Source organism: Telluria sp. RB2R28, assembly GCF_059685835.1.
This window is the reverse complement of the sequence record NZ_JCASIK010000005.1, coordinates 57,672-113,379: the sequence shown is the minus strand read 5'-3', so window position 1 is coordinate 113,379 and position 55,708 is coordinate 57,672. Positions and strand designations below refer to the sequence as shown.

Here is a 55,708-nt window from a genome sequence, read left to right as displayed (position 1 = left end):
CGCTGTGCCTGTTCGCCCACGCGGGCCTGGCATCGGCGCAGCCGACCACACCACCGCAAACACAGACCCAGCCGGCGCCACGCGCCACGACGCCAGCCCAGCCAGCCCAGCAGCAGCGCCCAAGCGACGCGCCGCCGCAGCTCGAGCGTATCGAGCCGGGCAGCGACGTGCCGGCCACGACGATCCCGCCGCGCAAAGGCACGGTCATTACCGAGAAACGCGGCAATGATGGCAAGATCAACGAAGTCGAAGTGCAAGCCGGCCCAAGCCGCTACACCATGAAACCCAACGTTGCACCGGGAAATGCCCAACCAGGCGATATCTCGGGCAGCAGCATCCGCGCCCCACAATGGCAAGTGATGGAATTTGATTTTGGCAATCCCAAGAAGCAGAACACCGACGAGCAGCCAGCCGCCGCGGCGCCAGCCCGTGCCGGTGCAGCCGGGACGATCCCGGCCCGCGCCGACGTGCCGCCGCCACCTGCGCTCGAGCCGACCACCAAACAATGATCCCGCCTGCCGCGTTCGCGCGGCAGTTTCGCGGCCATCGTCCACTTCTCTTTCTTGCTAGCTCATGGCAGTTTTCACCGCGGTCTCGCTGGATGACCTTCACCAGTGGATCAAGCAGTTCCCCCTCGGCCAGGCCGTCGGGCTTGAAGGCATTTCCTCCGGCATCGACAACAGCAATTTCTTCCTGAATACTCAGCACGGTACGCAGTCCGGTCACTATGTGCTGACGATCTTCGAGAACCTGCGCTTCGACCAGCTCCCCTTCTACGTCAACCTGATGCGCCACCTGGCCGGGCGCGGCATCCCCGTGCCGGCGCCGGTGCCCAACAACGATGGCGAGCTGATCGTGAGCCTGCATGGAAAGCCGGCGATCATCGTCAGCCGTCTGAATGGCAGCTCGCAGCTCGCTCCCCAGCCGGTGCATTGCGCCGAAGTGGGCCGCATGCTGGCGCGGATGCATCTGGCGGCGCACGACTTTACGCTGCAGCAGCCGAACCTGCGCGGCATCGACTGGTGGACGGCGACCGCACCCGAGGTCGCGCCGCTCCTGAGCGAAGCCGAAGCCACGCTATTGCAGGACGAAGTCGCGTACCAGGCCACATTCGCCGCAAGCGCTACCTATGCCAACCTGACCCGCGGCCCGGTGCACGCCGACCTGTTTCGCAATAACGTGATGTTCGAGGGCGAGCGCCTGAGCGGCTGCTTCGACTTTTACTTTGCGGGCATCGACACCTGGCTGTACGACGTGGCCGTCACCGTCAACGACTGGTGCGTCGACCTGGCCACGGGCGAGCTGGACGAAGCACGCGTGCGCGCCCTGCTCGACGCCTACCACGCAGTGCGCCCGTTCACTGACGACGAGCGCGACGCCTGGCAACCGCTGCTGCGCGCGGGCGCACTACGCTTCTGGCTGTCACGCCTGTATGATCTGCACCTTCCCCGCGCGGCCGAGCTGTTGACGCCGCACGACCCCACCCATTTCGAACGTATTCTGCGCGAGCGCATTGCGCACCCCGCACCGGGCTTGCCCACCACTGTCATTACATGAACAAACTACCTGCATCTACCGGCTGGACCTGGCTCAAAAATGGCGCCCTGCTGTTTCGTCAACAACCGGCCGCGCTGACCACGCTGCTGTTCGCCAATATCCTGGTCAGTATCCTGATCAGCGCCGTGCCGGTGCTGGGCGCGATGGTGGCGGTGGTGCTGATTCCCTCGTTCTCGATGGCGTTCATGATGGCCTGCTCGATGATCGAAAACGGCCAGCGCGTCACGCCGGCCGTGGCGCTGACGGGTTTTCGCAACCCGGTGCTGCGCGAGCTGTGCAAGGTCGGCATCGTCTACCTGGGTGTGTCGCTGATCCTGACGCTGATCACGCGCTTTGCCGTGCAGCCGGACTTCTGGGAACAGGTGCAGGCCCAGAGCACCAGTGGCACCCCGGCCGTGCTGGCAGGCCAGGACGTGCTGGCGATGTTCCTGATTTTTGCGCTCGACGCGGTGGCGCTGATTTCGCTGTGCTTTGCCGCGCCGCTGACCTACTGGCAGAAAATGCCGCCGTTCAAGGCCGTGTTCTACAGCTTTTTTGCCGTCAAGCGCAGCGCCGGCATCTTCATCGTGATGCTGCTGGCGTGGTTCGGCATCTTCTTTACCGTGTGCATGGTGATCGCCGTGATCCTGGGCAGTAGCAGCATCGCCCGCGTGGTGATCATGTGGGTGATCTTTTTGTTCATCCTGCTGCTGCAATGCGCGCTGTATGTGGGCTATCGCGAGATCTTCGGCAAGCCACCGGCAGAGCCAGGCAACAAGGTCAGTCTCGACAAGCAGCGGTAATCGGCAACAATCAGCAACAATCAGCCAACGCTGGCGGCCGTGCCGCCAGCGTGACTACTCCCCTTAGCGGCCCACCCGATCCAGCTTCGCGATCGACAGATCCAGCACCTTCACACCCGCCGAACCAAAATTGATCTGGGCTCGCGCCGCACCGGCGCCGCCCTCGATATTGACGATCACGCCTTCGCCGAACTTGGCGTGGACGACGCTCTCGCCCACCCGCCAGCCAGTACCATTGCCCGCCTTTTGCGTGATCTGCTGCGCGATCTTGTTGTCGCTGCCGCCTTCGCGGAACTTGGCGTCGTCCCATGCCGTGGTCGACTTGCGTCCGCCAAACCAGTTGCCCTGCACGCGTGGCGAGAGCCACTTGATCGATTCATCGGGCAGTTCGTCGAAGAAGCGCGATTTCATGTTGAAGCGTGTTTGACCATGCAGCATGCGCTGCTGCGTAAAGCTCATGTACAGGCGGCGGCGCGCGCGCGTGATCGCCACGTACATCAGGCGCCGCTCTTCGTCGACACCATCGGCCTCGCGCGCACTGCTCTCGTGCGGGAACAGGCCTTCTTCGAGGCCCGTGATGAACACGGCGTCGAATTCGAGGCCTTTGGCCGAGTGCACCGTCATCAGTTGCAGCGCCTCTTGCCCGGCCTGGGCCTGGGCGTCGCCCGCTTCGAGCGACGCGTGCGACAGGAAGGCCGACAGCGGCGACATCACGGTGGGCAGCGGCGCGCCGCCATCGAGGATCTCGATGCCATCCTGATACACGACCGATTCGCCGGCCTGCGCCTGCGCCGGCGGCCCAAGGTGGGCCGGCGCCTGGGTGCCGAAGCCTTCTTCTTGCACGAACTGGGTCGCGGCGCTGACCATCTGCTCCAGGTTTTCGATGCGGTCGGCGCCTTCTTTTTCGTTGCCGTAGTGCGTCAGCAGCGTACTGCGCTCGAGCACCACGCGCACCAGTTCGGGCAGCGGCAATTGCTGGGTCTCGAAGCGCGCGCCTTCGATCAGCTTGACGAAGTTGCCCAGCACGGTGCCGGCCTTGCCCGTCATGTACGGCACTGCCGCGTACAGCGAAATGCCGTAGCTGTCGGCTGCCATCTGCAACTGCTCGATCGAGCGCGCCCCGATGCCGCGCGTGGGGAAGTTCACCACGCGCATGAAGGCCGAATCGTTGTGCGGATTGTCCATCAGCTGCAGGTAGGCGATCGCGTGCTTGACCTCGGCGCGCTGGAAGTAGCGCAGGCCGCCGTACACCGTATAGGGAATGCCGGCTGCGAACAGCGCATGCTCGATCACGCGGCTTTGCGCGTTGCTGCGGTACAGGATCGCGATCTCGTTGCGGCCCATGCCCTCGTTCATGAGGCTCTTGGATTCTTCGATGATCCACTGCGCTTCTTCCAGATCCGACGAGGCTTCATACACGCGCACCTGCTCGCCCTGACCCGCATCCGTACGCAGGTTCTTGCCCAGGCGCTTGGCGTTGTTGGCGATCAGGAAGTTGGCGCTGTCGAGGATGTGGCCATGCGAGCGGTAATTCTGCTCGAGCTTGATCAGGTTCTTGACCTGGTAGTCGCGCTCGAACGCCGACATATTGCCGACGTTGGCGCCGCGGAAGGCATAGATGCTCTGATCATCGTCGCCGACGGCAAAGATGGCGCCGCCGCCGGATTCGCCCTGCCCCGCCAGCAGCTTGAGCAGATTGTATTGGAGGTCGTTGGTATCCTGGAACTCGTCGACCAGGATGTGACGGAAGCGCATCTGGTAGTGGTGGCGCAGCGGCGTATTGCGCGACAACAGCTCATACGAGCGCAGCAGCAGTTCGGCGAAATCGACGACGCCTTCGCGCTGGCATTGCTGGTCGTACAGTTCATACAGCTCGACCATGCGGCGCTCGATCGGGTCGTAGGCCTCGACCTGCGATGCGCGCAAGCCCTGGTCTTTGGCGTTGTTGATGAAGTACATCAGCGCCTTGGCCGGGTACTTTTCATCGTCGACGTTGTGCGCCTTGAGCATGCGCTTGATCAGCGAGAGCTGGTCTTGCGAATCGAGAATCTGGAATGTCTGCGGCAGCGCGGCGTCGCGGTAGTGCGTCCGCAGCAGCCGGTTGCACAGGCCGTGGAAAGTGCCGATCCACATGCCCCGCGTGTTAATCGGCAGCATCGACGACAGGCGCGTGAGCATTTCTTTCGCGGCCTTGTTCGTGAACGTCACCGCCATGATGCCAGCGGGCGAGACCTGATTGGTCTGGATCAGCCAGGCAATGCGCGTAGTCAGAACGCGCGTCTTGCCCGAACCGGCGCCGGCCAGGATCAGGGCGCTTTGCGCCGGCAAGGTGACGGCGGCAAATTGTTCAGGATTCAGGGTGTCGAGTTTCAGCATCCGGCCATTATACCGCCGCGATATACTGTATGCCCATCCAGTTTCGTGGCGTACGTGTCACCACCGGCTGCGTCAAACGTTTTTGATCACCAGCGCCACATTCATCGCATCGTCGGCACGCACGACCACGCGCTGGCCGAAGTCGCCCGTGCGGACGGGGGCAGCCAGAACATCGGCGCCGCTCATCAGCTTTGTGCTCACAAGCAGTTTCTCGCCATCTTTGAAGCGCGTGATGATGAATTCCAGCTGCCATGGCGTGTCGCTGTGGTTGCCAGTGACCGTGACGCGTTCGGTGTTCCAGGCGCGAACCACATGCTTGCTCGACTCGCCAAACAGATCCACGCTCAGCGCCACGTCATAGCCACCGATACCCAGCATACGGGCGGGCGTGGTGCCCAGCCGCGATTGAGCCTGGGCGGCGGTGCTGGTGGTGCTGGCTGCGCCGGCAAGGATGGCGGCTGGCAGCGCCAGGCAGAGGCGGCGCTGTCTGGCAGCGGTTGACATTGACATGATGCATTCCTTATCAGGCAGAGGGCCCGCTGCAATGCTGGGATCATGCCATCGTCCCACCTTATTGCTACAACATCAATGCCGGGTGCATGAAGTTTCTTCAGCCACGATCGGGTTCGCGCTCTTGTCGTTATCTTCGGACCTTCCACCAAGGAAAACCAATTAACTTCTCGCAATTTGCAGAAAACAAGCTATTCAACCGCGCGCCGCGCCATGATTGTTTCGCTTATGTTAACACCAGCTTTGCGACAAGCTCGTGAAAATCTTAACAAGGAGAATGATCATGCTAGGACGCGTAGTGACCATGGCCGCACTGGCCGTCGGCGGTGTCATGCTGTCGAAAAAATTCAAGGGAAACAATGGCTTTGGCGCCAGCTCGGGAATCGTCGAAACCATCGAGATTAACGTGCCCGTGAGCACCGCCTATAACCAGTTCACGCAGTTCGAAGACTTTCCGCAATTCATGAAGAGCGTGAAGGAAATCCGCCAGCTCGACGATACGCACCTGCACTGGCGCGCCAACGTCGCCGGCGAAGAAAAAGAGTGGGATGCCGAGATCACCGAGCAGATTCCGGACAACCGCATCGCATGGCGCAGCGTCACCGGTGTAAAAAATGGCGGCGTCGTTACCTTCCACAAGATCTCGGACACCGTCACGCGCATCGCGCTGCAGATGGATTACGAGCCCGAAGGCGCGCTGGAAACCCTGGGCGACGCCTTGGGCGCCGTGCGCATGGAAGCGCGCGCCAACCTGGCCAACCTCAAGGAACTGCTCGAGCAGCGTGGCAGTGAAACCGGCGCCTGGCGCGGCAAGGTCGACCAGCACTGATCGGGCAGCACTGATCGGCCCGCGCTGGCACAGTCACGCCGGCTACGGCCGGCGGCTGTTGACCGGTTTGATCGACGCCGGCAGCGCCACGCGCTCGACAGGCGTCGTCTGCGCTGCAATAAACCCTTCGAGCGCCAGCGACAGATCGGCCACGATCTGCGCACCGTAAGCCGCTTCGATCAGTTTGTACTGGCGCTCAATGAGCGGCGCGATATCGTCGATCAGGCGGTCGCCCTTTGGCGCGAGGCGTACCCAGATGCGGCGCTGGTCGGCCGCCACACGCTGGCGCTCGATCAGCCCCAGCTCCTCCATCCGTGACAGCACGCCTGTCATGCTCGGGCTCAGGATCTGGCACAGTTCGCACATCTCCCGTGGCTCGAGTTGCTCGTGCTCGTCCAGCACGCGCAGGATGCGCCATTGCTGTTCGGTCACGCCGAAGTGGTTGAGGATGGGACGGAAGTGCAGCAACAACGACTCTCGCGCTTTCAGGAAAAGCTGGGGAAGATTGCGGTGGGTGATCCGGCGGGCCAAGGAATGCTCCGTTATAGGTAATTCTGTCTCTGGTTCTGCATCGACCACTGCGCAACGAGCGCCGCAGTCGTGCCTGGCTGACTAATATACTTGCCAGCCCGGTGGATTTCGCTTCACGCAGCCGATTCCATGCGAATTTTTTGTGAACAGATATTACCGCAGCCCCTCCGACGCACGAAACGGTGGTTCGATGGCCTGATGCTGTAGGGTGGGCGGCTCTGTCGCCCACGCGTTCAACCCGATCTCGCATACCACGGAGCGAGGGTGTTTGGACGCGTGGGCGGGAGACCCGCCCACCCTACTTGGCGCCATCATCAGCCTGCGGCCGGCGCCGGCCGCGCCAGGCCCTTCGCCCGCGCATCGCGGATCAACGCGCGCACCGTCTTGTCGGCGATCTTGCTTTCGCGCTCCATCTCCTTGCCCAGCATGCCCATTTGCTCGCCCAGCACATGCATCGGTTTGCCGGCCTCTTCCATCTGGCGGCCAATCGCCTCCATCGCGGCGTGTGACTTGCGTATCTGCGGCGAGTCGTAGGCCTGGCCGATCTGCCGGCCCGCAGCATTCATGCGCGCACCGGTTGCGGCCATTTCGCGGCTCAGGCGCTCGCGCTCGGCCTGGTCACGCGCGGTTTCCATCTGGCTGCTGAGGCGTTCCATGTGCTGGCTCAGCGCCTGCATGCCGCCGTCGATTTCACGCATGTCGCGCTCGCTGGGCAGGTTATTCTTGCTGACGGCAACCCGGTCCATTTCGCGTCCCAGCGCGTCCATTTTCTTGCTGTGCACATCCATCTCCTTGCTGTGCACGTCCATGCGGGCACTCAGCCGATCCAGCGGCGCCCAGGCGGTACGCACTTTGGCCATGATTGCCGCATCCTGGATCACGTAGTCGCGACCGCCTTCACGGAACCAGATGAACTCGCCGGGAATGGCGCGCTGGGCCGCTTTCACCGCCGGCCAGTCGTCGCTGCTGCCACTGATATTGAAGCTGCCTTCCTTGCCGCGCACCAGCGCGTACGGCTCGCCCTGCGTCACGCGCACCGCGCGTTTGGCCTCGTGCGCGCCAGCCTGCATGGGCACGGTCAATGCCAGCGACGCAGCGCACAGCGCCAGGCCAATGAAGGGAAGCGCCAGTCGGCGTGTGAGCGGTGCAGGATGCAGCATGATGTTCTCCTTGGGCCAGGGACAATGGCAACGGGCCGGACGCAGCCGGCGATGACATCACTCTAGCCGCCGCTCCCGCCACGAACCAGCGCGCTGCGACAGGCGGTCGAAATCGCGGCGCAGGCTGTCAATCGGGGCCCGCAACGACAACGCGGCCCGAAGGCCGCGTTAAATTCAGACACAGGGCGCAAGCCGCGAGGCCTGCATCGGTTTAATACACGACCACCGAGCGGATCGACTCGCCCGATTTCATCAGGTCGAAGCCTTCGTTGATACGGTCGAGCGGCAGGTGATGGGTGATCAGGTCGTCGATATTGATCTTGTTTTCCATGTACCAGTCGACGATCTTCGGCACGTCGGTACGACCGCGTGCGCCGCCAAAGGCCGAACCCTTCCATTCGCGGCCCGTCACCAGCTGGAACGGACGGGTCGAGATTTCCTGGCCGGCAGCAGCCACGCCGATGATGATCGACTTGCCCCAGCCCTTGTGGCAGCACTCGAGCGCCTGGCGCATCGTGTTCACGTTGCCGATGCACTCGAAGCTGTAGTCAGCGCCGCCATCGGTCAACCCGACAATGGCGTCGACCACGTTCTCGACCTGGGTCGGATTGATGAAATGGGTCATGCCGAACTTGCGCGCCATCGCTTCGCGTTCCGGGTTCAGGTCGACACCGATGATCTTGTCGGCGCCCACCATCCGGGCTGCCTGGATCACGTTCAGGCCGATGCCGCCCAGGCCGAACACGACCACATTGGCGCCCGCCTCCACCTTGGCGGTGAAGATCACGGCGCCGATGCCGGTGGTCACGCCGCAACCGATATAGCAGATCTTGTCGAATGGCGCGTCGTTGCGCACCTTCGCCAGGGCGATCTCGGGCACCACGATGTAGTTCGAGAAGGTCGACGTGCCCATATAGTGATAGATCGGCTGGCCGTCGATCGAGAAGCGCGACGTCGCATCCGGCATCAGGCCGCGGCCCTGCGTCGTGCGGATCGCCTGGCACAGGTTGGTCTTTTGCGACAGGCAGAATTTGCACTGGCGGCATTCCGGCGTGTACAGCGGAATCACGTGGTCGTCTTTACGCAGGCTGGTCACGCCCGGGCCGACATCGACCACCACGCCCGCGCCTTCATGGCCCAGGATCGACGGGAAGATGCCTTCGGGGTCGGCGCCCGACAGCGTGTAGTAGTCGGTATGGCAAATGCCGGTGGCCTTGATCTCGACCAGCACTTCACCGGCCTTCGGGCCTTCGAGTTCCACTTCTTCGATCGTCAGCGGCTGACCCGCCTTCCACGCGATTGCTGCCTTGGTTTTCATGTCGTTTTCCCGTTGCTTGAATGGACCCGCGCGCGCAGGCGCGCTGCAAAACGTCATGATAACAAGCTTGGGGCATCAAGGCCGCGCGTCCACCAGCAAGGCGGGTTGCAGCGCGCGAATGCGCAGCTCGGTAAAGTAACCGCCGGCCTCGTTATAGCGCAGGTAATAGCGGCCACACCCGGTGCAGCGCGCCACGGTACAGCGGTTGGCGGGATAAAAGCGCGGCGCGATCGGTGCGTCCGCGCTCTCGTAACGGGTGCCCGCCGGATGATATTCGGCGAAGGTCGGCTCGTCGTAAGGGTCCTCGAACAGGGCGCCGGTGTCTTCGAAACCGTCACGTTCCAGCGTCAATGGCAGCGCGGTCCAGGCTTGCAACGGTACGGCCGTGCAGCTGCATGGGGTGGTCACCCGTGAAGACGCCAGCGCCAGCTGCGTCAGTGTCGTGAAATCGATGAAATGCATGTCAATCCAGTCCTGCAAAGCGCTATTCCCAAATCACTTGACCGGACACATTACCAGACGCGGGCCGCGCCGGGGCGACCTTGCACTGCGGTGTGCATGGCGTTTACGCGCAGGATGAGATACGATCGTTCCCTGCGCCATCCGCAGGGTCACCTGGAGAACACCATGTCCGATCCTTTGCCGGTGCACGCTGCACCATGCCCGCCTGCCCTTCCCGATGCATTTCCACGCGCCTTGCGCATCGACGCCCAGGCACTCCAAGCCATGGACGTCTGGCATCCACATCCCTCTCACCTGCACTTCATCGTGGCATTGGCCGATGAGAAGCTGGCCATCCCGACACGCTTGTATTTTGACGCGTCGCTGCTCGCAGCGATTGGCGACCTCAATGCACGCCAGCGCGCCATGCTGTGGTGCCTGGGTACGCGCCACCATGACGGCCATGTACGTGAAGAATGCCTGCGCCACCTGCTGCCCCACCTGCAAGACTGGATGGTGCCATTCGTCGTGCAGTTAATCGGCGAATATGTTCACGAGATCATCAAGCTGATCGATGCGGCACTGATCACGCTCGACCCATGCATGCAGACGGCCTTTGCACGCTTCGCCAGGGACAATCCGCGCTACGTCGATACGATTGAACAGCGCACGATCAGCTACCGCCCCGCTGATTACGACAGACGGTCCGGTCGCTCGCGCGATTACCCGGGCGCGCGCGCCGTGGCGCGGCTGCGTCAGCTGGTGCTCGCGGAACGCGATGCGGCGTGAGGCCTGCATCATGCTGTACGGATAAATGCTGCGTGCGTAATCCCAAGACTGTGCCGCTACGCTATGATTTGCCTCTCAGAATGGTTTTTGTAGAAAGTAAAACGGAATGATTGTCGGCATCGACCTTGGCACCACCAACAGCCTGATCGCAGTATGGGACAACGGCGCGGCGCGCCTGATCCCGAACAGTCTCGGGCAGATGCTGACCCCTTCCTGCGTGAGTGTCGATGAAGACGGTGCGATCCTGGTTGGCCAGGCCGCGCGCGAGCGTTTGCAAACCCATCCGCAGGCAAGCGCTGCCAATTTCAAGCGGCTGATGGGCAGCGACAAGACGTTCCATCTCGGCAAGCGCGCGTTTCGTCCCGAGGAGCTCTCCGCGCTGGTATTGCGCTCGCTGAAGGAAGACGCCGAAGCCGCGCTCGGCCACCCGGTGACCGAAGCGGTGATCACGGTGCCCGCGTATTTTTCGGATGCGCAGCGCAAGGCGACCCGCACCGCCGGCGAGCTCGCGGGCCTGAAGGTCGAGCGCCTGCTCAATGAACCGACCGCCGCCGCGCTGGCCTACGGGATCCACCTGCGCGACGGCGAATCGAAATTCCTCGTGTTCGACCTGGGTGGGGGCACCTTCGACGTGTCGGTACTCGACTTGTTCGACAGCGTCATGGAAGTGCGCGCATCGGCCGGTGACAACTACCTGGGCGGCGAGGATTTCGTCACTGCGCTGGTTGAGCATTTCTTCGACGCCGCGGGCGTGCCGGCCGCGCTGCGCGCGGACGCGCATTTCATGCAGCGCCTGGCCGCACAGGCCGAACTGGCCAAGCGCACGCTGAGCGAGGCACCACGCGCCACCATCCGCGTGGCCAACGGCGACGCGCAGTACGCGCTCGAGCTGGACGAGGCAGGCCTTGAAAAGCTGTGCGCACTGCTGCTGGCACGCCTGCGCGCGCCGGTCGAACGGGCGCTGCGCGACGCGCGCCTGCCGATCGCCGAACTGGACAATATCGTGCTGGCCGGCGGCGCCACCCGCATGCCGCTGGTGCGCAAGATGGCGGCGCGCATGTTCGGCCGCTTCCCGGCCTGCGACATCGATCCCGACCAGGTGGTCGCGCTGGGCGCCGCCATCCAGGCCGGGCTCAAGATGAAGGATGCGGCGCTGGACGAAGTGGTGATGACCGACGTCGCGCCATATTCGCTTGGCGTGGCCACCACGATGCAGATCGACGCCGACCATTTTTCGCACGGCCATTTCGACCCGATCATCGAACGCAACACCGTCATCCCGGCCAGCCGCGTCAAGCGCTACTTCCCGCTGCAGGACACGCAGCGCGTCATCGAGCTGCTGGTCTACCAGGGCGAAGCGCGCATGGCGAGCGACAATATCAAGCTCGGCGCGCTGACCATTCCGCTCGCCACCGGCAACGACGGGGGTGTCGACGTGCGCTTTACCTACGACGTGAACGGCCTGCTGCAGGTCGAAGCGACGCTGGTGCACACGCGTGACGTGCACACCCTCGTCATCGAAGGCAATCCGGGCATGCTCAGCGCGCCGGAAATCGCGCAACGCTTCCAGGCGCTGTCCGAGCTCAAGATCCATCCGCGCGACCACATGGAAAACCGCACGCTGCTCGCGCGTGGCGAACGCCTGTACCAGCAACTGCGGGGCGACGAGCGCGAGCGTCTGGGCCGCGAAATCGCGCGCTTCGAGCAGGCGCTGGGCACCCAGGAACGGCGCATGATCGTGCCGGCCGTCGACGTGTTTCGCCAGGTGCTCGATTATTTCGACCACCAGAGCTTCCTGCTGCCAGAGGCATAGTCCCCGATGGCTGCCACGTTTGCATTTCTCGACGCGCTCGGGCTGGATCAGGATGCGCGCGAGCGCGACATCCGCAGCGCCTATGCCAGGCGCCTGAAGACCATCGACCAGGAACACGACGCACAAGGCTTCCAGGACCTGCGCGCGGTGTACGAAGAAGCACTGGCCTGGGCCGCGTGGAAAAAACGCGAAGCTGAAGGCCCACCGGCGGCAGCAGCGGCCATGGCGCCTCCGCCGGCTGCCGACGCTGCGCCAGAGATGCCTGCTGCGCCCGGGCCTGTCGATGCGGACGATCCACGTGCATTGGGCGAAGCCGCGTTCGGGCGGCTGGCGGCTGATCTGGAAGGATTGCTCGGGCAGCCAACGCAGAATAACCCCGATCCGTACGAGGCCCTGCTCAGGCGCAGACTGGACGACGATGACCTGATCAACATCGACGCACGGATCGTGTTCGAGGCGATCGTCGCCACCGTGCTGGCGCATGGCTGGCAACCCGGCCACGAAAACCTGTTCGAGGCGGCGCTGACGGTATTCGACTGGGACGCGGACCCGCAGCGACTGCTGGCGTTCGGCCATGCCGGCATGGTGCTCGACCGGGCGCTGGCCGAGCGCCGCGTGTTCGCCACGCAGCCACCGGCCCGGCAGGCCGCCATGCGCCGCGCCGCGCACGCGCTGCGCGACGCCGGCGCCCCCACCGAGCCGCAACTGCGCAGCCACATGCGCATCATCGAAACGATGATGGCGCGGTTCCCTTGCATGATGGGCGTCATCGTCAGCCTCGGGAACGTCGAGCAGTGGCGCGCCGCCTGGCAGGCGCGCTTCGGTGCGCAACCAGAGGCCGCGTCCGACATCGACGACGAGATTGCCGTGCCGGTGCCACCCCGATCGCTGGCTGCCTGGCTGTGGGTCATCGCGCGCAATGTGGCGCTGATCGTCGTGACAGCGCTGCTGCTGTATGCAGTGTTCAAGGCGACCGACCCCAAACCGGCGGCGTCGGATATCAGCCAGCAGGTACTGGACGCGCACGTTCCGCCACTACGCTACCAGCCGCAGCCCGGCGCAAAGCCCGGCGTACTCGATACGCGGGTGCGGGTCTTCCTGGACGCGGACAGGCGGGTCAGCCAGACACGCAATGTCTCGACCTCGGGCGAGCCGGGCTTCGACGAGGCGGTGGCCGAGGCGCTGCGCAACGCCACGCCGTTTCCGCCGGGGACACCGGCCGAGTTCGAGGCAGTCTATTCAGTCACCATCACGGCCGGGCAGGCGGCGAAAGCGAATGCGCCGCCACCGCGGCAAGCCACCGACGGAATAACCCCGGGTGCCGAACTGCTGGGCAAGCACGTTCCCCCCATCGACTACCAGCCGAGCCGCTTCACACAGCCCGGCAAACTGACGCTGCAATACCGCGTCTACCTCAACGCTGACGGCATGGTCGTGCGCGTCAAGCAGATCAAGGGATCGGGCGAGCCGCGGCTGGATCACGCGATGGAGAATGCCTTGCGTGCAGCCAAGCCGTTCCCGGCCAGCACGGCGCGCAGTTTTGACGTGGAATGGTCCACCACGGTGACGCAAACACAGCGTACCGAAGCCGATCGCGCGCAGCCGCCTCCACGCGAAGCGTAAGCAGTGGCCTGTGCCCGCGGCCAATCTGGGCTATGCTTACCGGTTCGATTGTTCAGGCAGACCGCACGATGCATATTTACTCGACGCATTCCATGGGCGTCATGACGCGCCCACTCACCACCCCGACAACTGCAGGCCGCTTCCCGGCACGAACGGAGCGCACCTGATGTTTCATCTGATGTTCAGCCTTCCCTGCCTGCTGGTCCTGGTGCGCTGGCTCTGGCCGCTGCCGTTGTCCACGAAATCCAAAGTCGCCAGTGCCGTCGTGCTGGTGCTGGTCTCGCAGTACCACCTGTGGTCGCGCCTGTCGTCGGGCAGCGTGTTCTCGCCCGAATTCCCGAAAGGGCTGGTGATCCTGTTCAACTGGGGCTTCGGCGCAATCCTGCTGCTGGCCGTGTTCCAGCTGCTGGTCGATGCCGGCGCCTTGATCGCGATGGCGATCCGGCGCCGGCGCGTGGCGATTGCGCCGCGCCTGCGCTACGGCATCGCGATTGCCGCCGCGCTGCTGGCCGCCCTGGGCGTGAACCAGGCGATCAAGTCGCCGTCGCTCGAAGACGTGCTGATCGAGGTGAAGAACCTGCCGCACGAATTTGACGGCTACCAGGTCGTGCACCTGACCGACCTGCACATCAGCCGCCTGTTCGATGCGCCGTGGACGCGCCAGGTCGTCGCCGACGCCAACGCGCTGGACGCCGACCTGATCGTCATTACCGGCGACCTCATCGACGGCAATATCGCACACCGCGAACGCGACGTGGCGCCGCTGCGCGACCTGCACGCACCCGATGGCGTCTGGGTCATTCCCGGCAACCACGAGTACTTTTTCGGCCACACGGCGTGGATGGCGTATTTTGCGGGGCTCAACATGACGCCGCTGGACAACAGCCATACCGTTCTCAAGCGCGGCGCCGGGCAGCTGGTGCTGGCTGGTGTCAACGACGTGACCGCCCCGCAGACCGGCGCCGCGCCGCCCGACGTCGATGCCGCCTTGCGCGGCGCGCCGGCCGGCGCACCGGTGATCCTGCTCGACCACCAGCCGCGCAATGCCCGCCACGCCGCCAGCCGCGGCGTCGCGCTGCAATTGTCCGGCCACACTCACGGCGGCATGATCGTCGGGCTGGACCGGGTAGTGGCGCGCGCCAACAACGGCTTCGTGTCGGGCCGTTACGAGGTCGACGGAATGACCCTGTACCTGAACAATGGCACCGCATTATGGCCGGGCTTCGCGCTGCGCCTGGGCGTGCCGTCCGAACTGACCCGGATCACATTGCGGCGCCAGACGGCGCGTTCATGATCCTGCGATGACCAGCCGCATGCGCTGCTCGACCTGATCCGACCCGGGCCGCATCGGCTCTTGCCACCCCGTGGCGACGAAGCCGGCGCGCGCATACAGGCGCACTGCCCCATCGTTGGCGCAATTGACGCCAAGCTGCATGGCAGTGGCGCCGCGCGCCCGCGCCCAGCGCACCGCTTCGGCCAGCAGGCCCGCGGCCACACCCTGCCCGCGCGCTTCGGGCGCTACCCACATCTGGAACAGGTTCACGAGGGCCGGGTCGTCCACGTCGACCTTTGCCCAGGCCAGTCCGACAGGTTGGCCAGCGACGTGGGCCACGAGTGGATGGTCGATGCCGGACGTGGCCGCACGGGTCAGGCGCGCCGCCCATTCTTCGGGCGGGCGCGTGGATTCGTCGGCCAGCGTGCTGCCGAAAGCATTGGGGGCGTCTTCCAGCGCGCGCAGACGGAGTGCGCGGTAGGCTGGCCATCCATCGGGCGTGACATTGCGAATCGTGAAAGCAGCCAGTTGGTACGCCATGCACGTGCTCCTGTTGGTGATCGGAGGACGATTCTAGCAAGCAATTCCAGCGTTGTGGCTCAATCCTGTTCCCACTCTTCCAGCTTGCGCTTGCGTGCGCGGCCGACCTCGATCCGGTTGCGGGTCGTGAAGGCGATCAGCCGCGCCACGACCACCGCCAGGTACATCAAACCGACCAGCATCTCGACACTGGCCAGCGCCCGCGCCGGTGGCGTCAGCGGAATCACGTCGCCGATGCCCGTGCTCGAGAGCAGCGCAAAGCTCAGGTAATTGAGTTCGGTCCAGGTACGCGGCGCGCCCGCATTGACGGCGGCGGCAAAGGTGCCGGGCTGGACTTCCTGCAGCAGGATGTACATGTGCGTGAAGGCCCAGGCCAGCAGCGTGAACGTGGCGCCGGCCGCAAACAGCTCGTCGGTCGTGGCCCGTTCGTCTTCCATCATGTAGGCAATCAAACTGCCGGCCGCGTAGAAGTAGAACAGCGCCTCCAGCCCCGATGACCAGGCCAGCAGGTGGTTATAGCCGAGCAGAATCTGCGCCAGCAGCAAAACGATGATCGGCACCGCCAGCGCCCAGCTCACGCGCACTTCGCCGGGCGTGCGCCGCACCATGCGGATGGCAAACGCCAGCACCACGATGCCGAAGCAGTTGAAGGCCACCTGGCCGGCCCGGGTGCCTTCGATGAACGGATAGGACAGCATGCCGAGCAGCTGCACCAGCAGCAGGATGGCGGACGGATGGCGGCGGGTGTGGATGAACAGGCGTGGAGAGATCATGGCGGCAGGACGAAGTCGTAAGTACTGCCATTGTAGGTTCAGCCGGCCGAAAACAGGCTCCCGAATGCGCGCGCGGCCGTGTGCGGGTCGGCCGCGCCGTACACGCTCGTGATCGCCGCGACCATGTCGGCGCCCCGCGCAACCAGTGGCGCGGCGTTGGCCGGCGTCATGCCGCCGATGACGACGAGGGGGAGCGTGAACTCGGCGCGGGCCTGGTCGAGCAGTATCGGCGGCGTCACGAACGTGTATTTTTTGACCGGTGATGGGTAGAAGCCGCCGAAGGCAAGATAGCTGGCGCCGGCGTTGCGCGCGGCGCGCGCCAGCGCCAGATCACCGTAGCACGAGGCACCGACGATCTTGTCCGGGCCCAGCAGCGCGCGGGCAGCGGCGATCGCCTGATCGGTATGGCCCAGGTGCACGCCATCGGCACCGATCGCCTGGCACAGGTCGAGATGGTCGTTGATGACGAGCGGGCAGCCGTGGCGGCGGCACAGCGCCAGCAGCGCCGTCGACTGCTCGAGGCGCAGCAGCGCGCTCGCGTCCTTGTGCCGGTATTGCACCAGCGCGGCGCCGGCGCTCAGTGCGGCGTCGGTGGCGGCCAGCAGCCGGTCGGTGTCGTTCCAGTTCGGTGTGACGAGATACAGGCCTTGCATGGTGGCTCCTTCAATGTGGTTGAGGCAGGCGGCGCGGGATGCGCTGGCCCGGCGCGACTGCGAACGATTGCGCCAGCGTGGCGTGCGTGTAGGCCTGGGCGCGCTCGAGGGCGACGGCCATCGAATCGCCCAGCGCCAGGCGCGCCGCCAGTGCGGCAGCCAGCGTGCAACCGCTGCCGTGGTAGGTGTCGGGCAGGCGCGGCCAGCGCCACTCGCGCAACACCTGACCATCCTGCAGCCAGCGGTTGATGACCGTGTCGCCCGGCGCATGGCCGCCCGTGACGAGCATCTGCACCGTGCCCGGCATGTCCAGCGCAGCGCGCTCTGGCAGGTTGGGGAGCACGATCGTCGCCAGCGTCAGCAAATCGGACAAGGCGGCGCTGGCGCTGCCCCGCCCCAGCGCATCGCCATGGCCGCTGGCCAGCACCGGGTCGAGCACCACCGGCAGATCCGGTTGCCGTGCGCGCAAGTCGCGGATGATGGCCGCGATTGCCGCCGCATTGGCCGCGTTGCCGGGGATGCCCAGCTTGACGGCGCGGATGTCGAAGGCCGCGACCAGCGGCGCGGCCTGGCGCGCGACCAGGCCGGCGTCGACCGGGTGCGCTTCGAACACGCGGTTGTTGTCCTGGCAGGTCAGCGCCGTGGCCACCGGCAGCGCGTGTGCGTCCTGCGCGGCAATGGCCAGGATGTCGGCCGCCAGGCCTGCGCCGCCACCGGGATCGAGCCCGGCGAAGACCAGCACGCAGGGTGTCATACGGTGACGTTGCCGGCGACGTCGCCCGTGATCTTGCCCTCGACCGGCGACGATGGCGAGGCCGCGAAACGCTTCGGCATGCGCCCCGCCAGGTACGCATCGCGCCCGGCCAGCACCGCATGCTTCATCGCGCGCGCCATGCGCACCGGGTCGCGCGCGCCGGCGATCGCGGTGTTCATCAGCACGCCGTCGCAGCCGAGTTCCATCGCGATCGCGGCATCCGACGCCGTGCCCACACCAGCATCGACCAGCACCGGCACCGTGGCCTGCTCGATGATCAGCTGCAGGTTCCACGGGTTGAGGATGCCCATCCCCGAGCCGATCAGCGACGCCAGCGGCATCACCGCCACGCAGCCGATCTCCTGCAGGATACGGGCCTGGATCGGATCGTCGCTGCAGTAGACCATCACATCGAAACCGTCGCGCACCAGTGTTTCGGCGGCCTTGAGCGTTTCGGGCATGTGCGGGAACAGCGTGGTGGCGTCGCCCAGCACTTCGAGCTTGACGAGGTTGCGCCCGCCGAGCAGCTCGCGCGCCATCTGCAGCGTGTAGACCGCATCCTTCGCATTGAAGCAGCCGGCCGTGTTGGGCAGGATCGTGAACTCCGACGGCGGCAGCACGTCGAGCAGACTGGGGGCGTTCGGGTCCTGGCCAATGTTGACGCGGCGGATCGCCACCGTGATGATCTCGGCACCGGCCGCCAGCGTGGCCTCGCGCGTTTGCGCCAGGTCGCGGTATTTGCCACTGCCCACCAGCAGGCGCGAGTGGTAGGCGCGCCCGGCGATGGTGAGTACGTCTGGCTGTGCTTCTGGTTGTACATCTGGTTGCATGCGTTGGTTCATGACATTCATCCTGTTCTCCTTTAGCCGCCACCGATGGCGCGCACGATATCGACCCGGTCCTGCGCCTGCAGGCGGCGCGTGGGCCACTGCTGGCGTGGCACCACCTCGCGGTTCACGGCCAGCGCCATCCCCTGCCCGCTCAGGTCCAGCTGCTTGAGCAGCCCGGCGAGCGTCTGGCCCGGCGGCACGCCGCACGGCGCGCCATTGACTTCGATGGACGTCATTCAGACCTCCCGGTACAGCCGGGCGCCGTCGCGCACGAACTCGATCGCTTTTTCCTGCATCCCCTGCTGCAGGGCCGTCTCGCCCTGCACGCCATTGGCAGCGGCGTAGGCGCGTACTTCCTGCGTGATCTTCATCGAGCAGAAATGCGGGCCGCACATCGAGCAGAAATGGGCCACCTTGGCCGAATCCTTGGGCAGCGTCTCGTCGTGGAATTCGCGCGCCTTGTCGGGATCGAGCCCCAGGTTGAACTGGTCGTCCCAGCGAAACTCGAAGCGTGCCTTGGACAGCGCGTTGTCGCGCAGCTGCGCGCCCGGATGCCCCTTGGCCAGGTCGGCCGCGTGGGCGGCGATTTTATAGGTGATGATGCCGTCCTTGACGTCCTGTTTGTCGGGCAGGCCCAGGTGCTCCTTGGGCGTCACGTAGCACAGCATCGCCGTGCCATACCAGCCGATCGTGGCCGCGCCGATGCCGGACGTGATGTGGTCGTAGCCGGGCGCGATATCGGTCGTGAGCGGCCCGAGCGTGTAGAACGGCGCTTCATGGCACTGCTCGAGCTGCAGGTCCATGTTTTCCTTGATCAGGTGCAGCGGCACGTGGCCAGGGCCTTCGATGATCGTCTGCACATCGTGCTTCCACGCGATCTGCGTGAGTTCGCCCAGCGTTTTCAGTTCGGCCAGCTGCGCTTCGTCATTGGCGTCGTAGATCGAGCCGGGGCGCAGGCCATCGCCCAGGCTGAACGTCACGTCGTACGCCTTCATGATGGTGCAGATGTCCTCGAAGTGGGTATACAGGAACGATTCGCGGTGGTGCGCCAGGCACCACTTGGCCATGATCGAGCCGCCGCGCGAGACGATGCCCGTCAGGCGATTGGCCGTCATCGGCACGTAGCGCAGCAGCACGCCGGCATGGATCGTGAAGTAGTCGACGCCCTGCTCGGCCTGTTCGATCAGCGTGTCGCGGAAAATCTCCCAGGTCAGGTCCTCGGCCTTGCCATTGACCTTTTCCAGCGCCTGGTAGATCGGCACCGTGCCGATCGGGACCGGGCTGTTACGGAGAATCCATTCGCGCGTTTCGTGGATGTGCTTGCCGGTGGACAGGTCCATCACCGTGTCGGCGCCCCAGCGGATCGCCCACGTCATCTTTTCGACTTCCTCGCCAATCGACGAGGTCACTGCCGAATTGCCGATATTGGCATTGACCTTGACCAGGAAATTGCGGCCGATGATCATCGGCTCGATTTCGGGGTGGTTGATATTGAGCGGGATGACGGCGCGCCCGCGCGCGACTTCGGAGCGCACGAATTCCGGCGTGATCTCGGCCGGGATGCTGGCGCCGAACGACTGCCCAGGATGCTGGCGCCCCATCAGGTCGGCGACCCGCTTGCCCATCGGGCCGGACGCATGCAGCGACGCGATGTACTCCTTGCGCTGCATGTTTTCGCGCAGCGCGATGAATTCCATTTCAGGCGTAATGATGCCCTGACGCGCGTAGTGCATCTGCGTGACGTTCGCGCCGCTCTTGGCGCGGCGCGGCGCGCGCTGCAGGTCGAAGCGCAGCGCGGTCAAGGCCGGATCGTTCAGCCGCTGCTGACCATACTGCGATGATGGCCCGGCCAGTTGCTCGGTATCGCCGCGCCCATCGATCCACGGTTGGCGCATTGGCGCCAGGCCGCTGCGGATATCGATTGCGGTGGCGGGTTCGGTGTATGGCCCCGACGTGTCGTAGACGAACAGCGGCGGATTGGGTTCGCCGCCAAAGCTGTCGGACGTGGCCGACTGGCTGATCGCGCGCATCGGCACGCGGATATCGGGCCGGCTGCCTTCGATGTAGACCTTGCGGGAGTTTGGTAGCGATGCGATAGCTGCCTGGTCCACCGTGGCGGTGGCGGCGTCGAACAATTGCGAAGACTTCGGAGGTGCGTTCATGTGGCTCCCTTGCGTGCATGAGAGCCAGCAAAGGAGTTACCGGGTGCGGCAAGGTCGAGCGCAAGACTGCGCACGGCCGCACGAATCGGCTGCTTCCCTTCGCTGGCATTATCCAGATCAGGTTCGGAGGGTATTTCTCACCCACGCATCGTTGTAAAAGCAACGACGCGCAGGACCCCTAGCGTTTGCTGCCAGTGATGGCAGCGGGTGGATTATAGCCGAACAAATATTGAATGGGCATCATGGTTACAACATCGGCGGCTCGGCCGGCAACGGCAGCACATGCAAGGCGCCGTCGATGAAACGCACTTCGACGAACGGCGTCTGCGCCGGCTCGACCGCACGGCGCACCGTCGGCCCGCCCTGCACGGCCACCTCGAGCTGCACGCTGGGCCTGTCGACCGCCACATCGAACGAATCCGCACGCGAAATCGTCAGGTCGGTACTCACGTTCGGCCGGTCATAGACCTGCTTGCCGTCGACCCGCACGCTGACCGTATTGTCTTGAAAGCCCTCGCCCAACCTCACGCGTAACGTCATCGCTTGCCTCGCCTTTCCATTGACTGCAACAGGTTTGCCGGACAAGCCGCATACAGAGCAGGCTTGTCCGGAACAGAGTAACGCCAGCACGGCCAGCCCAAGTGTCCGGCGTATCCCCCGCGCTCCAGCATGGGTCATGCCTTACGGTGCGGCCGCGCCCCCGGCCCGGTCGCGCCGGTCGCCGCAGGACCGCCCTGAACGGTGGCCAGCAAAGTAAGCAACTCGCCCTGGGACACCGGATCGAGTACCTTGGCCTGGGCGACGCTCGAGAGCAATGCGGCGCTCTCGTCGAGACGCGCTGCGCGCACGAACAGCGGCTTGCCCTCGCCCGCGTTCACTGTCTTGAACGCGCGGGCGGCATTGACGCCCTTGACCATGCGCACATAGGCGGCCATCGGATGCGCGCCGAAGCGGTCGAGGACCTCGTCAAAGGCAGCGTTACCCGAGCGCAGCGTGGTGTTGTCCGACCCCTGCAGATACAACAGCGCGCCCTGGTCTTCGCCCATGAACAGGTCGGCCAGCACATTGTCGTCAGTACTGACCGGATAGCGCACGTGCACCGTCAGGATATCGGACAGCACTTGCGATCCGTCGAGCGCCGCATACGCGGCCCGCACCCGGTACTGGCCCGGCTGGCCAAAATAGAAGCCATCCTTGCCATAGCCGATATAGGCGCTGTCCTGGACCGGGTTGTCCACCCCGAGCATCGTCTGGCGTTCGCCCACCAGGTGGTCGATCATCGGCTCGTAGCCGCAGAGCCGGCCGCCAGGTTGTTCGATCATGATCTTCACCAGCCCATAGTTCGGATGCAGCCAGGTATGGGCGCGGCGCCCGCGCGTGTCAGTGGCGCGTAGCTTGAGCCCAAGCACCACCGGCTCGCCAAGCGCGAAGCTGCGCTGGTGGGTCGATATATCGAGCACCAGGCCGGATTCGTCCGAGATCGGATCGGCCATCACGTCGCGGCCAAGCGAGGCGCCACTCGTGAAGCTGTTGCCGCCCATGATGACGTCGTTGCGGAAACCGTGGCGCAGGTGGATCAGCTCTTCGTCGTCGAAGCGGAAGTCGAAGCTGCTCCAGAAGCCGGGCGCGTTGCCATTCGGGTAGTACCACGGGTAGTTCATCCACGACAGCGCTTCGGGACGGTTCGGCTTGGGTGGATTGGCATACGATTTCTGCCACGAGTGCATCAGGTTGAAGCAATGCCCCAGTTCGTGCACGTAGGTGTAGAGCTGCAGCCGGTGTTGCTCGGCCGTGGCACCGCCGATTCCGGCATGAAACACGGCGCAGCCCTGGCGCTGCTTGCCCTGCTGGTCGAACATGATGCCGTACAGGCCCGTGCCCAGGTCATGCTGCTGCGCCACCAGCTGCCATACGCACCACTGCTGCAGGTCGCCCCACAGGGAAAAATGCTGCTGCATCGACGCGTGCAGCTCGGCATTGCTCCAGGTGGCATTGGCCCCGGCCGCGCCGACATCGATGACATTGTTGCCGGCGGTGGGCACCATGCCGATGCCCGCTTCGCCAAAGGCGCTGACCACGTTGACCGTGCGGGCGCTGCCGCCCGAAGGCAGCGCGCCCGTGTTGTAACTCGTAAAGGGCGTCGTCGTCACGTCGGACACGCTGTCGGTTTCGATGCGCACCGTGCGGAAATGCAGTGACGAGAATGAGCAATGGTAGGAAGCGCCCGGCGTATTGTTAACCGTGAAGAACTGCAGCGTGGCCGCGGCCTGTGACTGGAAGATGTTGACGCGCGGGATCGTCACCTGGATTACCGGCGCCCCGGCCGCGAACGTGAAGCGGCCCATACCCTTGACGATGATGCGGGTGGTCGACACCGTGACGGTCGGGCTGTCGACCACGAACGAGCCGAAGTACGATTTGGTCTTGCCGCTGGTCTGGTAAAAGTCGCCGCTGACCCGGCGCATCGGCCGGTTGCGGTCGACGTCGACCCGCAGGTCGAGCTGGAAGCTGCCCAGCGAGCTGGCGTAGCAACCGCTGACCGCCTTCTTGATGGCCGGTATGGACGGGATGGGGAGCGAAGGGATCGGCAAGGGAACCTGCGGGGCAGGCGTAATGACCGGCCCCGCAGCAAGCCCGGGCCCGGCGCCGGTGGGCCCTGTGTCGTACGGCTCGGGAATCCCCAGGTCGCCGTTGGACAGCCCGGATACTTCTTCATAGGTCATTACGCCTGTGTCGCCGATCGCGTCCTCGTTCGCATTGTCGATCCCGGTTGGGTCGAGTTGTGACATGGTGTTCTCCTCATGGTCAAAAAGCCCTCGTTCGACCAGTGGAGTAGGGGTGATGGTTCGTCGGGGCTGCAGATATTCAGAGGAATCACGGGCGCATCTGGAGGTAGATCAAGGAGCTTGGGCAAACAAAGAAGGATTCAAACGAGCTGGACAACGGCTGGCAATTCAGCGAAGCTGCCAGGATAGGCTGGCGCTGGAAGGTGACCTATAATGGTTTCTTTCGCAAAATTCACACACGACCACATCATGGAATTAGCCAAGTCTTTCGAGCCAGCCGATATTGAACAGTTCTGGCGCGCCGAGTGGGAACAGCGCGGCTACTTTGCCGCGACCATGGACGAGGGCAAGCCCTCCTTCAGCACCCAGCTGCCGCCGCCGAACGTCACCGGCACCCTGCACATGGGCCACGCGTTCAACCAGACGATCATGGATGGCCTGACGCGCTACTACCGCATGCGCGGCTACAACACCGCATGGGTCCCGGGCACCGACCACGCCGGCATCGCCACCCAGATCGTCGTCGAGCGCCAGCTGGATGCGCAAAAGATTTCGCGCCATGACCTGGGCCGCGACGCATTCCTCGAAAAAGTCTGGGAGTGGAAGGAAAAATCGGGCAGCACCATCACCGGCCAGATGCGCCGCCTGGGCACGTCGCCCGACTGGCAGCGCGAATACTTCACGATGGACGAGCCACGCTCGAAATCGGTCGTTGAAGTCTTCGTGCGCCTGTACGAGCAGGGCCTGATCTACCGCGGCAAGCGCCTGGTGAACTGGGACCCGGTGCTGGGCACGGCCGTGTCCGACCTCGAAGTCGACTCGCAGGAAGAAGACGGCTTCATGTGGTACATCCAGTACCCGCTCACCGACGGCAGCGGCCACCTGACGGTTGCCACCACGCGCCCTGAAACGATGCTGGGCGACGTCGCTGTCGCGGTCGATCCGACCGATGAGCGCTACCTGCATTTGCACGGCAAGACACTCACGCTGCCATTGACCGGTCGCGAAATCCCGATCATCGCCGACAGCTACGTCGATAAAGAATTCGGCACCGGCTGCGTCAAGATCACGCCGGCCCACGACTTCAACGATTACGCGGTTGGCCAGCGCGCCGGCCTCGCGCCGATCAGCATCTTCACGCTCGACGCCAAGATCAACGAAAACGGCCCTGCCCAGTACCAGGGGCTGGACCGCTTCGCTGCGCGCAAGCAGATCGTCGCCGACCTCGAAGCACTGGGCCTGATGGAACAGATCAAGCCGCACAAGCTGATGGTCCCGCGGGGCGACCGCACCAACGTCGTGATCGAGCCGATGCTCACCGACCAGTGGTTCGTCGCGATGACCAAGCCGGCGCCGGAAGGCACGTTCAACCCGGGCAAGTCGATCACCGACGTGGCGCTCGAAAAAGTCGCCAGCGGCGAGATCAAGTTTGTGCCAGAAAACTGGAGCACGACCTATAACCAGTGGCTGGGCAATATCCAGGACTGGTGCATCTCGCGCCAGCTGTGGTGGGGCCACCGCATCCCGGCCTGGTTCGCCGAAGACGGCCAGATCGTCGTCGCGCGCGATGAGGCCGAAGCGCAGGCCAAGGCCGCAGCCGCCGGCATCACGGGCGCCCTGCGCCGCGACGACGACGTGCTCGACACGTGGTTCTCGTCGGCGCTGGTGCCCTTCTCGACCATGGGCTGGCCCGAAGAAACGCCCGATATGAAACTGTTCCTGCCGTCGTCGGTGCTGGTCACGGGCTTCGACATCATCTTCTTCTGGGTGGCGCGCATGGTCATGATGACCGCGCACTTTACCGGCAAGGTGCCGTTCGAAACCGTCTACGTGCACGGCCTGGTGCGCGACTCGCAGGGCCAGAAGATGTCGAAGTCGAAGGGCAACACGCTCGACCCGATCGACCTGATCGACGGCATCGACGTCGAGACGCTGGTGGCCAAGCGCACCACGGGCCTGATGGACCCGCGCGCCGCCGAGAAAATCGGCAAGGCCACGCGCCGCGAATTCCCTGAGGGGATCCCGGCGTTCGGCACCGACGCCGTGCGCTTCACGATGGCCAGCTACGCGTCGCTGGGCCGCAACATCAACTTCGACCTGGGCCGCGCCGAAGGCTACCGCAACTTCTGCAACAAGCTGTGGAACGCAACCCGCTTCGTGATGATGAACACCGAAGGCAAGGATTGCGGTGCCCCATTGCCTGAAGATTTATCTCAGGCCGATCGCTGGATCATCTCGCTGATGAACCGCGTCGAGCAGGATGTCGCCAAGGGCTTTGCCGACTACCGCTTCGACAATATCGCCAACAGCATCTACAAGTTCGTCTGGGACGAGTACTGCGACTGGTACCTTGAAGTCTCGAAGGTCCAGGTCCAGCAGGGCACCGAAGCGCAGCAACGCGCGACGCGCCACACGCTGCTGCGCGTGCTGGAAGTGATCCTGCGCCTGGCGCATCCGATCATCCCGTTCGTGACCGAAGCACTGTGGCAGAGCATCGCCCCACTGGCTGGCAAGACCGGGCCGACGATCATGCTGCAACCGTATCCGCAAGCCGATGCGACGCAGATCGACGAAGGCGCCGAAGCCTGGATGGAGCAGTTGAAAGCGCTGGTCGACGCCACCCGCAACCTGCGCGGCGAGATGTCGCTGGCGCCGTCGCTGCGCGTGCCGCTGATCGTCGAACCGTCGAGCGACGCCGGGCGCGCTGACATGGCGGTATTCGGGCCGTACATCCAGCTGCTGGGCAAACTGGCCGAAGTGCAGATCGTCGATGCGCTGCCGGAATCGCCAGCGGCCGTGTCGATCGTCGGCACCACCAAGCTGATGCTCAAGGTCGAGATCGACGTCGCCGCCGAACGCGAACGCCTGTCGAAAGAGATCGCGCGCGTGGCCGGTGAAATCGCCAGGGCCAACGGCAAGCTGTCGAACGAGAGCTTCGTCGCCCGTGCCCCGGCCGCTGTCGTAGCGCAGGAGCAGGAACGCGTGGCGAACTTCTCGGCCACGCTCAGCAAGATGCAGGAGCAGCTCGAAAAGCTGGCAGCGGCATAAGCAGCCATCCCCCAAAGAAAACGCGGCCTCGGCCGCGTTTTTTGTTTCTGCTCTGCTTACTTTAATCCATAAAATCAGCACAGCCGGGGTCAGGTCTGACATTCGGACACGACCTCAGCCCTAACTACTTGCGATGGCTTCTTGCCCGGCATTAGCATGGCCCGGTGTAAGCTGGTTCCGACTACCCAATTGTCGAGTTCGTGTCCGAATGTCAGACCTGACCCTGGCTTTTAGTCGCGTGTCCGAATGTCAGACCTGACCCTGGCTTTTAGTCGTGGACCGCAACGCCGGTCAATGCGGGCAGGGCGACCGTGCGTGGCATCGAATTAGAAGGCAAGGCCACGATCGACCGGCTGGCGGCACGAGCCGGCGCATCGACGTCGGCGGCAACTATACCCATACAAGCCCCGTCGTACAGCGCAGCAGCGCATGGATCGTCGATGCAGACAGCATGAAACGCCAGCTTGACCTTTACGCACTGTGGAAGCGTGATGCAAGATCGCGCCTGCGGCTGTCGGTCTCGGACCTGCTGCAGCAAGACGTTCGCGAACGGCGCACGTTCGAAGGCAACGCGCCGTTGCTGCGCGTAACGACATATCGGGTGCGCGCAACCTGGCGCCTGGTATGGGAGCACTCCCTGTAGACAATGGCAGCAATCACCCTGGAAAGCACCGCATGACGACTTCCCTTCCCCACTGGCACGCCGCGCGGCGCAACGTCGGCATCGATTGCCTGCGTGGCCTGGCGATCCTGCTCGTGATCGTGCACCATCTGGCCTTGCCGTTTCGCCTGCCGCTGGGGCCGAGTCTTCTTGGCCAGTGGCTGCCCAAGCGACTGATCGACGCCATCAGCTTCAACGGCTACGAAGCAGTCTTCATCTTCTTCACGTTGTCGGGCTTTCTGATCACGCTGCGTATCATCGAACGCGATGGCGGCATTGGGCAGGTCGACCTGCGCCGCTTCTACCGCGCCCGCGCGCGGCGCATCCTGCCCCTGCTCGGCCTGGCCCTGACGCTGCTCTCGCTGCTGGCCGTGTGCCAGGTGCCGGGATTCATGCCAGAGACCGACCGCCACTCGCTGGCCGGCTTGCTCGGTTCGGCGCTGACGTTCACGTTTAACTGGTACGAAGGGCGCACTGGCTGGGCGCCGGCGGGCTGGGATGTCCTGTGGTCGCTGTCGATCGAAGAAGTGTTCTACGTGGGCTTTCCGCTGCTGTGCCTGTCGCTGCCGCGCCGTGTCCTGATCGGCATGCTGGTCGTGCTGGCGCTGGGACTGCAACCGCTGCGCTCGCTGGTGCCGATGAGCGATGAGGTCTGGTGGGAAAAAGCATACCTGCCCGGGATGGCGGCGCTGGCCTGGGGCGTGCTCGCTGCACTGCTGGCGCGCCGGTGGCAGCCAGGCAAGCGAGGGGCCCGCATCATGGGTCTGGCTGGTGCGTTGTGCCTCGTGCTGGCATTGGGCTGGTCGGACGTGGTCTACCGTCATCTGTTCAAGTCGAACCTATATGTGATTTGCGTCGGCGCCTGCCTGCTGCTGCTGGCCTTTCACGCGCAGCCACCTGCGCCGCGCCGTGGTCTGGGATGGCTGGCGCGCATGGGAAGCCTCAGTTATGAGCTGTACCTGTTCCACATGTTCATCGTGCTTGCCACCGCGGGCCTGTACCGCGCGCTGATGGGCAATGTGCAAACCTGGACCTTCGTCGTCTACGTGCCGGTGCTGCTGTGCTGTTACGCGCTGGCGCGCCTGCTCGAACACGGCGCCGTGCATCTGGGTTTGCAGCGCAGACCATCCGTGGGCCAGGCGCCCGTCAAAGGCGTGTGATGCGACGACGAACCCGTTGGCTGTCGATCCTGCCCGCGATGGTGGCGGGCTATCTGCTCCTTGTCGTCATCTGGGCCTGGGCCACCTTTGACACTGTCACTGCGCACATGCCTGCAATCGCTGACGCGCCCCTGTCCGCGCGGCAGACGCAGATCCTGCTGCGCGTCGAAGATCCTGCCTTCTTCGTACACCACGGTGTGAGCCTGACCAGCGGCCAGGGCTTTGCGACGATCTCGGGCGCGGTCGCGCGCGACCTCTACCTGGAAGGTGCGGACCTGGGCGGGGCTGGCGGCGCGTTGCAGGCGCTGTACCGCAGCGTCTTCGCATGCTGCAAACGGATCGATCTGGGCCGTGATGCGATGGCCGTGGTGCTCGATGCCAGGCTGTCCAAGGCGCGACAACTGGCGCTGTACACCACCCATGTCTATTTGGGAACGCACAACGGCAGGCAGATCATGGGCTTGTCAGCGGCGTCCCGGAATTATCTCGGCAAGTCGCTGGAACAGACCAGCGAAGAAGAATTCATTGGCCTGGTTGCCATGATCAAGGCACCCAACGCGTACCATCCTGTCAGGCAGCCCGCAGCGTATGCGACGCGCGTGGCACGGGTGCGTGCGCTGGTGCAGGGCACCTGCAAAGCGCAAAGCTGGTTCGATACAACACTGGCGCACTGCGGCGCGTGATCACTTGAGGCCATGCCACCAGCGCCCGCCGGCATGCGGCTGCGTCAAGCTCAGTGCTTCGCCCATCTCCGGCGTGGTCAGCTTGATGCCCCGATCATCGGCCAGCGTCTCGATCCGGTCGAGCGGCTCCTGCCAGCTGTGCAGCGCCAGGTCGAACGTCCCGTTATGCATCGGCAGCAGCCAGGCTGCGTTCAGGTCGACAAACGCCTGCAGCGTTTCTTCCGGATGCATGTGGATGTCCGGCCAGAGCTTGTCGTAGGCGCCGGTTTCGATCAGCGCCATGTCGAATGGTCCGTACCTGGCGCCGATCTCCTTGAAGCCCTTGAAATAACCAGTGTCGCCGCTGAAGAACAGGCGCAGGTCATCGTGCCGGATCACCCATGATGCCCACAGCGTCGAGTTGCCGTCGTGTGGCCCGCGCCCCGAGAAGTGCTGGGCTGGCGTCGCCACGAAGTGTACGCCGTCGATCTCGGCGTCCTGCCACCAGTCGAACTGGCGCACTTTGGCGCGGTCGATGCCCCAGTCGACCAGCCGGTCGCCCACGCCCAAAGGCGTGAGAAACACCGACGTCTTTGCCGCCAGCGCCATGATCGCCGCGTAGTCGAGGTGATCGTAATGGTCGTGCGACAGGATGATCGCCTTGATGGGCGGCAGTTCGTCGATCGAGATCGGCGGCGCATGAAAGCGCGCCGGGCCGAACCACTGCACGGGCGATGCACGCTGCGAGAACACGGGGTCGGTCAGGTAGAACTCACCGGCGAGCTTGATCAGCATCGTCGAGTGGCCGAGGCGGTACAGCGTGTTGTCGGGCGCGGCCAGCAGTGCCGCCCGGGTCAGCGGCTGCACCGGCACTGCCTGCTGCGGCGTGGTCCCGGCCCGCTTGTCGAACAGGAAAGCCCACCAGAGCTTGGCAATGCCGCCGGCGCCCAGCTTGTGCATGGCGACCGGATTGCGGTATTTGCCGTCGTGGTATTGCGGCGAGGTTGGCGCGGTCGTCGTTGCCGAGACAGGGGTACAGATTGCCATGGTAGCGAGAGCTCCCGTAACGAAGATGCCGACAAGCAGGCGCATGAACGCGTCGATTCGATAAAAGTGCACTACGGCCGATCCGGACTTTCCGATGCTGGGGCGGACGGCACACGCTCCAGCGAGCGTCCCGGCCTGGATGGCCGGGACGCCGCGCGTCTCTATTTGATCGCCGCCGCGTCACGCGCACTATCGCCTTGCAGCTTGAGCGCAGCAGCACGCCCCTCCCAGTAATGCGCATTCTTGATCCCGAGCGCGACCGGGTCGAACTCGGGTTCCTTGCCGGCTTTCTTTTGCGCCTCGTAGTCACGCAGGCACTTGAAGGCGTCCTTGCGCAGCAAGAAGATCGCGACGATGTTCAGCCACGCCATCAGGCCGACGCCGATGTCGCCCAGGCCCCAGGCCACGTCGGCGGTCTTGACCGCGCCGTAGATCGTGGCCGAAATGATGCACAGCTTGAGGACCACGCCCAGCCACGGATGACGGTTATGGCGGTCCATGTAAGCGATATTGGTCTCGGCGATGTAGTAGTAGGCCACGATGGTCGTGAACGCAAAGAACAGCAGCGCGATCGCGACGAACAGTGCGCCAAAGCCCGGCAGCACGTTTTCGAGCGCCGTCTGCACATAGCCCGGACCCGACGCCACGCCCTGCACGCCGATGAAGCGCGCCGTGCCGTCGGTATTCTCGACGTTGTATTGACCCGTCACCAGGAGCATGAAGGCAGTGGCCGAGCACACGAACAGCGTGTCGATGTACACCGAGAAGCCCTGCACCAGACCCTGCTTGGCCGGGTGGCTCACTTCGGCTGCCGACGATGCATGCGGGCCGGTGCCCTGCCCGGCTTCGTTCGAATAGATACCGCGCTTGACGCCCCACTGGATGGCCATGCCGAGCATGGCGCCAAAGCCCGCATCCAGGCCGAAGGCCGAGCTGACGATCAGGCGCAGCACGCCGGGCAGGGCTTCAATGTTCATCGCTACCACCGCCACGGCCACGAGGATGTAGGCGGCCGCCATGAACGGCACCACGATCTCGGCAAAATGGGCGATGCGCTTGACACCGCCGAAGATGATCGCGGCCAGCACCACGGCCACGCCGATGCCGGTGTAGAGCGGATCGATGCCGGCGGCGGTCTTGAGACCTTCGGCGATCGAATTGGCCTGCACGCCCGGCAGCAGCAGGCCCGTGGCGAACAGCGTGGCGATAGAGAAGGTCCAGGCATAGCGCTTCATGCCCAGGCCTTTTTCGATATAGAAGGCCGGGCCGCCGCGATACTGGTTGCCGATCTGCTCCTTGTAGAGCTGGCCCAGCGTCGACTCGACGAAGGCCGAACTGGCGCCCAGGAAGGCCACGGCCCACATCCAGAACACGGCGCCGGGGCCGCCGAACGTGATGGCGGTCGCCACGCCGGCGATATTGCCGGTGCCGACCCGGCCCGCCAGCGTCATGGCCAGCGCCTGGAACGACGACACGCCCTGCTCCGAGCTTTTCCCTTCACGCATCAGGCGCAGCATCTCGCGCACGTGACGGATTTGCAGGAAACGGCCGCGGATCGAGAAGTACAGACCGGCCCCGAGGCACAGGGCGATCATGATGGGGCTCCAGATGACACCGTTGACGGCGTTGACCAGGTCGAGCATGGTGGTGGGACTCCTGCGTTGAAGGGTTCAGGAAGGCAGGCATTTCGCCGCCATGAAGTCGCACAAGTTACATGATTCCGTAAGGAATTAACATCATTTTTTCCGCACTGTGGTGCCATCAGCCGGGCTGACTCAGAATGAGCAGGAAATGGGCGCTGCTGGTGCAGGCATGCCCGGCCGGTGCACCAATTGCTGGCGATCTAAAGCGTGGTGGACATGATACGATCCCACCATGGACCGACGAAGCGATTACAAGACCGCCCTCCTCATCGACGCCGTGCTGCACGACGTGTCGATCGAGGCCCGCCCAGCGGCGCGCGAACTGGCCACGCTGGGCGTGCCGCTCGAAGTGAGCCTGCGCGTGCTGACACGGCCGAGCGGCGCCACCAGGTCACACCCGAAGACGTGCGCAACGCGCCATAGCCCCTGCTGCGCGATTGGAAGACATCCTCGGGCATTGACCTGTCACACGGGCGAAGCGGTAGGCTACACTGGCGCCGTACCTACAACAACACTGGAGACACCACCATGCGCCACCTGATCCAAGCAAGCCTGATCGCCGCCACCATGCTCGCCCTGCCCGCCGCCGCGTGGGCACAGGCCACCTCGCCTGTCGGCACCTGGAAGACCATCGATGACAAGACCGGCAAGCCAAAGGCGCTGGTGCGGATCACCGAAGAAGGCGGCGTCCTGACCGGCAAGATCGAAAAACTGTACCGCGCGCCATCCGAAGAGCAGAACCCGCTCTGCGGGAAATGCAGCGACGCGCGCAAGGACCAGCCGATCATCGGCATGACCATCCTGTCGGGCCTGAAGAAAGACGGCGGCGACTACACCGGTGGCGAAATCCTCGACCCGGCCGCCGGCAAGACCTACAAGAGCAAGGCCACGCTGGCCGACAACGGCAACAAGCTCGAAGTGCGCGGCTACATTGGCGCGCCGATGTTCGGGCGTACCCAGACCTGGCAGCGCGAGCAGTAATCATTACCACGGCCCGGCGACGGGCCGTTTTCATTATTCATGACCCTGAACCTCGCCTACCTCTATCTCGGATTTGCCATCGTTGCAGAAGTGATCGGCACCACGGCCCTCAAAGCTTCCGACAGCTTTACCCGTCCCCTGCCCAGCCTGATCACGGTCGGCTGCTACGCCCTGTCGTTCTACCTGCTCACCTTCAGCCTGCGCGTGCTGCCAACCGGCATCGCCTACGCAATCTGGTCGGGCGTGGGCATCGTGCTCATTTCAATCGTCAGCTGGCTATATTTCAAGCAAACCCTGGATCTGGCGGCCATCGCCGGCCTGGCCCTGATCATCGCCGGCGTGCTGGTCATTAACCTGTTTTCAAAAAGCGTCGGGCACTGACCATGTCAACCGCGCCGTGCTCCCGGACGTTACACCCGGCCCCATCCCGATCATTCGCACCATGACACCCACCCCGATCACGCGTACCGCACGCCCCGTCTTTCGCGGGCGCGAAATGCGCGTGCTGCGGCTCCTGAGCATGGCGGCCGGCGTGTTCGCCATCCTGCTGCCGGCTGCGCTTCTGGCCTCGACAGCGCATGGCATCCCGGACTGGCTCGAACCCTACATCGTGCTGGTGGGTGTGGCACTGGGCTCGGGCGGGTTTTTCCTGGTAGCGATGGCGGGGCAGCGCATGGGGCGCGACGCCATGCTGCGCTCGTTCGCGGCGCTGCTGCTGATGGTGCCATTTGGCGCCAGCGGCATTGTCATCTGGCACGGCAGCAATATGCTGATGGTCTATTTATGCACGTTCTTCCTGATCCACACGGTCGTGCTCTATTGCAGTTTCATCTATCCGCTGATGCACGTGCCGCAGCCACCAGCGCCGCCCCGGCGCGGCGGTAAAACACCTGCCTGGAACCAGCTGAGCCGGCCCCGCGGCAACGCCGACGACTACAACCAGCCGGCATCGCGCGCCAACCGGTAGGCTTCGACGCGGTTGCCGGCCCCCAGCTTGCTGATCGCCTCGGACAGGTAGTTGCGCACAGTGCCTTCCGACAGATGCACCTGGCGCGCGATCTCGCTGCTGCTGCGCCCTTCCCCTGCCAGCCGCAACACCTGCCGCTCGCGCTCGGTCAGCGGATCGCTGCCGCTGTTCCAGCTCTCCAATGCCAGTTCGGGCGCGATTGCGCGGCCACCGCCATGCACGACGCGGATTGCCGCGGCCAGCGCATCGACCGGCGCGTCTTTCAGCAGATAGCCGCGCACGCCCGCTTCCATCGCGCGGCGCAGGTAGCCGCTGCGCGCAAACGTGGTCACGACCACGACGCGACAGGCCAGCTTGCGCTGAACCAGGCCCTGCGCCAGTTCGAGGCCCGTCATGTGCGGCATCTCGATATCGGTCAGCACGATGTCCGGCACCAGGCGCTCGCACAGCGCCAGCGCCGCGCGTCCGTCCGCGGCGCCACCCACGACGTCGAAATCCCGTTCGAGCCGCAGCAGCGCGCTGAGCGCGCCCAGCACCAGCGTCTGGTCTTCGGCGATCAGGATACGGATCATGCCGATGCTCCCGACGGCACGTGCAGTTCGAGCGCCAGGCCGGCGCCGGCCCGCAGCGACAAGCGCCCGCCCAGCGCCGCCACCCGTTCGCGCATGCCGGCCAGGCCATTCCCCTGCTGCAGGGTATCCGTGCTGCGCAGCTTGCCGTCGTCGAGCACGCGCAGCACGGCGTGCGTCTGCCCATCCTGCTGCTCTTGCACCAGGCTCAGCGTGCAGCGCGACGCGCCTGCATGGCGCACGATATTCGTCACGGCTTCGCGCACGGCCAGCGCCACCACGTGTTCGGCCGCCGGCGCCAGGTCCATGCGCTCGATGCGCTCGTCGAGGATCACATCGGCCGCCAGCAGGCTGGCGCGCGCACTGGCCAGCGCCTGCACCAGGCCACTGTGGCGAAACCCCGTCACGGCGGCGCGCACCTCGGCCAGCGCACCACGCGCATTGGTTTCGATGTCGGCGATTTCGCGCTCGCAGGCAGCCAGGTCGCGCCGCGCCAGCTTGCGCGCCAGTTCGGCCTTGAGCGCAATCATCGACAGCGAGTGACCCAGCAGGTCGTGCAGGTCGCGCGAGATGCGTTCGCGCTCGGCGATGCGCGCCATGTGCTCGACTTCTTCCTGCTTGCGCATCAGGAGCGTGCGCGACGCGCGCAGCCGGGCATCCATGATGCACGACAGGCCGACCGGGATGCCGGCCATCAGGATCGGCAGCAGGAACACCATCCGCATCTGCGGGAGCAGCAAGGCAACGAACGCGCCGCCGGCGATCACGGCCAGCATCGCGCCCACGGCGCGGCCCGTACCGTGAATGCGCGCGCACATGGCGCAGGCGAAGATGAAGAAGCAGGCGGCGCCCGGATTCCACGGCGCCCAGGCTGCGCCGATCAGGCAGGTGGCTGCCACGCAGGCGCCGACGCGCCAGCCGCGCGGCCAGAAGCTGGCGCAGTACAGCGGCACGAACAGGATGATGGTCAGCGCCAGCAGCACCGCCTCGGCCACGCCGGGCGCCATATAATAAAACTTCCAGAACAGGTAGCCCAGCGACAGCAGCCACATGTATTGCAATGCGCCGTAATCGGCCGGCATCCACGGCCGCGCCAGCACCTGCCTGAAGGTCGTTGTCATCGTGACTCCGTGATCGTTATTGCGCCAGCAGGCGCACGTCGGCGAGTTCGAAGCGGTACTCGCCCGGCTGTGGCCCGGCACTGAATGCTAGCATGGCAACCGCCGCCGGATCGATGCCGGCAAAGGCCGACAGCGGGACGCTGATGTCTTCCCATTCCCGGCCGGCGACGAATGGCACGCTGCTCGGCCGGTTATTGGCCGCGCCCATGATCATCACCTGGTAGGTTTTGCCGTCACCGCGCACCTTGAAGCGCAAGACCCGGGCCGCGCTCAGGTCGGCCGGCTGCATCGGCTGCGCGCCGGGCATGAAGGCGACGCTCGACCACGCATACGGCAGGCCGGGGGCGACGCTGGCCTGCACCGCCAGCGGGATTTGCCCGTCGGGCAGCGCTGGCAGCACGTCGAGCTTGACGGTCGACTTGCCGCCGGCGAACTGGTCGGTCGATGGCATCCAGCCGCTGCCGAACGGGCTGGCAAGTTTCGCCGCGCTGAACTGGCTGATGCGCCCATCGGCCGGCAAGTCCTGGCGCGTCGATCCGCCGCGCTCTTGCGCGACCCGTTCACGCCTGGCATCGCGCAGGGCATTCGCGCTTTGCCCGTCTTTCCACACCTCGACGATGCGGCGCGTGGCCGTGATGTCGCGTGTCGGGTCGCCCTCGACCAGCAGCAGGTCAGCCTTGCAGCCTGTGGCGATACAGCCGCGCCGGCCCAGCCGGAAGGCGGCGGCTGGTGCGCTGGTGGCGGCGGCCAGGGCGGCGGTCGGACTCAAACCGGCCTCCACCAGCGCAGCCAGTTCGCGGTGCATGCTGATGCCGTACAGCGTGCCGGCATTGCCGGCATCGGTGCCGGCCAGGATTGGCACGCCTGCCCTGGCCAATGCGACCGTGACCGCCTTCGGCATGGCCAGCAATTGGGGCCGCGCCTGCTGGCCGTAGCGCGCCTTGAGGGTCGTCGCGCCCTCGCGTTCGACCAGCGCCGCCAGATCCGCATCGCCCAGCAAGTCGTCGCCGCGCACGCCGGCCATGCTTTCCATGACGGTAAAGGTCGGGATCACGAAGGCGTTCTTGCGTTTGGCCAGCCTGGTCAGGCTGTCGACTGCCGTTGGATCGGGCGTGGCGCCCAGGAACAGATGGACCAGCGCGTCGGCGCCGGCTGCGAGCGCGGCGCGGGCGTCAGATTCGGTGCTGACGTGAACGACGGCCAGCTTGCCGCGCTGGTGCGCCGCCTCGATCAGCGCGGTGGCCGTCGCGATGTCGAGCGACTGCATCGCGCCGGCGCCATGGCCGCCTGCTTCGAGCACGATCTTGATGAAGTCGGAGCCTTCGGCGATGCGGGCGTCGACAAAGGCCTGCGCCTCGCCCGGGCTGCTCAGGGTCGGGATCGGCACGCCGAACTGGGTGCCGTGACCGCCCGGCGCGGTGGCCAGGGTGCCAGCCGAGAACAGGTCGGCCTGCCCCGCATGCCTGCCTGCGGCCATGCTGCGTTTGGCGTCCTGCATGACCGGTACGGCGGTGAACATGTCGATCTGGGTCGTCACGCCAAACAGCACCGGCAGGTCGAATTGCCTGAACGCGTGGGTGTGGGCGTCGATCAGGCCCGGCAGCAGCGTGCGTCCGGCCCCCTTGACGATGCGCGCCCCTGCCGGGGCCGGCCCGCGAAAATCCGCATCGACAATGCGCGCATCCTCGAACAGCACCGAGCGCCGTTCGTGCACGGCCTTGCCGTCGAAGACGCGCACGTCCTGGACCAGGGTGGCAGCGCCCAGCGCCAGGCAGGAGAGGGACAGACCGGCAGCGGCAAGTGCCGCTTTTGCGACGATGGTGGACATGGTTTCCTCACGGGTTGGTGTGAAACCAGTATGGCGATCGGGCTGGCATGCCGACAGGCGCACTTGCCATCACTATCGGATGACAACTGTCATATGTGACCACGTCCGCGCTACATCTGAACGACACATTCACGGCAAAACAAGGACAAATCTGTCGTGTGCCAAAGACAGTAATTAAGACCGCAATATTGCCTGTGTGCTATCTTTGTCACACTGCCGTGCTGGCTGAATAATGCAATCGATCTCGTATGAGCCAGAACAACGTCCCTGTCAACTTTGCCGCGCGAAAAATCGCCATGACGATCCTGCGGCTGCTGTGCTTTGCCGCCGGCATGCTGGTACTCGTCGCGCCGGCGATCGTGCTGCCGGCCGGCGCCATGCCGCCGCACGCGGGCAAGGCGGCGGCAACGCTGGCCTGCCTCGTGCTCGGCGCGGGCGCCTTCTTCGTTACCGGAATGGCCGGGCATCTGCTGCGCCGCTCTGGCCTGCTGCGCGCACTGGCTGGGCTGCTGCTGGCGGTGCCGCTTGCGTTCTGCGCCGCGTTGTTGTGGCGCGGCGCCGCGCCTGCCTTCATGTGGACCGCCGGCGTGCTGCTTGGCTTCACGCTGACGCTGTACCTGACGTTCGTCTATCCGGTGCTGCGCGCGCAGACGCAGGCCTGGCTGCGCTGGCGCGCTGAGCGCCAGCTGGCGTCGCTGCCCTGAACGTGGTGCGGCCAAGTCGCCGCTACGCCATTGCACGGCAAATCTGCTGCTATACTTCGCAAAAACCCACTGGTGATTTCCTTGCGTCGGATTCTTCACATCCTCTTGCTGCTGTGCCTGCCCATGCATGGCTTTGCCATGCAGGGCAGCATGCCGTCGGTCGCCAGTCCAGCATCGCTGGTGCATGAAGTCGAACATGATCAGGGTATTTCTCACCACCACCACGTCGACGACGGAACCATCCATTACGACGATTCCGACGCGTCGCGCGATTACGCGCAAGAACATGCGTCATCTCTCCAACCGGCAGGCCTCGGCCTGCCACTGCTGCCTGTCCCACCCGAGCAACTGGTCTCGAAGCTCGTGTCCCACGTGATCCAGCCCATGCCGGAGCCGTTCCTCGACGGCCCCTCAAAACCGCCTTCCCCCGCCCCCGGCCAAGCTGCCGGGGGGCCGCTGCACGCATGATCGCAAGATAACGGCGCGACGCCTGTCGCGCCGGTGTGCTCGCCCCCGGTGATCGTCAATATCACCCGATGGAGAACACATGCGCATTATTCGCGTGTCGCTTTACCTTGCCGGTGCCGGCCTCGCGCTTCAATGCGTGGCAGGGGCAGCGCCGGCAATGCCACCAGCGAAGCCGATTCCGGTCGGCACCACACTACAACAAGCCGTCGACAGCGCCTGGCGCCGCGCACCCATTGCGCGGACACTGGAAGCGCGTCAGGACGAAGCCGCCGCGGCCCGCGGCCTGGCCGGGTCGTGCCTGGCCGTCAATCCGACCCTCGGACTGTCGCGGCGCAATGACACCGGTGCGTCCGGACGCGATCAACGCGAATCCGACCTGTCGGTGTCGACCTCGATCTGGCTGCCGCACCAGAAGCAGGCGCGTGAAACGCTCGCCGAACGCAGCACCGAAGAAATCGCCGCCCAACTGAGCGCCACGCGCCTCGAGATTGCCGGTCTGGTGCGCAGTCGCCTGTGGGAAGCGGCCGCCGCCAGGGTCATGCTCGATGAACGGGAAGGCCATGTGCAGCATCTGGAGCAACTGGCCGAAGAAGTGCAACGGCGCGTGAAGGCGGGCGACCTTGCCCGCAGCGACGCTCTGCTGGCAGAGCAGGAAGTGCTCGCCGCCAGGGTGCAGGTCCTGCATGCGCGTACAGCCGCCGCCGACGCACTGGCACGGTATCGGGTCCTGACCGGCCTGACCGAACTGCCCGCGCTTGAACCGGAGCCGCTGCACGACACCGATGCGCCTGCCAACCCGAGGCTCCAGGCTGCGCAGGCGTCCGAGGGGCGTGCGCGGGCGTCGCTGCGCCTGGCCGAGGCGAGCCGCGCGGCGCCGCCGACGGTGGCCCTGTCAATGCGGCGCGAAGATGAACGCACTCTGCGCGAACCCGCGCGCAGCATCGGCATCGCGCTACAGATCCCGCTCGGCAGCGCAGGACGCAATCGCAGCATCGAAGCGCAGGCCAGCACGGTCATCGCGACAGCGGCCGCCGAAGCGGCGCAGGTGCACGCCAGCGCCGCCGCAGACGTCGAGGTCGCGCGGGAGCGCCTGGCGAACACCCGCCTTGCCCTTGCCACCGCCAACGCACGCGCGGCCGCGCTGCATGAACACACGGCGCTGTTTGCCAAGGCGTTCCAGCATGGCGAACGTGGCCTTGCAGAACTGCTGCGCTCGCATGCCCTGACACACGAGGCTGACGTCGCCGTGGCGCAGCAACGCGTTGCACTCGGCCTGGCGCATGCCTCCCTTAATCAAGCTTTGGGAATCCTTCCATGAAACACCTGTATCTGCTGCTGATCGCCATGCTGATCACGTCGCCCGCCTGTGCCAGCCCTGGGGCCCACGGCCCCAATGGCGAGCACCTGGACGGCCAGGCAACGGCCACCGGTGCCATCGTCTCCGTGCCGCGCATCGACACCTTCACCGAATCGTTCGAGCTGCTCGGTCACCTGTCCGGTGGCGAGCTGTCGATCATGATCGATCGCTACGAGACCAACGAGCCGGTCCTGAACGGCGCGCTCGAGGTCCAGTACAAGCAACTGAAGGCAAAGGCAACGTTCCATGCCGACCAGGGCGACTACGCGGTCGATGATCCGGCGTTCCTGGCCGCGATGTCGACACCGGGCGCGCACCCGCTGCTGTTTACCTTGCTCGCCGGCGAAGAAAGCGACTTGCTGGAAGGCGTGCTGACGGTGCCCGAGCCTGCCGATGCGCACGACCACGAACATGGCGCTGGCCGCCACTGGTGGCTGCTAGCTGCTGCCACCCTGGCGCTGGTTGCCGTGGCCGCCGTATTCCTGGCGCGCCGCCGCCAACGCAAGGGAGCCTGACATGACGATTTCACACCGTATTCTCGTCGGTATCATCGCCGCCGCGTGGGCAACGTCCCTGCTCGCCTCGCCCGGTGCACATGGTCCGAACGGCGAGCATCTCGACGGCGGGGCAAGCCAGTCTGCCGGTGGACTGGCGCGCCTGCCGGATGGCAGCGTCAACGTGCCGAAGCCGGCGCAGCGCCGCATGGGCGTGCGCACGCTGATGGTCAAGGAAGGCGAGTTCGCCCGCAGCGTGACGCTCAACGGGCGCGTTGCCATCGATCCGAACGCCGGCGGCCGCGTGCAAGCCCCGTTTGCCGGTCAGATTGCGCCTGGACCGCAGGGCTTGCCGGTCGCCGGCCAGCGTGTCGTCAAGGGCCAGCTGCTGGCGCGGATTGCCCCTGTGGGCGCCGCCATCGAGCGTGGCAACCAGGCGGCGCAACTGGCCGCGCTGCGTGCCAGCCGCACCGTACTGGAAAAACGGGTGCAGCGCCTGGCATTGCTGGAAGGCGTGGTGCCGGCCAAGGACATCGAAGCCGCCCGCGCCGAATTGCAGGGCACCATCGGCCAAGAGCGCGCCGTCGCCAACTCGATCAGCGGCACGCAAGCAATCGTTGCGCCGGCCAGCGGCGTCATCGCCAGTGCTACGGTGCTGACCGGCCAGATTGTCGAGTCGCGCGACATCCTGTTCGAAATCGTCGATCCGCAACGCATGGTGATCGAGGCATTGACGACCGACCCATCGATCGCGCGCAAGATCCGCGGCGCGGCGCTGGTCGACGCCCCGGATGCCGAACTGACGCTGCTCGGGGGTTCACTGAGCCTGCGCGACGGCGCCGTGCCGATCAGTTTCCGGGCACGCGGCGCCGCGCTCGGCCTGGCGGTGGGGCAGCCGGTGACGGTCCTGGCCAGACTCGACACGACGATCAAGGGCATTGCCTTGCCGGCGGCCGCCCTGGCGCGCAATCCGGCCAATGAAACGGTGGTCTGGATCAAGTCCGGCGCCCAGCGCTTCATTGCACTGCCGGTCGAGACCACGATGCTCGATGCACGCACCGTCATCGTGACGAAAGGGCTCAGTCCCGACAACAGGGTGGTGATCATCGGGACTTCCCTGATCAACCAGATCAGGTGACCGGCGATGTTCAATGCCATTGTCCGTTTCAGCCTGCATAACCGCCTGTTTGTCCTTGCGGGGGCCCTCCTGTTGATGATCTACGGCGCCGTGACTGCAACGCGCACCCCGGTCGATGTCTTCCCCGACCTGAACAAGCCGTTGGTCACCGTCTTGAGCGAAGCCGGCGGCATGGCGCCCGAAGAAGTCGAGCAGCTCGTGTCGTTCCCGATCGAGACGGCGCTCAACGGGATGCCTGGCGTCACGCGCGTGCGCTCGGTGTCGGGCGTCGGCCTGTCGATCGTGTATGCCGAGTTCGACTGGGGTACCGATGTGTATCGCAACCGGCAACTCGTGTCCGAGCGCATCACGCTCGTCAAGGAGCAGCTGCCGGGTGCGATCTCGCCCGTGATGGGGCCGGTATCCTCGATCATGGGCGAAATCATGCTGATTGCGCTGCCGATCGATACCGCCAAAACCGATCCGATGAAGGCGCGCGAGTACGCCGATTTCGTCCTGCGCCCTCGCCTCTTGTCGATCCCGGGCGTGTCGCAGGTGATTCCGATCGGCGGCGACGTGCGCCAGTTGCGCGTGGAACCCGACACGGCGCGCATGGCGCAATTCGGTGTCTCGCTGGCGCAGGTCACTGACGCATTGCGCGGGTTTGCCGCCAACACCAGCGGCGGCTTCGTCGACCTGAACAATCGCGAATACCTGATCCGCAACCTGGGCCGCACCAACCGCCTGGACGACCTGCAAGGCCTTGCTGTCGCGTACCGCAATGGCGCGCCCGTCCTGCTCGAACAGGTCGCCAACGTGCGCTATGCGGCAGCCTTCAAGCGCGGTGACGCGGGCCTGAACGGCAAGCCGGCCGTGATCGTGAGCATCCAGAAGCAGCCTGCGGGCGACACGGTCAAGCTGACGCAGGCCATCGAGACGGCGCTGGCCGAGCTCAGGCAGGGACTGCCGGCCGGCATCGCGCCGCCCGTCGTCCTGTTCAGGCAAGCCAATTTCATCGAGGCGTCCATTGGCAATGTCGTCGAGGCGCTGCGCGACGGGGCGATCCTGGTCGCCATCGTGCTGTTCGCTTTTCTGCTCAGTGTGCGCACCACGGTCATTTCGCTGGTCGCCATCCCGCTGTCGCTGGCCGTCACGGCGCTGGCGTTTCACCTGCTGGGCCAGTCCATCAATGTGATGACGCTGGGCGGGCTGGCGATTGCCATCGGCGAACTGGTCGACGATGCGGTGGTCGACGTGGACAACATCGTGCGCAGGCTGAAGCAGCGCAGCGGGTCGGGCCAGTCGGTGCTGGACGTGATCTGGCACGCTTCGGTCGAAGTGCGCTCGGGCATCGTCTACGCCACCGTCATCGTCGTGCTGGTGTTCGTGCCGCTGTTCGCGCTGCCCGGCATCGAAGGCCGCCTGTTCGCCCCCCTGGGCATCGCCTACATCACGTCGATCCTGGCATCGATGCTGGTGTCGATGACCGTCACGCCGGCCCTCGCGTATTACCTGCTGCCGCGCATGAAGCGCCTGCATCGTGGCGACAGCCCGGTCGTGTGGCGCATGAAGCAGTGGGATACCGCCGCACTGAACTGGTCGCTGCCCCGTACCCGCATGCTGCTGTCGGTGGCGCTCGTCGCCGTGGTTGCGGCGGCGGCCTCGGTACCGTTCTTCCCGCGCGCGTTCCTGCCAGCCTTTAACGAAGGCTCGCTGGTCATGGGGATGACCTTCACGCCGGGGACTTCGCTGGCCGAAGCCAACCGCATGGGCGCGCTGGCCGAGACCCTGATCGCGCAGGTACCGGAGGTGACCCGGGTCGGGCGCCGCACCGGGCGCGCTGAACTGGACGAGCATGCAGAAGGCGTGCACTCGTCCGAGATCGATGTCGACCTCAAGCTGTCCGGACGCAGCCGCGAAGACATCATGGCCAGCATCCGCAACCAGCTCGCCGTGATCCCCGCCTCGGTGGCGATCGGCCAGCCGATTTCGCACCGGCTCGATCATCTGCTTTCTGGCGTGCGCGCGCAGGTGGCGCTGAAGATCTACGGCGACGACATCGACACGCTCCGGGGCCTGGCGGAAACCCTGCGCACGCGCCTTGCGAGCGTGCCGGGACTGGTCGACCTGTCGGTGGAGCGGCAGGTCCTGATCCCGCAGATCAAGGTGCGGATCGACTACCGCAAGGCCGCCCAGTACGGACTGGCGGCGGGCGACGTGCTGCAGGCCTTGCAGGCGCTGGCCGAAGGCACGCGCGTGACCCAGGTCATCGATGGCCCCCGCCGCTTCGATCTGGTCGTGCGCCTGTCGGACGCCGACCGCACACCCCAGGATCTGGCGCGGATCATGCTGACAGCGCCGGCAGGCCGGATTCCGCTGTCCGCGGTGGCCACCGTCGAGGAAAGCGACGGGCCGAACCAGATCGGGCGCGAGAACGGCCGGCGCCGCATCGTCGTCTACGCCAATACCGACGGCGCCGATATGGCGCGGGTGATCGGCGACGTGCGCCAGGCAGTGGCCGCCAGCGCGCTCCCGGGCGGCTATTTCATCAGCGTCGAAGGGCAGTTCCAGGCGCAGGAACAGGCGCAGCAGCTGATCGTCGGCCTGTCGCTGGCGTCGCTGGTGCTGATCTTCCTGGTGCTGTATTCACGCTACCGCTCGACCACGCTGGCCCTCGTTATCATGGGCAACATCCCGTTCGCACTGGTGGGCAGCGTCATCGCCATGTGGATCGCGGGGGTTGCGCTGTCGGTGGCGTCGATGGTCGGCTTCATTACCCTGGCCGGGATCGCGACCCGCAACGGCATCCTCAAGGTCAGCCATTATGTCAATCTGTGCAAGTTCGAGGGTGAGCAGTTTGGCTGGCCGATGATCGTGCGCGGCTCGATCGAGCGCCTCACGCCCGTGCTGATGACGGCACTGGTCGCGGCCTTCGCGCTGACGCCACTGCTGCTGGCGGCCGATGCGCCGGGCAAGGAAATCCTGCATCCGGTTGCCGTCGTCATCTTTGGCGGATTGATCAGTTCCACGCTGCTCGATTCGCTGCTGACACCGCTCATCTTCTGGAAGGTCGGCCGGCGACCGCTGGAGCGGTTGCTGGCCGACGAGCGTGGCGACGTGATGTGAGTTACAAGGGCCATATGGCGGCGCCCATCCCGAGCCGCCTTCGTTTTCTGGAGCAAACAATGAAAAAGATCTTCGCAGTAGCGGCCCTCGCGGCCAGTGTCATCCTGTCGGGTAACGTCCACGCGCACGGCGCGAAAGCAAAACATGGCGGCATCGTGCAGAGTGCGGGCGACCTGTCGTTCGAGCTGGTGGCCAGCAATGGCGCCGCAACCATCCACGTCGACGACCATGGCAAGGACAAGCAGACCGCCGGCGCGACCGGCACGTTGACCGTCCTGAAAGGAACGGAAAAGACCGAACTGCCGCTCGTGGCCGGCGGCAGCAATACGCTGGTGGTCAAGGGTGACCCGAAGCTTGCTGCCGGCAGCAAGACCGTCGCGGCGATCACGTTCGCCGACAAGAAGACGGTCAGCGTTCGGTTCTCGGTCAAGTAGGGTCTTGCCGGGCAGGCTCAGTAGCGCTGCAACGCCGGTGCTACGGGCGACACGTCGCCCCGCCCCACCAGCCGCGCCACCGCGCGGATCAGCAGATGCGGCTGCAACGGTTTGATCACATACGCCTGATACCCGGCCTGCAAGGCGCGCTGCTGGTCCAGTGGCCGCGCAAACGCGGACATCGCCACGGCCGGCAGCATGTATTCATCGAGCCGCATGTCATTGCGCACCGTACGGATCAGGTCGTAGCCATTGAGGTTGGGCATGCTGATATCGCTGACCAGCACCTGCGGGCGCACAGCGCTTAATTGCGCGAGCGCTGCCACGACCGAATTCACGGTGACGACAGCGGCGCCCCGCTCTTCCAGCACGCGCCGGCTCAGCTCCAGGATGTCTTCGTTGTCATCGACCAGCAGCACGCTCACGCCGTGCAGGTCGATCAACATCAGCTGGTCGGCTTCCGCATTTGCTTTTGCTTCAGCAACCATGCCGGCAGCGTCGTCGCCTGCCGCATCGAAAACGCGCAGCGGCAGCATTACCGTGAAGGTCGCGCCCTGGCCGACGCCCGCGCTGTCGCCGCTGACCGTGCCGCCGTGCAGCTCGGTCAACTGCTTGACGATCGACAGGCCGATCCCCAGCCCGCCATGCACGCGCGCCGCCTTGCTGTTTTCCTGGCTGAAGCGCGTAAACAGCTGTGGCAGGAATGACGCATCGATGCCCTCGCCGTTGTCGTGCACCGTCACCGCGACCTGCGCGTCGGCGCGGCGCTGGGCAGTCAGGGTGATCGCGCCGCCGCCAGGGGTGAACTTGAGCGCGTTGCCCAGTAAATTGGCGAAGATCTGCTGCAGGCGGACCGGGTCGCCATCGAGCTCCAGCGGCGCGCCGTCATGGGTGTCGATCCGGATCTCGACGCCCTTCTCGATGGCGAGCGGACGCAGGAATTCGGCGGCCGAATCGAGCAGCGCGCTCAGGTCGACCCGCTGCAGATCCAGAATCAGCTTGCCGGTCACGATGCGGTTCATGTCCAGCAGATCGTTGATCAGCTTGGCCTGCAGGCTGGCATTGCGGGCGATGGCGTCGACACCCCGCTTGACGGTGGCAGGGTTGTTCTGCGCGCGTTGCAGCACGCCGGCCCAGCCGACGATCACGGCCAGCGGCGTGCGCAGTTCATGGCTGAGCGTGGCGAGAAATTCGTCCTTCAGCACCGCCACCCGTTCGCTTTCCAGGCGCGCCGTGCGTTCGGCCTCGAACAGGTACTGGCGCTGGTTATCCATCAGGTGGCGTTCGGCCATGACTTCGCGCGCGATCTTGCGCCGTTCGATCGCGTTTTCAACGGCCCAGGTCAGGCTTTCGCGGCCCAGCCAGGCCTTGCCCACGAAATCCTGGGCGCCGTGGCGCAGCGACGCGCGGCTCTCTGTCCCGGCCACGCCGGTGAGGATCACGACGGGCAGGTGCGGAATCCTGTCGGCGTCGCACGGCAGGCGCGCCAGCACGTCGAGCGCGTCGCCGTCGGGCAAAAAGAAGTCGAGAATCATGCAATCGAATGGCGCCGAACTCGCGCACAGATGCATCGCTTCGTTCGCCGACGTCGCTTCGACGAACTGGTAGCGGCGATCATGCCCGCCCAGCAGCGCCGCCTTTGCCTCGGCGCGGTCCAGCGCATTGTCATCGACCAGCAGGATGCGCCAGGGACGATCGGTATCACAGGTCACGGGCATAAGGGTTTTCCAGTCGATGATGTGTCCGCGCCCGGCAGCACGACGTGCGTCAGCCAGTAGCGAAAGATGCTCTCGAGGTTGGCCAGGCCGTCCTCGAAGTTCACCAGTTTGACGTGATAGGCGTTGCCGCCGGCCGCATAGAACGCGTCCCGGTCGCGCGGGTTGATGCTGGCTGTCAGCACGATGACGGGCAGCGTGCGGCGTTGCGGATGCCGGCGTACTTCTTCGAGCAGCGTCAGGCCGTCTTCACCCGGCAGATTGCAGTCCAGAAGCATGAAGGCATAGTCCACGCCAGGCACGGCGAACAGCAGGCGCCTGGCGGCGTCGGCATCGACGGCATGCACCAGCAGGTTGCCGATGCCGGCCCGCCGCGCGGCAATCGAGACGGTGTCAAAATCGTCGTCGCTGTCATCGACGACCAGAATGGGCGGCAAGTCACTCCGCACCAGGGGCGTCATGCGCTTGACTGTTTCATGCCGGCGCCGACCAGCGTGAAGTAAAACGTGGTGCCAACGCCCACTTCGGACGTGAACCAGCTGTGGCCATTGTGCTGCTCGACGAGCTTCTTGACGATCGCCAGGCCGGCGCCACTGCCGCCCCCGTAGGCGTCGCGCGTGTGCAGGCGCTTGAACATCATGAAGACACGCTCGCTGTGCTTGGTATCGATGCCGATGCCGTTGTCGCGCACGTAGAACGTGGAGACGGTGTCAGCGCCATCGACCGGATCGAGATAGCCGATCTCGATTTGGCGCAGCGGCTTGTCGTTGTACTTGGCGGCGTTGGAGATCAGGTTGGCGAACACTTCGCGCACGCGGATACGGTCGCACGAGATCGTCGGCAGCGGCCTTGGAATCTGTACGTCGATGTCGCGCCCCAGCAGACTCGCGCCGAGCATGTCGGTCGCCTCGGCCACCACGTCGCCCAGCGCGATCGGCTGGCGCTCGAGCGAGAGTCGGCCAACGCGCGAAAAGTGCAGCAGCGCGTCGAGCAGGCTGTCCATGCGCACCGTGAGGCGCAGCATGGCGTCGATGCGTTCGCGGCCCTGCGCGTCGAGCGGGCGGCCCGCCTTCGTTTCTTCGAGCAGGAAGTGGGCGTACTTGTGAATGCCGCGCAGCGGTTCTTTCAGGTCGTGGCCGGCGACATAGGCAAAGGCGTCGAGTTCGTCGTTGCTGCGCACCAGATCCGTGTTCAGCGCCGCCAGCTGTTCGGCACGCGCGACGACGACATCGAGCATCAACAGGCGCAAATTCTTGGCCGCCTCGATCTCGACCGGTTTCCATGGCTCGGCGCGGCCCCGCACTTCTTCCTGCCACACGGCGAAGCTCTGACGCGGCGTCAGGCGCGCGCCGTGCTCCCCTGTCGCCTTGCCGGCTTCGTAAGGATTGCCGCCCCAGCGATAAGTCTGCAGCTGCTCGGGGCGGAACCAGATGACCCAGTCGCCCTGGCTGCGCTGCGATATGGGGAATGCCAGCAGACCACTGCAGCAACCGAGCGCGTCGCCGCCATCAGGATAAGCGCGGCCCAGATCGTCCAGCGCAATGACCGTGCCGCCATCGGCCAGGCGCGCGCTGTGCAGCGTCAGCCAGGCCGCCAGCGCCGTGAGCTGCTGCGCATCTGGCGTGGCGCCGGCCATGCTCCACTGGCCATTCTCCGACACCGCCACGCCGCCCGCGTCGATGCCGTCGAGCAGCGAGGGCGTGCCATCGGTCAGCGCCGCGTAGTTGCCGTCGGCGAGCGCCTGGCCCAGCACCGCATGGTGCGCCGCCTCGAGCTTGAGCCGGTACTCCAGATGTTCCCGGCCTTCGGCCGAGGCGATTTCAAGAGAGGTGACCTGGCCGAGAAATTCGGCGGCCGCGCGCAGGGTATAGGGCAGCGCAATCGGCGCGTAATGGTGGCAGGCGATCAGGCCCCACAGCCTGCCGTCGCGCAGGATCGGCATCGTCAGCGTGGCCGCCACGCCCATATTGCGCAGGTAATCGGTGTACATGACGGACGCGCCGCGCAGTGCGCAATAGGTCATGTCCAGCGGCCGCCCCGTCACGGGGTTCAGCAGCGGCGCGATCTCCATCAGCGCGCCGTCCACGTCCGGCAAGGGCCGCACGCCGATGCGCTTGAAGATGGCGCGCGCCGGCACCGGAATATCGCTGGCCGGATAACGCAATCCCAGCCACGAATTGAGGTCGCTGCGGTGCGCATCGGCGATCACTTCGCCCGTCTCGTCGCGGTGGAAGCGGTAGATCATCACGCGGTCCAGACCCGTCGTGCGCCGCACTTCATGGGCGGCGATATCGCAAAAGGCGCTCAGGCTGCTGGCCGACTTCAGGCGCACCAGCGTCGTTTTCACCATCGAGTAATAGTCGCTGTCGGTCACGACCGTGTCGCCGGGGCGGCTGGCCGGCTCGATCTCGACGATCAAGACACCGTCGGCCTGGTGGACCGAAAAGTCCATCGCGATGTCGCGGCAAGGGGCATGGGGCAGCGGCGCCGTGAGCACGTACAGCGCATTGCGCTCCAGGACTTCGGTGCGCATCGCATGCACGATGCGCTGCGCCGCATCCGGGCCGACGACGGCGGCCAGTGCCTGGTCCAGCACCTGGTTCAGGGCCAGGCCGGTACGCTGCGGCCAGTTTTCACTGGCCTGGCGCACGATCAGGTCGTCAAGACTGAGCGCCAGCAGCAAGCCATGCGCCTGGATGCAGCCCGGGGTCTGTACCGGTTCATCGTCGCAGTTGGACAGGGAGACGCCGTGGCGCTTGATACTGTAGGGGAACGGCAGGGTGCTGCGACTCATTGAGTGACTCTTTATCGCATGGCCGTTTGCTAGACGAAGGGGCGAAGAGTAGCACTTACATGAGAACAGGGTAAATATTCGTTGTGTGCGCCTGGAAACCGATGGTTTTCGGCCAACACAAGTCAGGCGCTACGCTTCATTTCGCCAGCACGTAAAACCCATAGCCGAGGACACCGATGATGGCGTAGATCCCGATATAACCCGACCACATCATGAAGCGCCCCTCCCAGCTGCCTTCCCTGGCGAGTCTGGCGTAATAGCCCCAGGCATTGCCGGGTTCATAGTCTTTGTTCTTGCGGTGCTTGTAGTCGATGATTTGATTTGGGACACCGAAGACGAGCAGGAAGACGCCCGCAATGACCTTCAAGACGCTGATGTCGTCCATGGCTGTTCAGCGTGGCGACTTCGCGCCGGAGCGTTCCATCAAGCGGCTAGATGGCGCCAGCGCCAGCACGAGCAACCAGCCCGCGAATGCAAACCCGCGATGCAACACGAAGAAGCACAAGGCGTACATGATCCATTGGGCCAGGCCGCTGGGTGGCACGCCAAGCCCGGCTCTGTGAGCCAGAAAACCCGTCGACAACACGGCCAGTGCGCTCACCAGCGCGGCAAACCACCATGTGTGTTCGAGTCTGGATGTCATTGCGGGATCGCCGTCAGTTTGCAAGACACGCAGTATATGGCACTGCACGTGCTGCAAAAGGCGCACAAAGTCACTGGGGGCTGTGCTGCCGATCTTCAAGCCGGCGGCAGACTGTCCCACAGGTCGCCCGTCGGGCTGATGCGCGGCGCCGTCACGCCAAAGTGCTGGTATGCCAGCGGCGTGGCGATGCGTCCGCGCGGGGTGCGCTGCAGATAGCCCTGCTGGATCAGGAACGGTTCGAGCACGTCTTCGATCGTGTCGGCCGCTTCGCCGATGGCGGCTGCCAGGTTGCCGATGCCGACCGGACCGCCGGCAAACTTGAACAGCACCGCTTCGAGCAGCTTACGGTCCATCACGTCGAAGCCCACGCTGTCGACGTCGAGCATCTTGAGGGCGCGGTCGGCGATGTCACGCGTGATCTCGCCCGTGCCTTTCACCTGCGCGAAGTCGCGCACGCGGCGCAGCAGGCGATTGGCGATCCGCGGCGTGCCGCGGGCGCGCTTGGCCACTTCGCGCGCGCCGTCTTCGTCGATCGGCGCCACCAGCAGCGCGGCGCTGCGCAGCACGATCTTGGTCAGTTCGGGGACGTTGTAGAACTCCAGGCGCGCCACGATGCCGAAACGGTCGCGCAGCGGATTGGTCAGCATGCCGGCGCGCGTGGTCGCGCCCACCAGCGTGAACGGCTGTAGGTCGAGCTTGACGGAACGCGCGGCCGGGCCTTCGCCGATCATGATGTCGATCTGGTAGTCCTCGAGCGCCGGGTACAGGATCTCTTCAACCACCGGCGACAGGCGGTGGATCTCGTCGATGAACAGCACGTCGTTCGGCTCGAGGTTCGTCAAGAGGGCGGCCAGGTCGCCCGGGCGCTCGAGCACGGGGCCCGAGGTCTGGCGCAGGTTCACGCCCATCTCGCGCGCGATGATGTGCGCGAGCGTCGTCTTGCCCAGGCCCGGTGGGCCGAACAGCAGCGTGTGGTCGAGCGCTTCGCGCCGGTTGCGCGCGGCCGTGATGAAAATCTCGAGCTGGTCGCGGATTTTCTCCTGGCCGACATATTCGTCGAGCTGCTTGGGCCGCAGCGCGCGCTCGATCGCCTCTTCGTTGGGCGAGGCCGGTGCGGCGTCGATCACGCGCTGTTCGGTAAAGTTGTCGGTCTGGATACTCATTGCTTACATCCGGTCAGGCTTTGGAGAGCGCCTTGAGCGCAAATTTGATGCCATCCGAGACGCTGGCGCCGGCTGGCATGTTCTTGATCGCGAGCAGCGCTTCCTTGTCGGAATAGCCCAGCGCGGCGAGCGCGTTGAGCACGTCAGTCTGCGTGTCGTCGCGCGGCACGCCGGCCACCATGCCGATATCGGCGCCGAGTTTGCCTTTCAGTTCCAGCAGCAGTCGCTCGGCGGTCTTCTTGCCGATGCCGGGCACCTTCACCAGGCGGCCCGTCTCTTGCAGCGTGACGGCCTGCGACAGCTCGGCCACGGTCATGCCCGACAGAATCGACAGCGCCATGCGCGCGCCCACGCCCGTGATCTTGATCAGTTGCCGGAACAGCGCGCGTTCGGCGGCGCTGCCAAAGCCGAACAGCAGGTGCGCATCTTCGCGCACGGTCAGGTGCGTAAACAGGACGACTTTTTCGCCCGTGTGCGGCAGGTTGTAGAACGTGCTCATCGGCACATCGACTTCATAGCCGACGCCATTGCAATCCACCAGCACGTGCGGCGGCGCTTTTTCGAGCAGGGTTCCGGAGAGACGACCGATCATCGAATGAATTCCTTGTTATGAGACGAGACGGCTGTTTTTCATGCGCAGCCCGATCATGTCGGGCGCAATCGCGCCCAAGAGGGCCAGCGTGTCGATCGTGTGGGCATGGCAGATGGCCACGCCAAGCGCATCGGCGGCGTCGCTGCCCGGCAGACCTGGCAACTTGAGCAGCCGCGCAACCATGTCCTGCACCTGCGGCTTGGCCGCGCGGCCGGTGCCCACCACCGCCTGCTTGACCTGCACCGCCGTGTATTCGGCCACATCGAGATCGGCGCCCACGAGCGCCGTGATGGCCGCGCCGCGCGCCTGGCCCAGCAGCAGGGTCGATTGCGGATTGACGTTGACGAACACTTTTTCGATGGCGGAACAGGCCGGCTGGTAGGTCGCGATGATCTCGCTGACGCCGTGCAGGATGACTTTCAGGCGTGGCGGCAAGGCGCCTTCCAGCCCGGTCTTGATGGTGCCCGAAGCGATGTAGCGCAGCTTCGTGCCGTGTTTTTCAATGACGCCAAACCCCGTCGTGCGCAGGCCCGGGTCGATGCCGAGAATAATCATGCTGGAATGTTACCCCGGCTGGGGGTGTTCGTGGGAAAAATACTGTGCAAAAACACAGGGATCGGCGTCTGAATAGCCTGTATGCGGATCATACGCCGATTGAACGCGTGGACGGCGTAGCCGTCCACCCTACGATGATGCGTCCGGATTGTTGCAATCAATGACGGAAGTGACGCGTGCCCGTGTACAGCATGACGACACCGCGCTCGTCGGCGGCATCGATGACTTCCTGGTCGCGCATCGATCCACCCGGGTGGATCACGCAGGTCGCGCCGGCATCGACGACGACGTCCAGGCCGTCACGGAACGGGAAGAATGCATCCGACGCCACGGCCGAGCCGCTCAAGCTCAGGCCGGCGTTCTGCGCCTTGATCGAGGCGATGCGCGCCGAGTCGATGCGGCTCATCTGGCCGGCACCGACGCCCAGCGTCATGCCGTTACCGCAGAACACGATCGCGTTCGACTTGACGAACTTGGCCACGCGCCACGCGAACATCAGGTCTTGCAGCTGCTGCGGCGATGGCTGCAGCTTGGAGACAACGCGCAGGTCTTCCATGCCGACGTTCTTCGCGTCCGGCGACTGCACCAGCAGGCCGCCGCCGACGCGCTTGACGTCGTAGGCATTCTGGCCGGCACCCAGGGCGATTTCCAGCAGACGCACATTTTGCTTGGCCGCCATGATCTGGCGCGCTTCGGCGGTGAAGCTCGGCGCGATCAGCACCTCGACAAACAGCTTGGCCAGCGCTTCGGCCGCCTTGCCATCGACTTCGACGTTGAAGGCGATGATGCCGCCGAAGGCCGAGGTCGGATCGGTCTGCAGCGCGCGCGAATACGCGTCCAGTGCATCGACGCCAATTGCCACGCCGCACGGATTGGCGTGCTTGACGATCACGCAACCGGCCGCCTGCCCCAGGCCGCCGAGCGACTTGACGCATTCCCAGGCTGCGTCGGCATCGGCGATATTGTTGTACGACAACTCTTTACCCTGCAGCTGGCGGTAGTTGGCCAGTGCGCCGTCGATCGTGACGAGGTCGCGGTAAAAGGCGGCGCCCTGGTGCGGGTTTTCGCCGTAGCGCATTTCCTGGACTTTCTCGAAGCCCATGTTCAGCGTGGCCGGGAAGTTCGAGCGGGTCGCGTGTGCGCGGTCTTCGCCCAGGCTGGTCAGGTAATTGGTGATCGCGCCATCGTACTGGGCGGTGTGTGCGAACACTTTCTTGGCCAGGCGGAACTTGGTCTCGTAGCTGACCGGACCGGCGTCGCCGCCCGAGCCCTTCATTTCAGCCAGCACGACGCCGTAGTCGGCCGGATCGACGACCACGACCACGTCGCGGTGGTTCTTGGCGGCCGAGCGCAGCATGGTCGGGCCACCGATGTCGATGTTCTCGATCGCATCTTCCAGCGAGCATTGCTCTTTGGCGACGGTTTGCTGGAACGGGTACAGATTGACCACGACCATGTCGATCTGCGGAATATTGTGCTCTTCCAGTTTCGCGATGTGCTCGGGGAAATCGCGACGGGCCAGGATGCCGCCGTGCACTTTCGGGTGCAGCGTCTTGACGCGGCCATCGAGCATTTCCGGGAAACCGGTGTAATCGGCCACTTCCGTGACTGGCACGCCATTTTCTTGCAGCAGCTTGGCGGTGCCGCCAGTGGACAGGATGTTCACGCCCAGCTGGTTCAGCGCGCGCGCGAAATCGAGCACGCCGGTCTTGTCGGATACGGAAATGAGAGCTTGTTTGATCATGGTGAGGCCTATGGTTGAGAATTCCTGGCGCCGGACGTGGAGACCGTTGGGTCTCCGGGGCCGCGCAGGAAGCGCAGCCAACCGGCAACGCTTAGAGCAGCCCGTGCTCTTGCAGTTTCTTGCGCAATGTATTGCGATTGATGCCCAGCATCTGCGCGGCATGCGACTGGTTGCCGTCGGCACGCGACATGACCACTTCGAGGACGGGCTTTTCGACGGTCAACACCATCATGTCGTAGATGTTGGTCGGTTTTTGCTCGCCGAGATCGTTGAAATAGTCTTCAAGACTCTTCTGGACGACTTCCTGGATACTTTCTTTGCTCATGTCTTTGCTGCTTCATCCTGGTTGTGTGATTGCTGCCCAGCTTGTTGCACTGGCTTGCTGCATCTGCGGGCAGCGCGTCCCCAATTGTTCTTCTTGTCGCTTGTTGTGCTGGTCTTCTATGCCGCGATCGCGTCTACGGCGGGAAGCGCGGGGCGGTATTGTAACCGCTCGCCATGGCGGTGCTGGGATTTCAGGAAGTCATCCATCGCCGCAAGTTGCTCGGCGGTCGATTCCAGCAGATTCATGCGCTGACGGAATTCCTCGCCATCCGGCAGATCCTGGACATACCAGCCGATGTGCTTGCGCGCGGTCCGCACGCCGATGAACTCGCCATAAAAAGCATAGTGCGCCGGCAAGTGCTCGTGCATCAGTTCGCGCACTTCTTCGACCAGCGGCGCCGGCATGTGTTCGCCCGTGCGCAGGTAATGATCAATTTCACGGCAGATCCATGGCCGGCCCTGGGCCGCCCGGCCGATCATGACGGCGTCCGCCCCCGTGTAGTCGAGCACGAACTTCGCCTTCTCGGGCGTGGTGATGTCGCCATTGGCCACCACCGGGATGCCGACCGACGCCTTCACGGCGCGGATGGTGTCGTACTCGGCGTCGCCCTTGTAGCCGTCGGCGCGCGTGCGGCCGTGCAGGGTCAGCATCTGGATGCCGGCCTGCTCGGCCAGGCGCGCGATGCGCAGCGCGTTCTTGTTTTGGCGATCCCAGCCGGTACGGAACTTCAGCGTGACCGGCACGTCGACGGCCTCGACCACCGCGTGCAGGATGCGCTCGACCAGGTCTTCGTGCTGCAACAGGGCCGACCCGCACCAGCTGTTGCACACTTTCTTGACCGGGCAACCCATATTGATATCGATGATCTGCGCGCCACGCTCGACGTTGAACTTCGCACAATCGGCGAGGTCTTTTGGATCGGCACCGGCGATCTGCACCGCCTTGGGCTCCATCTCGCCCGCGTGGTCGATCCGGCGCGACGTCTTTTCGCTGGCCCACAGGCGCGGATTGGACGCAGCCATCTCGGACACCGCATAGCCCGCGCCGAGCTGCTTGCACAGTTGCCGGAACGGGCGGTCCGTCACACCAGCCATCGGCGCGACAAAGACGTTATTACGCAGGAGATAAGGACCTATTTGCACAGCTGGCAGACTCAAAAGTGACACGGGAACCTGCTATTTTACCTCAAGCGCTGCTCAATTTATCAGCACAATTTTTCAAATTGTTGTGTGTGCGATATTGGCAAGGCCAGGAAACGGGGGATGAGAGCCACCACGTAGGGTGGACGGC

Annotated in this window: 55 protein-coding genes and 1 riboswitch (1 of these 56 running past the window's edge); of the genes, 23 read left to right on the top strand and 32 right to left on the bottom strand. The window is 64.9% G+C overall.

What is annotated here, in order from left to right:
- The 3 genes from AC56LV_RS18740 to AC56LV_RS18730 all read left to right on the top strand — a co-directional run.
- A protein-coding gene (locus AC56LV_RS18740; RefSeq protein ID WP_499500878.1) for a hypothetical protein crosses the window boundary here: on the top strand, positions 1-509 show its 3' portion. Its footprint begins 34 nt before the window's first position; only the last 509 of its 543 coding nucleotides appear in the window; its start codon lies beyond the left edge, outside the window; its stop codon occupies positions 507-509.
- Positions 510-573: 64 nt separating this feature from the next.
- Positions 574-1,557: a homoserine kinase gene (locus AC56LV_RS18735; protein ID WP_499559869.1), complete on the top strand. Its 984-nt coding sequence runs from the start codon at positions 574-576 to the stop codon at positions 1,555-1,557.
- Positions 1,554-2,339 carry a BPSS1780 family membrane protein gene (locus AC56LV_RS18730; RefSeq protein WP_499559867.1) on the top strand — a complete coding sequence of 262 codons (786 nt, stop codon included), beginning with the start codon at positions 1,554-1,556 and terminating at the stop codon, positions 2,337-2,339. Before AC56LV_RS18735 ends, AC56LV_RS18730 begins: the two co-directional genes overlap by 4 nt.
- A gap of 63 nt (positions 2,340-2,402) precedes the next feature.
- Here AC56LV_RS18730 and AC56LV_RS18725 read toward each other — a convergent pair whose 3' ends face one another.
- Positions 2,403-4,715 carry a UvrD-helicase domain-containing protein gene (locus AC56LV_RS18725; RefSeq protein WP_499559865.1) on the bottom strand — a complete coding sequence of 771 codons (2,313 nt, stop codon included), beginning with the start codon at positions 4,713-4,715 and terminating at the stop codon, positions 2,403-2,405.
- Between the two features lie 72 nt (positions 4,716-4,787).
- Positions 4,788-5,225: a hypothetical protein gene (locus AC56LV_RS18720; protein ID WP_499559864.1), complete on the bottom strand. Its 438-nt coding sequence runs from the start codon at positions 5,223-5,225 to the stop codon at positions 4,788-4,790.
- Between the two features lie 283 nt (positions 5,226-5,508).
- Between AC56LV_RS18720 and AC56LV_RS18715 the strand changes: the two genes are divergently transcribed.
- Positions 5,509-6,054 (top strand): SRPBCC family protein, encoded by a 546-nt coding sequence (locus AC56LV_RS18715; RefSeq protein WP_258836636.1) that lies wholly within the window; start codon positions 5,509-5,511, stop codon positions 6,052-6,054.
- Between the two features lie 42 nt (positions 6,055-6,096).
- Here AC56LV_RS18715 and hpaR read toward each other — a convergent pair whose 3' ends face one another.
- The 4 genes from hpaR to AC56LV_RS18695 all read right to left on the bottom strand — a co-directional run bounded on the left by hpaR (position 6,097) and on the right by AC56LV_RS18695 (position 9,525).
- On the bottom strand, positions 6,097-6,585 hold the full coding sequence (gene hpaR / locus AC56LV_RS18710) for a homoprotocatechuate degradation operon regulator HpaR (RefSeq protein ID WP_499559862.1): 489 nt from the start codon (positions 6,583-6,585) through the stop codon (positions 6,097-6,099).
- A 314-nt stretch (positions 6,586-6,899) separates the two neighbouring features.
- A complete protein-coding gene (locus tag AC56LV_RS18705) occupies positions 6,900-7,745 on the bottom strand; it encodes a hypothetical protein (protein WP_499559860.1) in 846 nt (281 codons plus the stop codon).
- Between the two features lie 211 nt (positions 7,746-7,956).
- Positions 7,957-9,063, bottom strand: coding sequence for an S-(hydroxymethyl)glutathione dehydrogenase/class III alcohol dehydrogenase (locus AC56LV_RS18700; protein ID WP_499559858.1), 1,107 nt, complete (start codon positions 9,061-9,063; stop codon positions 7,957-7,959).
- Positions 9,064-9,138: 75 nt separating this feature from the next.
- Positions 9,139-9,525, bottom strand: a complete 387-nt coding sequence (locus AC56LV_RS18695) for a hypothetical protein (RefSeq protein WP_499559856.1) — start codon at positions 9,523-9,525, stop codon at positions 9,139-9,141.
- A gap of 165 nt (positions 9,526-9,690) precedes the next feature.
- Here AC56LV_RS18695 and AC56LV_RS18690 point away from each other — a divergent pair, with 165 nt between their 5' ends.
- From AC56LV_RS18690 to AC56LV_RS18675, 4 genes are all read left to right on the top strand, one after another.
- Positions 9,691-10,293 carry a hypothetical protein gene (locus tag AC56LV_RS18690; RefSeq protein WP_499559854.1) on the top strand — a complete coding sequence of 201 codons (603 nt, stop codon included), beginning with the start codon at positions 9,691-9,693 and terminating at the stop codon, positions 10,291-10,293.
- 106 nt (positions 10,294-10,399) lie between these two features.
- Positions 10,400-12,106, top strand: coding sequence for an Hsp70 family protein (locus tag AC56LV_RS18685; protein WP_499559853.1), 1,707 nt, complete (start codon positions 10,400-10,402; stop codon positions 12,104-12,106).
- Between the two features lie 6 nt (positions 12,107-12,112).
- The gene (locus AC56LV_RS18680; protein ID WP_499559851.1) at positions 12,113-13,729 is read left to right on the top strand and encodes a TonB C-terminal domain-containing protein; all 1,617 of its coding nucleotides are present in this window, start codon (positions 12,113-12,115) and stop codon (positions 13,727-13,729) included.
- A gap of 166 nt (positions 13,730-13,895) precedes the next feature.
- Entirely contained in the window at positions 13,896-15,023 is a 1,128-nt protein-coding gene (locus AC56LV_RS18675) for a metallophosphoesterase (RefSeq protein WP_499559849.1), read from the top strand.
- Here the strand turns inward: AC56LV_RS18675 and AC56LV_RS18670 are convergent.
- The 9 genes from AC56LV_RS18670 to AC56LV_RS18630 form a co-directional block, all read right to left on the bottom strand.
- Positions 15,018-15,542: a GNAT family N-acetyltransferase gene (locus AC56LV_RS18670; RefSeq protein WP_499559847.1), complete on the bottom strand. Its 525-nt coding sequence runs from the start codon at positions 15,540-15,542 to the stop codon at positions 15,018-15,020. The genes AC56LV_RS18675 and AC56LV_RS18670 overlap by 6 nt on opposite strands.
- A 59-nt stretch (positions 15,543-15,601) precedes the next feature.
- On the bottom strand, positions 15,602-16,315 hold the full coding sequence (locus AC56LV_RS18665; RefSeq protein ID WP_258836643.1) for an ion channel: 714 nt from the start codon (positions 16,313-16,315) through the stop codon (positions 15,602-15,604).
- Positions 16,316-16,353: 38 nt separating this feature from the next.
- The gene (gene thiE, locus AC56LV_RS18660; protein ID WP_499559845.1) at positions 16,354-16,968 is read right to left on the bottom strand and encodes a thiamine phosphate synthase; all 615 of its coding nucleotides are present in this window, start codon (positions 16,966-16,968) and stop codon (positions 16,354-16,356) included.
- A gap of 10 nt (positions 16,969-16,978) precedes the next feature.
- Entirely contained in the window at positions 16,979-17,722 is a 744-nt protein-coding gene (locus tag AC56LV_RS18655; protein ID WP_499559843.1) for a bifunctional hydroxymethylpyrimidine kinase/phosphomethylpyrimidine kinase, read from the bottom strand.
- Positions 17,719-18,564, bottom strand: coding sequence for a thiazole synthase (locus AC56LV_RS18650; protein WP_499559841.1), 846 nt, complete (start codon positions 18,562-18,564; stop codon positions 17,719-17,721). Before AC56LV_RS18650 ends, AC56LV_RS18655 begins: the two co-directional genes overlap by 4 nt.
- Before the next feature lie 20 nt (positions 18,565-18,584).
- Positions 18,585-18,788, bottom strand: a complete 204-nt coding sequence (thiS, locus tag AC56LV_RS18645) for a sulfur carrier protein ThiS (RefSeq protein WP_499559839.1) — start codon at positions 18,786-18,788, stop codon at positions 18,585-18,587.
- Positions 18,789-20,714, bottom strand: coding sequence for a phosphomethylpyrimidine synthase ThiC (gene thiC, locus AC56LV_RS18640; RefSeq protein WP_499559837.1), 1,926 nt, complete (start codon positions 20,712-20,714; stop codon positions 18,789-18,791).
- 77 nt (positions 20,715-20,791) lie between these two features.
- A riboswitch (TPP riboswitch) is annotated at positions 20,792-20,904 on the bottom strand.
- Positions 20,905-20,960: 56 nt separating this feature from the next.
- Positions 20,961-21,254, bottom strand: a complete 294-nt coding sequence (locus tag AC56LV_RS18635) for a hypothetical protein (RefSeq protein ID WP_499559835.1) — start codon at positions 21,252-21,254, stop codon at positions 20,961-20,963.
- A 134-nt stretch (positions 21,255-21,388) separates the two neighbouring features.
- Positions 21,389-23,503: a hypothetical protein gene (locus AC56LV_RS18630; protein WP_499559833.1), complete on the bottom strand. Its 2,115-nt coding sequence runs from the start codon at positions 23,501-23,503 to the stop codon at positions 21,389-21,391.
- A gap of 246 nt (positions 23,504-23,749) precedes the next feature.
- On the opposite strand from AC56LV_RS18630, the gene AC56LV_RS18625 reads away from it, so the two are divergent.
- Positions 23,750-26,548 carry a valine--tRNA ligase gene (locus AC56LV_RS18625; RefSeq protein WP_499559831.1) on the top strand — a complete coding sequence of 933 codons (2,799 nt, stop codon included), beginning with the start codon at positions 23,750-23,752 and terminating at the stop codon, positions 26,546-26,548.
- A gap of 268 nt (positions 26,549-26,816) precedes the next feature.
- On the opposite strand, the gene AC56LV_RS18620 is transcribed toward AC56LV_RS18625, so the two are convergent.
- On the bottom strand, positions 26,817-26,948 hold the full coding sequence (locus tag AC56LV_RS18620) for a hypothetical protein (protein WP_499559830.1): 132 nt from the start codon (positions 26,946-26,948) through the stop codon (positions 26,817-26,819).
- 51 nt (positions 26,949-26,999) lie between these two features.
- On the opposite strand from AC56LV_RS18620, the gene AC56LV_RS18615 reads away from it, so the two are divergent.
- Genes AC56LV_RS18615 through AC56LV_RS18605 form a run of 3 tightly spaced genes read left to right on the top strand, consistent with a single transcriptional unit; the run spans position 27,000 to position 29,052 of the window.
- Positions 27,000-27,191, top strand: coding sequence for a hypothetical protein (locus AC56LV_RS18615; RefSeq protein WP_499559828.1), 192 nt, complete (start codon positions 27,000-27,002; stop codon positions 27,189-27,191).
- Positions 27,192-27,223: 32 nt separating this feature from the next.
- Entirely contained in the window at positions 27,224-28,369 is a 1,146-nt protein-coding gene (locus AC56LV_RS18610; RefSeq protein ID WP_499559826.1) for an acyltransferase family protein, read from the top strand.
- Positions 28,369-29,052, top strand: coding sequence for a transglycosylase domain-containing protein (locus tag AC56LV_RS18605; RefSeq protein ID WP_499559824.1), 684 nt, complete (start codon positions 28,369-28,371; stop codon positions 29,050-29,052). Before AC56LV_RS18610 ends, AC56LV_RS18605 begins: the two co-directional genes overlap by 1 nt.
- On the opposite strand, the gene AC56LV_RS18600 is transcribed toward AC56LV_RS18605, so the two are convergent.
- The gene (locus AC56LV_RS18600; RefSeq protein WP_499559822.1) at positions 29,053-30,078 is read right to left on the bottom strand and encodes an MBL fold metallo-hydrolase; all 1,026 of its coding nucleotides are present in this window, start codon (positions 30,076-30,078) and stop codon (positions 29,053-29,055) included.
- 161 nt (positions 30,079-30,239) lie between these two features.
- Positions 30,240-31,721, bottom strand: coding sequence for an alanine/glycine:cation symporter family protein (locus AC56LV_RS18595; RefSeq protein WP_499559820.1), 1,482 nt, complete (start codon positions 31,719-31,721; stop codon positions 30,240-30,242).
- 232 nt (positions 31,722-31,953) lie between these two features.
- On the opposite strand from AC56LV_RS18595, the gene AC56LV_RS18590 reads away from it, so the two are divergent.
- From AC56LV_RS18590 to AC56LV_RS18575, 4 genes are all read left to right on the top strand, one after another.
- Positions 31,954-32,262 carry a hypothetical protein gene (locus AC56LV_RS18590; protein WP_499559818.1) on the top strand — a complete coding sequence of 103 codons (309 nt, stop codon included), beginning with the start codon at positions 31,954-31,956 and terminating at the stop codon, positions 32,260-32,262.
- The gene (locus AC56LV_RS18585) at positions 32,250-32,702 is read left to right on the top strand and encodes a DUF2147 domain-containing protein (RefSeq protein ID WP_183556824.1); all 453 of its coding nucleotides are present in this window, start codon (positions 32,250-32,252) and stop codon (positions 32,700-32,702) included. Before AC56LV_RS18590 ends, AC56LV_RS18585 begins: the two co-directional genes overlap by 13 nt.
- A 39-nt stretch (positions 32,703-32,741) precedes the next feature.
- The gene (locus AC56LV_RS18580) at positions 32,742-33,083 is read left to right on the top strand and encodes an SMR family transporter (protein WP_499559816.1); all 342 of its coding nucleotides are present in this window, start codon (positions 32,742-32,744) and stop codon (positions 33,081-33,083) included.
- 61 nt (positions 33,084-33,144) lie between these two features.
- Positions 33,145-33,669, top strand: a complete 525-nt coding sequence (locus AC56LV_RS18575; RefSeq protein WP_499559814.1) for a hypothetical protein — start codon at positions 33,145-33,147, stop codon at positions 33,667-33,669.
- On the opposite strand, the gene AC56LV_RS18570 is transcribed toward AC56LV_RS18575, so the two are convergent.
- The 3 genes from AC56LV_RS18570 to AC56LV_RS18560 are packed head-to-tail and all read right to left on the bottom strand — an operon-like array spanning position 33,636 to position 37,187.
- Positions 33,636-34,241 carry a response regulator gene (locus AC56LV_RS18570; RefSeq protein WP_499559812.1) on the bottom strand — a complete coding sequence of 202 codons (606 nt, stop codon included), beginning with the start codon at positions 34,239-34,241 and terminating at the stop codon, positions 33,636-33,638. The two genes, AC56LV_RS18575 and AC56LV_RS18570, sit on opposite strands and share 34 nt — an antisense overlap.
- Positions 34,238-35,359 carry a sensor histidine kinase gene (locus AC56LV_RS18565; RefSeq protein WP_499559810.1) on the bottom strand — a complete coding sequence of 374 codons (1,122 nt, stop codon included), beginning with the start codon at positions 35,357-35,359 and terminating at the stop codon, positions 34,238-34,240. The genes AC56LV_RS18570 and AC56LV_RS18565 overlap by 4 nt, the downstream gene beginning before the upstream one ends.
- A 16-nt stretch (positions 35,360-35,375) precedes the next feature.
- Positions 35,376-37,187, bottom strand: a complete 1,812-nt coding sequence (locus tag AC56LV_RS18560) for a CIA30 family protein (RefSeq protein WP_499559808.1) — start codon at positions 37,185-37,187, stop codon at positions 35,376-35,378.
- 248 nt (positions 37,188-37,435) lie between these two features.
- Here AC56LV_RS18560 and AC56LV_RS18555 point away from each other — a divergent pair, with 248 nt between their 5' ends.
- From AC56LV_RS18555 to AC56LV_RS18525, 7 genes are all read left to right on the top strand, one after another.
- The gene (locus tag AC56LV_RS18555) at positions 37,436-37,891 is read left to right on the top strand and encodes a hypothetical protein (protein ID WP_499559806.1); all 456 of its coding nucleotides are present in this window, start codon (positions 37,436-37,438) and stop codon (positions 37,889-37,891) included.
- A gap of 81 nt (positions 37,892-37,972) precedes the next feature.
- Positions 37,973-38,359, top strand: a complete 387-nt coding sequence (locus AC56LV_RS18550) for a hypothetical protein (RefSeq protein WP_499559804.1) — start codon at positions 37,973-37,975, stop codon at positions 38,357-38,359.
- 79 nt (positions 38,360-38,438) lie between these two features.
- The gene (locus tag AC56LV_RS18545; RefSeq protein ID WP_499559802.1) at positions 38,439-39,677 is read left to right on the top strand and encodes a TolC family protein; all 1,239 of its coding nucleotides are present in this window, start codon (positions 38,439-38,441) and stop codon (positions 39,675-39,677) included.
- Entirely contained in the window at positions 39,674-40,231 is a 558-nt protein-coding gene (locus AC56LV_RS18540) for a hypothetical protein (protein WP_499559800.1), read from the top strand. The genes AC56LV_RS18545 and AC56LV_RS18540 overlap by 4 nt, the downstream gene beginning before the upstream one ends.
- Before the next feature lies 1 nt (position 40,232).
- Positions 40,233-41,348: an efflux RND transporter periplasmic adaptor subunit gene (locus AC56LV_RS18535; protein WP_499559798.1), complete on the top strand. Its 1,116-nt coding sequence runs from the start codon at positions 40,233-40,235 to the stop codon at positions 41,346-41,348.
- 6 nt (positions 41,349-41,354) lie between these two features.
- Positions 41,355-44,453, top strand: coding sequence for an efflux RND transporter permease subunit (locus AC56LV_RS18530; RefSeq protein ID WP_499559796.1), 3,099 nt, complete (start codon positions 41,355-41,357; stop codon positions 44,451-44,453).
- A 59-nt stretch (positions 44,454-44,512) separates the two neighbouring features.
- A complete protein-coding gene (locus AC56LV_RS18525) occupies positions 44,513-44,887 on the top strand; it encodes a hypothetical protein (protein ID WP_499559794.1) in 375 nt (124 codons plus the stop codon).
- A 17-nt stretch (positions 44,888-44,904) separates the two neighbouring features.
- On the opposite strand, the gene AC56LV_RS18520 is transcribed toward AC56LV_RS18525, so the two are convergent.
- From AC56LV_RS18520 to dusB, 11 genes are all read right to left on the bottom strand, one after another.
- Entirely contained in the window at positions 44,905-46,605 is a 1,701-nt protein-coding gene (locus tag AC56LV_RS18520; protein ID WP_499559792.1) for a hybrid sensor histidine kinase/response regulator, read from the bottom strand.
- Positions 46,596-47,039, bottom strand: a complete 444-nt coding sequence (locus AC56LV_RS18515; RefSeq protein ID WP_499559790.1) for a response regulator — start codon at positions 47,037-47,039, stop codon at positions 46,596-46,598. The genes AC56LV_RS18520 and AC56LV_RS18515 overlap by 10 nt, the downstream gene beginning before the upstream one ends.
- A gap of 20 nt (positions 47,040-47,059) precedes the next feature.
- On the bottom strand, positions 47,060-49,396 hold the full coding sequence (locus AC56LV_RS18510; RefSeq protein WP_499559788.1) for an ATP-binding protein: 2,337 nt from the start codon (positions 49,394-49,396) through the stop codon (positions 47,060-47,062).
- 136 nt (positions 49,397-49,532) lie between these two features.
- On the bottom strand, positions 49,533-49,781 hold the full coding sequence (locus tag AC56LV_RS18505) for a hypothetical protein (protein ID WP_499559786.1): 249 nt from the start codon (positions 49,779-49,781) through the stop codon (positions 49,533-49,535).
- Positions 49,782-49,787: 6 nt separating this feature from the next.
- On the bottom strand, positions 49,788-50,039 hold the full coding sequence (locus AC56LV_RS18500) for a hypothetical protein (protein WP_499559784.1): 252 nt from the start codon (positions 50,037-50,039) through the stop codon (positions 49,788-49,790).
- 95 nt (positions 50,040-50,134) lie between these two features.
- Positions 50,135-51,202 (bottom strand): Holliday junction branch migration DNA helicase RuvB, encoded by a 1,068-nt coding sequence (ruvB, locus tag AC56LV_RS18495; RefSeq protein WP_499559782.1) that lies wholly within the window; start codon positions 51,200-51,202, stop codon positions 50,135-50,137.
- 13 nt (positions 51,203-51,215) lie between these two features.
- A complete protein-coding gene (ruvA, locus tag AC56LV_RS18490; RefSeq protein ID WP_482897339.1) occupies positions 51,216-51,794 on the bottom strand; it encodes a Holliday junction branch migration protein RuvA in 579 nt (192 codons plus the stop codon).
- A gap of 15 nt (positions 51,795-51,809) precedes the next feature.
- Positions 51,810-52,349, bottom strand: a complete 540-nt coding sequence (ruvC, locus tag AC56LV_RS18485) for a crossover junction endodeoxyribonuclease RuvC (RefSeq protein WP_183556793.1) — start codon at positions 52,347-52,349, stop codon at positions 51,810-51,812.
- Positions 52,350-52,506: 157 nt separating this feature from the next.
- Entirely contained in the window at positions 52,507-54,093 is a 1,587-nt protein-coding gene (gene purH, locus AC56LV_RS18480) for a bifunctional phosphoribosylaminoimidazolecarboxamide formyltransferase/IMP cyclohydrolase (protein ID WP_499559780.1), read from the bottom strand.
- Positions 54,094-54,184: 91 nt separating this feature from the next.
- Positions 54,185-54,418, bottom strand: coding sequence for a helix-turn-helix domain-containing protein (locus AC56LV_RS18475; protein ID WP_005667930.1), 234 nt, complete (start codon positions 54,416-54,418; stop codon positions 54,185-54,187).
- Between the two features lie 116 nt (positions 54,419-54,534).
- Positions 54,535-55,560 (bottom strand): tRNA dihydrouridine synthase DusB, encoded by a 1,026-nt coding sequence (gene dusB / locus AC56LV_RS18470; RefSeq protein ID WP_499560218.1) that lies wholly within the window; start codon positions 55,558-55,560, stop codon positions 54,535-54,537.
- Positions 55,561-55,708 lie beyond the last annotated feature (148 nt).

Bases quoted from the DNA above. Each gene is read 5' to 3' on its own strand.
- AC56LV_RS18735 (WP_499559869.1), top strand. From the start codon at position 574: ATGGCAGTTTTCACCGCGGTCTCGCTGGATGACCTTCACCAGTGGATC.
- AC56LV_RS18730 (WP_499559867.1), top strand. From the start codon at position 1,554: ATGAACAAACTACCTGCATCTACCGGCTGGACCTGGCTCAAAAATGGC.
- AC56LV_RS18725 (WP_499559865.1), bottom strand. From the start codon at position 4,715: ATGCTGAAACTCGACACCCTGAATCCTGAACAATTTGCCGCCGTCACC.
- AC56LV_RS18720 (WP_499559864.1), bottom strand. From the start codon at position 5,225: ATGTCAATGTCAACCGCTGCCAGACAGCGCCGCCTCTGCCTGGCGCTG.
- AC56LV_RS18715 (WP_258836636.1), top strand. From the start codon at position 5,509: ATGCTAGGACGCGTAGTGACCATGGCCGCACTGGCCGTCGGCGGTGTC.
- AC56LV_RS18705 (WP_499559860.1), bottom strand. From the start codon at position 7,745: ATGCTGCATCCTGCACCGCTCACACGCCGACTGGCGCTTCCCTTCATT.
- AC56LV_RS18700 (WP_499559858.1), bottom strand. From the start codon at position 9,063: ATGAAAACCAAGGCAGCAATCGCGTGGAAGGCGGGTCAGCCGCTGACG.
- AC56LV_RS18695 (WP_499559856.1), bottom strand. From the start codon at position 9,525: ATGCATTTCATCGATTTCACGACACTGACGCAGCTGGCGCTGGCGTCT.
- AC56LV_RS18690 (WP_499559854.1), top strand. From the start codon at position 9,691: ATGTCCGATCCTTTGCCGGTGCACGCTGCACCATGCCCGCCTGCCCTT.
- AC56LV_RS18685 (WP_499559853.1), top strand. From the start codon at position 10,400: ATGATTGTCGGCATCGACCTTGGCACCACCAACAGCCTGATCGCAGTA.
- AC56LV_RS18680 (WP_499559851.1), top strand. From the start codon at position 12,113: ATGGCTGCCACGTTTGCATTTCTCGACGCGCTCGGGCTGGATCAGGAT.
- AC56LV_RS18675 (WP_499559849.1), top strand. From the start codon at position 13,896: ATGTTTCATCTGATGTTCAGCCTTCCCTGCCTGCTGGTCCTGGTGCGC.
- AC56LV_RS18670 (WP_499559847.1), bottom strand. From the start codon at position 15,542: ATGGCGTACCAACTGGCTGCTTTCACGATTCGCAATGTCACGCCCGAT.
- AC56LV_RS18665 (WP_258836643.1), bottom strand. From the start codon at position 16,315: ATGATCTCTCCACGCCTGTTCATCCACACCCGCCGCCATCCGTCCGCC.
- thiE (WP_499559845.1), bottom strand. From the start codon at position 16,968: ATGCAAGGCCTGTATCTCGTCACACCGAACTGGAACGACACCGACCGG.
- AC56LV_RS18655 (WP_499559843.1), bottom strand. From the start codon at position 17,722: ATGACACCCTGCGTGCTGGTCTTCGCCGGGCTCGATCCCGGTGGCGGC.
- AC56LV_RS18650 (WP_499559841.1), bottom strand. From the start codon at position 18,564: ATGAACCAACGCATGCAACCAGATGTACAACCAGAAGCACAGCCAGAC.
- thiS (WP_499559839.1), bottom strand. From the start codon at position 18,788: ATGACGTCCATCGAAGTCAATGGCGCGCCGTGCGGCGTGCCGCCGGGC.
- thiC (WP_499559837.1), bottom strand. From the start codon at position 20,714: ATGAACGCACCTCCGAAGTCTTCGCAATTGTTCGACGCCGCCACCGCC.
- AC56LV_RS18635 (WP_499559835.1), bottom strand. From the start codon at position 21,254: ATGACGTTACGCGTGAGGTTGGGCGAGGGCTTTCAAGACAATACGGTC.
- AC56LV_RS18630 (WP_499559833.1), bottom strand. From the start codon at position 23,503: ATGTCACAACTCGACCCAACCGGGATCGACAATGCGAACGAGGACGCG.
- AC56LV_RS18625 (WP_499559831.1), top strand. From the start codon at position 23,750: ATGGAATTAGCCAAGTCTTTCGAGCCAGCCGATATTGAACAGTTCTGG.
- AC56LV_RS18620 (WP_499559830.1), bottom strand. From the start codon at position 26,948: ATGGGTATAGTTGCCGCCGACGTCGATGCGCCGGCTCGTGCCGCCAGC.
- AC56LV_RS18615 (WP_499559828.1), top strand. From the start codon at position 27,000: ATGAAACGCCAGCTTGACCTTTACGCACTGTGGAAGCGTGATGCAAGA.
- AC56LV_RS18610 (WP_499559826.1), top strand. From the start codon at position 27,224: ATGACGACTTCCCTTCCCCACTGGCACGCCGCGCGGCGCAACGTCGGC.
- AC56LV_RS18605 (WP_499559824.1), top strand. From the start codon at position 28,369: ATGCGACGACGAACCCGTTGGCTGTCGATCCTGCCCGCGATGGTGGCG.
- AC56LV_RS18600 (WP_499559822.1), bottom strand. From the start codon at position 30,078: ATGGCAATCTGTACCCCTGTCTCGGCAACGACGACCGCGCCAACCTCG.
- AC56LV_RS18595 (WP_499559820.1), bottom strand. From the start codon at position 31,721: ATGCTCGACCTGGTCAACGCCGTCAACGGTGTCATCTGGAGCCCCATC.
- AC56LV_RS18590 (WP_499559818.1), top strand. From the start codon at position 31,954: ATGGACCGACGAAGCGATTACAAGACCGCCCTCCTCATCGACGCCGTG.
- AC56LV_RS18585 (WP_183556824.1), top strand. From the start codon at position 32,250: ATGCGCCACCTGATCCAAGCAAGCCTGATCGCCGCCACCATGCTCGCC.
- AC56LV_RS18580 (WP_499559816.1), top strand. From the start codon at position 32,742: ATGACCCTGAACCTCGCCTACCTCTATCTCGGATTTGCCATCGTTGCA.
- AC56LV_RS18575 (WP_499559814.1), top strand. From the start codon at position 33,145: ATGACACCCACCCCGATCACGCGTACCGCACGCCCCGTCTTTCGCGGG.
- AC56LV_RS18570 (WP_499559812.1), bottom strand. From the start codon at position 34,241: ATGATCCGTATCCTGATCGCCGAAGACCAGACGCTGGTGCTGGGCGCG.
- AC56LV_RS18565 (WP_499559810.1), bottom strand. From the start codon at position 35,359: ATGACAACGACCTTCAGGCAGGTGCTGGCGCGGCCGTGGATGCCGGCC.
- AC56LV_RS18560 (WP_499559808.1), bottom strand. From the start codon at position 37,187: ATGTCCACCATCGTCGCAAAAGCGGCACTTGCCGCTGCCGGTCTGTCC.
- AC56LV_RS18555 (WP_499559806.1), top strand. From the start codon at position 37,436: ATGAGCCAGAACAACGTCCCTGTCAACTTTGCCGCGCGAAAAATCGCC.
- AC56LV_RS18545 (WP_499559802.1), top strand. From the start codon at position 38,439: ATGCGCATTATTCGCGTGTCGCTTTACCTTGCCGGTGCCGGCCTCGCG.
- AC56LV_RS18540 (WP_499559800.1), top strand. From the start codon at position 39,674: ATGAAACACCTGTATCTGCTGCTGATCGCCATGCTGATCACGTCGCCC.
- AC56LV_RS18535 (WP_499559798.1), top strand. From the start codon at position 40,233: ATGACGATTTCACACCGTATTCTCGTCGGTATCATCGCCGCCGCGTGG.
- AC56LV_RS18530 (WP_499559796.1), top strand. From the start codon at position 41,355: ATGTTCAATGCCATTGTCCGTTTCAGCCTGCATAACCGCCTGTTTGTC.
- AC56LV_RS18525 (WP_499559794.1), top strand. From the start codon at position 44,513: ATGAAAAAGATCTTCGCAGTAGCGGCCCTCGCGGCCAGTGTCATCCTG.
- AC56LV_RS18520 (WP_499559792.1), bottom strand. From the start codon at position 46,605: ATGCCCGTGACCTGTGATACCGATCGTCCCTGGCGCATCCTGCTGGTC.
- AC56LV_RS18510 (WP_499559788.1), bottom strand. From the start codon at position 49,396: ATGAGTCGCAGCACCCTGCCGTTCCCCTACAGTATCAAGCGCCACGGC.
- AC56LV_RS18505 (WP_499559786.1), bottom strand. From the start codon at position 49,781: ATGGACGACATCAGCGTCTTGAAGGTCATTGCGGGCGTCTTCCTGCTC.
- AC56LV_RS18500 (WP_499559784.1), bottom strand. From the start codon at position 50,039: ATGACATCCAGACTCGAACACACATGGTGGTTTGCCGCGCTGGTGAGC.
- ruvB (WP_499559782.1), bottom strand. From the start codon at position 51,202: ATGAGTATCCAGACCGACAACTTTACCGAACAGCGCGTGATCGACGCC.
- ruvA (WP_482897339.1), bottom strand. From the start codon at position 51,794: ATGATCGGTCGTCTCTCCGGAACCCTGCTCGAAAAAGCGCCGCCGCAC.
- ruvC (WP_183556793.1), bottom strand. From the start codon at position 52,349: ATGATTATTCTCGGCATCGACCCGGGCCTGCGCACGACGGGGTTTGGC.
- purH (WP_499559780.1), bottom strand. From the start codon at position 54,093: ATGATCAAACAAGCTCTCATTTCCGTATCCGACAAGACCGGCGTGCTC.
- AC56LV_RS18475 (WP_005667930.1), bottom strand. From the start codon at position 54,418: ATGAGCAAAGAAAGTATCCAGGAAGTCGTCCAGAAGAGTCTTGAAGAC.